Annotated in this window: 47 protein-coding genes and 2 tRNA genes (2 of these 49 only partly in view); 20 read left to right on the top strand and 29 right to left on the bottom strand. The window is 46.0% G+C overall.

Annotated elements, in window-relative coordinates:
• Positions 1-1,150, top strand: the 3' portion of a protein-coding gene (locus tag ACLHG7_RS01215) for a multidrug effflux MFS transporter (RefSeq protein WP_410209261.1). 83 nt of this gene lie to the left of the window's left edge; the window shows 1,150 of its 1,233 coding nt (coding positions 84-1,233); its start codon lies beyond the left edge, outside the window; its stop codon occupies positions 1,148-1,150.
• Positions 1,151-1,223: 73 nt separating this feature from the next.
• On the opposite strand, the gene ACLHG7_RS01210 is transcribed toward ACLHG7_RS01215, so the two are convergent.
• The 10 genes from ACLHG7_RS01210 to ahcY all read right to left on the bottom strand — a co-directional run bounded on the left by ACLHG7_RS01210 (position 1,224) and on the right by ahcY (position 15,580).
• Positions 1,224-1,541, bottom strand: coding sequence for a YbeD family protein (locus ACLHG7_RS01210; RefSeq protein WP_410209260.1), 318 nt, complete (start codon positions 1,539-1,541; stop codon positions 1,224-1,226).
• Positions 1,542-1,747: 206 nt separating this feature from the next.
• A complete protein-coding gene (rpoD, locus tag ACLHG7_RS01205) occupies positions 1,748-3,613 on the bottom strand; it encodes an RNA polymerase sigma factor RpoD (protein ID WP_410209259.1) in 1,866 nt (621 codons plus the stop codon).
• Between the two features lie 356 nt (positions 3,614-3,969).
• Complete coding sequence (locus tag ACLHG7_RS01200; RefSeq protein ID WP_410209258.1) at positions 3,970-4,488, bottom strand: hypothetical protein; 519 nt, start codon at positions 4,486-4,488, stop codon at positions 3,970-3,972.
• A 288-nt stretch (positions 4,489-4,776) separates the two neighbouring features.
• Positions 4,777-7,056: an NADP-dependent malic enzyme gene (locus tag ACLHG7_RS01195; protein ID WP_410209257.1), complete on the bottom strand. Its 2,280-nt coding sequence runs from the start codon at positions 7,054-7,056 to the stop codon at positions 4,777-4,779.
• A 364-nt stretch (positions 7,057-7,420) separates the two neighbouring features.
• Positions 7,421-10,312, bottom strand: coding sequence for a putative bifunctional diguanylate cyclase/phosphodiesterase (locus ACLHG7_RS01190; RefSeq protein WP_410209256.1), 2,892 nt, complete (start codon positions 10,310-10,312; stop codon positions 7,421-7,423).
• A 179-nt stretch (positions 10,313-10,491) separates the two neighbouring features.
• On the bottom strand, positions 10,492-11,205 hold the full coding sequence (locus ACLHG7_RS01185; protein WP_410209255.1) for a 16S rRNA (uracil(1498)-N(3))-methyltransferase: 714 nt from the start codon (positions 11,203-11,205) through the stop codon (positions 10,492-10,494).
• Positions 11,202-12,575: an adenosylmethionine--8-amino-7-oxononanoate transaminase gene (gene bioA / locus ACLHG7_RS01180; protein ID WP_410209254.1), complete on the bottom strand. Its 1,374-nt coding sequence runs from the start codon at positions 12,573-12,575 to the stop codon at positions 11,202-11,204. The genes ACLHG7_RS01185 and bioA overlap by 4 nt, the downstream gene beginning before the upstream one ends.
• Positions 12,572-13,147, bottom strand: a complete 576-nt coding sequence (locus tag ACLHG7_RS01175) for an FMN-binding negative transcriptional regulator (RefSeq protein ID WP_410209253.1) — start codon at positions 13,145-13,147, stop codon at positions 12,572-12,574. Before ACLHG7_RS01175 ends, bioA begins: the two co-directional genes overlap by 4 nt.
• Before the next feature lie 46 nt (positions 13,148-13,193).
• Positions 13,194-14,030: a methylenetetrahydrofolate reductase [NAD(P)H] gene (metF, locus tag ACLHG7_RS01170; RefSeq protein ID WP_410209252.1), complete on the bottom strand. Its 837-nt coding sequence runs from the start codon at positions 14,028-14,030 to the stop codon at positions 13,194-13,196.
• Between the two features lie 164 nt (positions 14,031-14,194).
• Entirely contained in the window at positions 14,195-15,580 is a 1,386-nt protein-coding gene (gene ahcY, locus ACLHG7_RS01165) for an adenosylhomocysteinase (RefSeq protein ID WP_410209251.1), read from the bottom strand.
• 505 nt (positions 15,581-16,085) lie between these two features.
• Between ahcY and ACLHG7_RS01160 the strand changes: the two genes are divergently transcribed.
• The 4 genes from ACLHG7_RS01160 (at position 16,086) to tmk (ending at position 19,547) form a co-directional block, all read left to right on the top strand.
• A complete protein-coding gene (locus ACLHG7_RS01160; RefSeq protein ID WP_410209250.1) occupies positions 16,086-16,742 on the top strand; it encodes a hypothetical protein in 657 nt (218 codons plus the stop codon).
• 177 nt (positions 16,743-16,919) lie between these two features.
• On the top strand, positions 16,920-17,771 hold the full coding sequence (gene pabC, locus ACLHG7_RS01155; protein WP_410209249.1) for an aminodeoxychorismate lyase: 852 nt from the start codon (positions 16,920-16,922) through the stop codon (positions 17,769-17,771).
• Positions 17,772-17,798: 27 nt separating this feature from the next.
• Positions 17,799-18,950, top strand: coding sequence for an endolytic transglycosylase MltG (gene mltG, locus ACLHG7_RS01150; RefSeq protein ID WP_410209248.1), 1,152 nt, complete (start codon positions 17,799-17,801; stop codon positions 18,948-18,950).
• A 3-nt stretch (positions 18,951-18,953) separates the two neighbouring features.
• A complete protein-coding gene (gene tmk, locus ACLHG7_RS01145) occupies positions 18,954-19,547 on the top strand; it encodes a dTMP kinase (RefSeq protein WP_410209247.1) in 594 nt (197 codons plus the stop codon).
• Positions 19,548-19,626: 79 nt separating this feature from the next.
• Here tmk and ACLHG7_RS01140 read toward each other — a convergent pair whose 3' ends face one another.
• The 3 genes from ACLHG7_RS01140 to rlmM form a co-directional block, all read right to left on the bottom strand.
• Entirely contained in the window at positions 19,627-20,469 is an 843-nt protein-coding gene (locus ACLHG7_RS01140; protein WP_410209246.1) for a DUF4198 domain-containing protein, read from the bottom strand.
• 129 nt (positions 20,470-20,598) lie between these two features.
• Positions 20,599-21,081: a DUF3465 domain-containing protein gene (locus ACLHG7_RS01135; protein ID WP_410209245.1), complete on the bottom strand. Its 483-nt coding sequence runs from the start codon at positions 21,079-21,081 to the stop codon at positions 20,599-20,601.
• 32 nt (positions 21,082-21,113) lie between these two features.
• Positions 21,114-22,220 carry a 23S rRNA (cytidine(2498)-2'-O)-methyltransferase RlmM gene (gene rlmM, locus ACLHG7_RS01130; protein ID WP_410209244.1) on the bottom strand — a complete coding sequence of 369 codons (1,107 nt, stop codon included), beginning with the start codon at positions 22,218-22,220 and terminating at the stop codon, positions 21,114-21,116.
• 177 nt (positions 22,221-22,397) lie between these two features.
• On the opposite strand from rlmM, the gene sat reads away from it, so the two are divergent.
• Positions 22,398-23,612 (top strand): sulfate adenylyltransferase, encoded by a 1,215-nt coding sequence (gene sat, locus ACLHG7_RS01125; protein WP_410209243.1) that lies wholly within the window; start codon positions 22,398-22,400, stop codon positions 23,610-23,612.
• A gap of 126 nt (positions 23,613-23,738) precedes the next feature.
• Complete coding sequence (locus tag ACLHG7_RS01120; protein WP_410209242.1) at positions 23,739-24,206, top strand: tRNA (cytidine(34)-2'-O)-methyltransferase; 468 nt, start codon at positions 23,739-23,741, stop codon at positions 24,204-24,206.
• A gap of 35 nt (positions 24,207-24,241) precedes the next feature.
• Here the strand turns inward: ACLHG7_RS01120 and ACLHG7_RS01115 are convergent, their stop codons facing one another.
• From ACLHG7_RS01115 to ACLHG7_RS01060, 12 genes are all read right to left on the bottom strand, one after another.
• Positions 24,242-24,673, bottom strand: coding sequence for a hypothetical protein (locus ACLHG7_RS01115; RefSeq protein ID WP_410209241.1), 432 nt, complete (start codon positions 24,671-24,673; stop codon positions 24,242-24,244).
• Positions 24,674-24,791: 118 nt separating this feature from the next.
• Positions 24,792-25,979: an iron-containing alcohol dehydrogenase gene (locus ACLHG7_RS01110; protein ID WP_410209240.1), complete on the bottom strand. Its 1,188-nt coding sequence runs from the start codon at positions 25,977-25,979 to the stop codon at positions 24,792-24,794.
• Between the two features lie 2 nt (positions 25,980-25,981).
• Entirely contained in the window at positions 25,982-26,593 is a 612-nt protein-coding gene (locus ACLHG7_RS01105) for a hypothetical protein (protein ID WP_410209239.1), read from the bottom strand.
• Between the two features lie 303 nt (positions 26,594-26,896).
• Complete coding sequence (gene lipB, locus ACLHG7_RS01100; protein WP_410209238.1) at positions 26,897-27,556, bottom strand: lipoyl(octanoyl) transferase LipB; 660 nt, start codon at positions 27,554-27,556, stop codon at positions 26,897-26,899.
• A 44-nt stretch (positions 27,557-27,600) separates the two neighbouring features.
• Positions 27,601-29,007 carry an ABC1 kinase family protein gene (locus tag ACLHG7_RS01095; protein ID WP_410209237.1) on the bottom strand — a complete coding sequence of 469 codons (1,407 nt, stop codon included), beginning with the start codon at positions 29,005-29,007 and terminating at the stop codon, positions 27,601-27,603.
• Positions 29,008-29,273: 266 nt separating this feature from the next.
• Positions 29,274-30,560 carry a phosphoribosylamine--glycine ligase gene (gene purD, locus ACLHG7_RS01090; protein ID WP_410209236.1) on the bottom strand — a complete coding sequence of 429 codons (1,287 nt, stop codon included), beginning with the start codon at positions 30,558-30,560 and terminating at the stop codon, positions 29,274-29,276.
• Between the two features lie 212 nt (positions 30,561-30,772).
• Positions 30,773-32,350, bottom strand: coding sequence for a bifunctional phosphoribosylaminoimidazolecarboxamide formyltransferase/IMP cyclohydrolase (purH, locus tag ACLHG7_RS01085; protein WP_410209235.1), 1,578 nt, complete (start codon positions 32,348-32,350; stop codon positions 30,773-30,775).
• A gap of 211 nt (positions 32,351-32,561) precedes the next feature.
• On the bottom strand, positions 32,562-32,831 hold the full coding sequence (fis, locus tag ACLHG7_RS01080; RefSeq protein WP_114899101.1) for a DNA-binding transcriptional regulator Fis: 270 nt from the start codon (positions 32,829-32,831) through the stop codon (positions 32,562-32,564).
• A gap of 247 nt (positions 32,832-33,078) precedes the next feature.
• Positions 33,079-34,674: a DUF3426 domain-containing protein gene (locus ACLHG7_RS01075; protein WP_410209234.1), complete on the bottom strand. Its 1,596-nt coding sequence runs from the start codon at positions 34,672-34,674 to the stop codon at positions 33,079-33,081.
• Between the two features lie 103 nt (positions 34,675-34,777).
• The gene (gene prmA / locus ACLHG7_RS01070; RefSeq protein ID WP_410209233.1) at positions 34,778-35,713 is read right to left on the bottom strand and encodes a 50S ribosomal protein L11 methyltransferase; all 936 of its coding nucleotides are present in this window, start codon (positions 35,711-35,713) and stop codon (positions 34,778-34,780) included.
• A 66-nt stretch (positions 35,714-35,779) separates the two neighbouring features.
• Complete coding sequence (locus tag ACLHG7_RS01065) at positions 35,780-36,982, bottom strand: class I SAM-dependent rRNA methyltransferase (RefSeq protein WP_410209232.1); 1,203 nt, start codon at positions 36,980-36,982, stop codon at positions 35,780-35,782.
• Between the two features lie 222 nt (positions 36,983-37,204).
• Positions 37,205-38,161: a rhodanese-related sulfurtransferase gene (locus tag ACLHG7_RS01060; protein WP_410209231.1), complete on the bottom strand. Its 957-nt coding sequence runs from the start codon at positions 38,159-38,161 to the stop codon at positions 37,205-37,207.
• 242 nt (positions 38,162-38,403) lie between these two features.
• Here ACLHG7_RS01060 and ACLHG7_RS01055 point away from each other — a divergent pair, with 242 nt between their 5' ends.
• The 3 genes from ACLHG7_RS01055 (at position 38,404) to ACLHG7_RS01045 (ending at position 39,516) form a co-directional block, all read left to right on the top strand.
• Entirely contained in the window at positions 38,404-38,874 is a 471-nt protein-coding gene (locus ACLHG7_RS01055) for a DUF1289 domain-containing protein (protein WP_410209352.1), read from the top strand.
• 232 nt (positions 38,875-39,106) lie between these two features.
• A tRNA-Asn gene (locus ACLHG7_RS01050) sits at positions 39,107-39,182 on the top strand.
• A gap of 258 nt (positions 39,183-39,440) precedes the next feature.
• A tRNA-Asn gene (locus ACLHG7_RS01045) sits at positions 39,441-39,516 on the top strand.
• An 83-nt stretch (positions 39,517-39,599) separates the two neighbouring features.
• Here the strand turns inward: ACLHG7_RS01045 and ACLHG7_RS01040 are convergent.
• Entirely contained in the window at positions 39,600-41,600 is a 2,001-nt protein-coding gene (locus ACLHG7_RS01040; protein ID WP_410209230.1) for an Ig-like domain-containing protein, read from the bottom strand.
• 179 nt (positions 41,601-41,779) lie between these two features.
• Between ACLHG7_RS01040 and ACLHG7_RS01035 the strand changes: the two genes are divergently transcribed.
• The 3 genes from ACLHG7_RS01035 (at position 41,780) to ACLHG7_RS01025 (ending at position 45,831) form a co-directional block, all read left to right on the top strand.
• Positions 41,780-42,187, top strand: a complete 408-nt coding sequence (locus ACLHG7_RS01035) for a DUF3224 domain-containing protein (RefSeq protein WP_410209229.1) — start codon at positions 41,780-41,782, stop codon at positions 42,185-42,187.
• 217 nt (positions 42,188-42,404) lie between these two features.
• Positions 42,405-43,493 (top strand): oxygenase MpaB family protein, encoded by a 1,089-nt coding sequence (locus tag ACLHG7_RS01030; protein WP_410209228.1) that lies wholly within the window; start codon positions 42,405-42,407, stop codon positions 43,491-43,493.
• Between the two features lie 289 nt (positions 43,494-43,782).
• Positions 43,783-45,831 (top strand): hypothetical protein, encoded by a 2,049-nt coding sequence (locus tag ACLHG7_RS01025; RefSeq protein ID WP_410209227.1) that lies wholly within the window; start codon positions 43,783-43,785, stop codon positions 45,829-45,831.
• Positions 45,832-45,945: 114 nt separating this feature from the next.
• Here ACLHG7_RS01025 and ACLHG7_RS01020 read toward each other — a convergent pair whose 3' ends face one another.
• Positions 45,946-47,193: a pyridoxal phosphate-dependent aminotransferase gene (locus tag ACLHG7_RS01020; protein ID WP_410209351.1), complete on the bottom strand. Its 1,248-nt coding sequence runs from the start codon at positions 47,191-47,193 to the stop codon at positions 45,946-45,948.
• A 404-nt stretch (positions 47,194-47,597) separates the two neighbouring features.
• Here ACLHG7_RS01020 and uvrB point away from each other — a divergent pair, with 404 nt between their 5' ends.
• From uvrB to ACLHG7_RS01005, 3 genes are all read left to right on the top strand, one after another.
• Positions 47,598-49,715 (top strand): excinuclease ABC subunit UvrB, encoded by a 2,118-nt coding sequence (gene uvrB / locus ACLHG7_RS01015; protein ID WP_410209226.1) that lies wholly within the window; start codon positions 47,598-47,600, stop codon positions 49,713-49,715.
• Positions 49,716-49,912: 197 nt separating this feature from the next.
• Positions 49,913-51,013 carry a hypothetical protein gene (locus ACLHG7_RS01010; RefSeq protein WP_410209225.1) on the top strand — a complete coding sequence of 367 codons (1,101 nt, stop codon included), beginning with the start codon at positions 49,913-49,915 and terminating at the stop codon, positions 51,011-51,013.
• Positions 51,014-51,066: 53 nt separating this feature from the next.
• Positions 51,067-52,272, top strand: a complete 1,206-nt coding sequence (locus tag ACLHG7_RS01005; RefSeq protein WP_410209224.1) for a GNAT family N-acetyltransferase — start codon at positions 51,067-51,069, stop codon at positions 52,270-52,272.
• A gap of 93 nt (positions 52,273-52,365) precedes the next feature.
• On the opposite strand, the gene ACLHG7_RS01000 is transcribed toward ACLHG7_RS01005, so the two are convergent.
• Positions 52,366-53,406: a hypothetical protein gene (locus ACLHG7_RS01000; RefSeq protein ID WP_410209223.1), complete on the bottom strand. Its 1,041-nt coding sequence runs from the start codon at positions 53,404-53,406 to the stop codon at positions 52,366-52,368.
• A 222-nt stretch (positions 53,407-53,628) separates the two neighbouring features.
• Here ACLHG7_RS01000 and ACLHG7_RS00995 point away from each other — a divergent pair, with 222 nt between their 5' ends.
• The 3 genes from ACLHG7_RS00995 (at position 53,629) to ACLHG7_RS00985 (ending at position 56,625) form a co-directional block, all read left to right on the top strand.
• Positions 53,629-54,210, top strand: coding sequence for a flavodoxin family protein (locus tag ACLHG7_RS00995; RefSeq protein WP_410209222.1), 582 nt, complete (start codon positions 53,629-53,631; stop codon positions 54,208-54,210).
• 133 nt (positions 54,211-54,343) lie between these two features.
• Positions 54,344-55,357 carry an aspartate carbamoyltransferase catalytic subunit gene (locus tag ACLHG7_RS00990; RefSeq protein WP_114899081.1) on the top strand — a complete coding sequence of 338 codons (1,014 nt, stop codon included), beginning with the start codon at positions 54,344-54,346 and terminating at the stop codon, positions 55,355-55,357.
• Entirely contained in the window at positions 55,354-56,625 is a 1,272-nt protein-coding gene (locus ACLHG7_RS00985) for a dihydroorotase (protein WP_410209221.1), read from the top strand. The genes ACLHG7_RS00990 and ACLHG7_RS00985 overlap by 4 nt, the downstream gene beginning before the upstream one ends.
• Positions 56,626-56,719: 94 nt before the next feature.
• On the opposite strand, the gene trmB is transcribed toward ACLHG7_RS00985, so the two are convergent.
• Positions 56,720-57,475, bottom strand: coding sequence for a tRNA (guanosine(46)-N7)-methyltransferase TrmB (gene trmB, locus ACLHG7_RS00980; RefSeq protein ID WP_410209220.1), 756 nt, complete (start codon positions 57,473-57,475; stop codon positions 56,720-56,722).
• A gap of 127 nt (positions 57,476-57,602) precedes the next feature.
• Between trmB and dusB the strand changes: the two genes are divergently transcribed.
• Positions 57,603-57,671, top strand: partial view of a tRNA dihydrouridine synthase DusB gene (dusB, locus tag ACLHG7_RS00975; RefSeq protein ID WP_410209219.1) — the start only. 948 nt of this gene lie beyond the right edge of the window; 69 of the gene's 1,017 nt are visible here — the first part of the coding sequence; its start codon is at positions 57,603-57,605; the stop codon falls past the right edge of the window.

Here is a 57,671-nt window from a genome sequence, read left to right as displayed (position 1 = left end):
GCCTGCGTTAGGGCAAATTGGGCTGGATTTCGGTGTGCAGGATAACCGTATTCAGTGGGTCATTACCTGTATTTTTGCGGGGATGACGATTGGACAGCTGATTGCTGGGCCACTGTCTGATGCGATCGGACGCAAGCGCATTCTGTTTTCCGGGATAGCGATTTATTTCTTAGGCAGCTTGCTGTGTTATTTCACGACGAGTTTTGAGCTGTTTTTAGTTGGACGCTTTATTCAAGGCTTAGGCGTATCGGGTCCTTACATTACTGCCATATCGGTGGTGCGGGATAAATACAGCGGCGCACAGATGGCGAAAGTGATGTCGATTATCATGATGGTGTTTATGGTCGCACCGGCGATTGCACCGAGCATTGGTCAATTGATTATTTCCCTTGCGGGCTGGCATACCATTTTTCTGGTTTATATTATTTATGCTTTAACTGTAGGCGGTTGGATTGCACTGCGCCTTGAGGAAACGTTACCGCTGAGTCATCGTATTCCGCTTAAACTAAAAGCATTTGAACATGGATTTATAGAGGTAGTCAGCAATCGCACAACCATGAGTTATCTGCTCTGTACGGGTCTTTGTTTTGGTGGGCTGATTGCCTATCTAGGAAGTTCACAGCAAATCTTTATGCAGCAATTTGGGTTATCTGGGCAGAGTTTTAGTCTTTATTTCGCATTGCTGGCTTTCTTCATGGGCATGGCTTCATTTGTGAATTCGCGTATTGTTGCGCGTTTTGGGATGCGCACGGTTTGTATAGGCGCGATGCTGGTGATCACATTGGTTTCATTATTGTTTTTACTCGTGCAGATTACAGGTGCGCATATTCATCTTTGGATGTTTATCACTTATGCATCGCTCCTATTCTTTGCTTTTGGATTGATGTTTGGAAATTTGAATGCCATCGCTATGGAGCCGATGGGACATGTTGCCGGCATGGCTTCCGCGATTATCGGTGCGGTATCTTCGATTTTATCACTGGTTTTGGCGACGATTATTGGTCAACTTTATGACAATACACTGGTGCCGATTACATCAGGTTTCTTCGTACTTTGTGCATTGTCATCGTTTGTGATTTATAACGAAATGCGCTGGTATGCCAAGCTACCCAAAGAGATTGCGCCTGATGTGAACGTTAATCACCTTTGATTGATGTGTTGAATAAAAAGCCGCCCTGAATGGGCGGCTTTTTTTATATGGATTCGGTAAAGCGTATGCGTTATTACAGCGCAGTTTTAACATGCTGTGACGCAGCAAGATCTGCATAGACGGCATTGACTTGCTCTTTGTTTTCAAAAGGCAGTACCGCTGCGATCGAATGATATTTCCCCCCGCTGGACTGCGTCACTGTCAGGTGTGCTAAATCAAGAAGAGGGAAGTGTTGCTTAAGCAAATCACTCACCGCACCGAGTAGTTCAGGGGAGGCATGACCGATGATCTTGATCGGGTATTGCATTGGAAATTGCCACAGCTCTTCATTATGAATATCTGTAGATTTTTTCTCAACGATCGGGGTAGTAGTCTCAGTATTATCAGTCATCATGTTCTCCTCGTGAATCCTCATTTAATCTGGAATATATTATTGTGTCCACTCTATCGAATTACAATGTGTGTATTCATCAGTATCGCTTGTGATATTGTGTAAAAATATTAATGAATCACGTAAAATAAATGACGTTGTTATAAAAAGAATGCCTCAGTTTAACTGAGGCATTCTTTTTATACATTTGGAGTTACAGGGTGAGATTAATCATTCTCAAGGAATGAGCGCAAGTGCTCTGAACGAGAAGGATGGCGAAGTTTACGCAAGGCTTTGGCTTCAATTTGACGAATGCGCTCACGTGTCACATCGAACTGTTTACCGACTTCTTCCAAAGTATGATCGGTTGGCATATCAATACCAAAACGCATTTTCAATACTTTCGCTTCACGCGGTGTCAAGTTCGCCAAGACTTCGCGAGTTGCTTCACGTAGACCTTCAGCGGTCGCTGCTTCAACTGGTGAGGTGATGTTGGTATCTTCAATGAAGTCGCCCAAGTGCGAATCTTCATCATCGCCAATGGGGGTTTCCATAGAAATAGGCTCTTTCGCGATTTTTAGAACTTTACGAACTTTAATTTCGTCCATTTCTAAACGTTCACCCAATTCTTCTGGTGTAGGTTCACGCCCCATTTCCTGAAGCAATTGACGCGATACCCGATTAATTTTATTAATCGTTTCGATCATATGTACAGGAATACGAATGGTACGGGCTTGGTCAGCAATAGAACGGGTAATCGCCTGACGAATCCACCATGTCGCGTAAGTCGAGAACTTATAACCACGGCGATATTCAAACTTATCAACTGCTTTCATCAAGCCGATATTACCTTCTTGAATCAGATCCAAGAATTGTAGGCCGCGGTTGGTATATTTCTTCGCGATTGAAATGACCAAACGCAAGTTGGCTTCAACCATCTCTTTCTTCGCACGACGTGCTTTAGCTTCACCAATCGACATCCGTTTAGAGATATCTTTGATATCTGCAACGCGTAAGCTCAGTAGTGTTTCTAGATCCAGCAAGTTTTGTTGGAAAGAGAGGATATCCGCACGTGCGGCGTTCAGACCGGTTGCGAGCAGGTTGTCGCGTTCAATTTGTTCATCAATCCACGCTAAATTAGATTCGTTACCTGGGAAGTGATTACGGAAATGATCACGATCCATGCGGGCTTTCTTAACGGAGAATTTCATGATCTCACGTTCGTTAGCGCGAACCTGATCAATTGTCGAACGTACCATGCCGCTGATTTCTTCACTGAGGCGTGGGGTCAGCTTGAACATCATAAATACGGTTGCCATTTCTTGCAGAGCCGCTTTGGCTTGCTCAGAATGACGACCTAATTTAAGGGCTTCTTGCAGCAGTGCATGACGCTCAGTCAGTTCAGCAAAGCGCACACGTGCGATCTCTGGATCTGGACCCGATTCAGCTTCTTCTTCATCAGCAGTCGTATCTTCATCATCATCAGATTTTGCAACGGGTTCAGCAACAGCGAGTTCAGGAATAATCTCTTCATCATCGGCAACTTCGATGACTTCAGGAATGTCATCAGTCTCTGGATCAAGGTAGCCTGACAAAATATCAGAGAGACGACGTTCACCATTGACGGCTTCGTTATACTCTTTCAAGACCAGTTCAACAGCACCAGGCCAATAGGCCATGGCATGCAGAATATCGCGAATACCATCTTCAATACGCTTCGCGATGCTGATTTCGCCTTCACGGGTCAGCAAATCAACAGTACCCATTTCACGCATATACATGCGGACAGGGTCTGTGGTGCGACCGGGTTCAGTTTCAACAGCAGCAAGCACGGCGGCAGCTTCTTCAGCTGCGACTTCGTCGTCGCCCGCTTCAGGCGCACTTTCAAGCATCAGTTCGTCTGTTTCCGGTGCGCGTTCATGCACTGGAATACCGACGTCATTCAACATCTGAATAATATCTTCGATTTGCTCACTTTCGGTAATCGAATCGGGCAGAGCGTCGTTAACTTCGGCGTTGGTGAGGTAGCCTTGCTCTTTTCCTTTGGTGATGAGCGCGGCAATTTGCGAGGTGGAGGTTTGTGAATCACTCATCTTTTTCGGCTCTCACTGATATCAAATTCGGTTTACAATAGGTCTGCTAACAGATCCTACTGGCACTAGCTTAATCGTTCATCTGCCGGGATAGTCCTGACATATTTACTGCTAACGTCTTTTTGGTTACGTATTATGTATTTGATGGCTTTTCATCATGAAGCCAAGTCGCAATGTATTGCGTTCATGTGGTCACTGACCAATCAATGATTATAGCACAGCCCAGTGACGTATTTTAAGCCTCTATCTGTAAGATATAGTGGTGCTGCTCGTTTTGATTTACAAGTCACCTTCCGCCTTATTATGGGATTCATCTCGTTCTTTCGATAAACGGTCATTGGCGCGCTAAGATTAAATCATTCGTTTTTATGATTTGGCATTAGAAAACGTGATCTTAGCCGTAAAATGCCAATGGTATAACTTAAATAATAACCAAAAAAAGTTCCTAAAATCAGCAATGTTGCCGAGCTTTCACTTAAGCCTTCTAATTCCTCAGGGGTAATTCCTCCGCCACAGACTTCATATAATCGGTAGAGTAAGCGGCCAGTGAGGATTAAGGACAACGCAATCCCGATATGCGCACTTGGTGTATAAAAGAAATTCTGATCAACCGATTCAAAGCGTGTTACCCGTAGGCTATAAACAGCCAGCGCAATACCCAACGTAATGCCTGATAAGAGACCAATTAAACTAGTCGTATATTGCAGGGCGTGAATACTCAAGCTAATCAGTACCAGCGGATATAGCACGACGACTAAAATATGGCGCCATAAAATAGACTTTTGTGGGCCCAAATGGCGTTTGATGCGTGAATATATACGCCAAATCAATAATGGGATCAGGGCAATAAGCGCCATTGAAGGAAGGTGTACCATGCTACTAGCCCTGTTTTATTAAATGCATATGGTTAATGGGATGAATGTCTAGGAGCGAGTCTAGTATTCAATCGTGAAGAAAGTATTGAGGTTGAGTGTGTAAAAGTTAAGCAAATTACAGACCACTATGCATCGGAAAGAATAGAAATTTAAGTATTGAGATCCTAGGGTATTTCACTTGAATATCAATGCAAAAAAAGCATGTCATCGACATGCTTTTTTTTAGAGAGGGACAGTCATTTGATTGACTGATATATATTAATCAATCAATCAAGCAGAAAATCATGCTTAAACGAGGCCTTTTTGAGCTTGTTGAATCTCAGCAACTGCCAAAGCCGTCATATTGACGATACGACGCGGTGTTGCCGTTGGCGTTAAAATATGCACAGGTTTTGCTGCGCCAAGCAAGATTGGACCAATGGTGACATTATTCCCTGCTGAGGTTTTCAGGAGATTAAATGCAATATTGGCGGCATCCATGGTCGGCATGATCAGTAGGTTTGCAGCACCTTTATAGCGAGAATTTGGAAATTCAGCTAAACGAATTTCTTCATCAAGTGCGGCATCACCATGCATCTCACCTTCGACTTCAAGTTCCGGTGCGATCTCGGAGAGAATGCGATAGGTGTCACGCATCTTCTGAGCACTTTCACCCTCTGCACTGCCAAAGCTAGAGTGAGACAGCAACGCGACTTTAGGCGTCAGACCAAAACGACGCACTTCCTCTGCAGCAAGTAACGTCATTTCAGCCAGCTGTTCAGCGGTTGGATCTTCATTCACGTAAGTATCTGCGATAAACAGATTACGACCTTCCAGCATCAGCGCATTCATGGCGTAGAAGTTTTTAACCCCTTCTTTTTTGCCAATCACGTCTTTTAGATAATCGAGATGCAAACCATAGTGGGCAAACGTACCGCAAATCAGGCCATCCGCCGCTCCAAAATGCACAAGAAGCGCACCAATCAAGGTAGTACGACGACGTGCTTCACGCTTAGCCAATTCAACGCCAACACCGCGACGTTGCATGAGGCTGTAGTAATACTGCCAGTACTCTTTATAGCGTGCATCATGGTCTGGATCGACGAGTTCAAAGTTAACCCCTGCCTGTAAACGGAGTCCAAACTTGGAAATCTGATGCTGAACCACTGTTGGGCGTCCAACCAGAATAGGGTGCGCTAAGCCTTCATCAACCACCAACTGAACCGCACGTAAAACACGCTCATCTTCCCCTTCACAGAAGACGATGCGTTTCGGGTCACTTTTTGCTTGTGCAAAAACAGGCTTCATCAGGAATGCGGAGTTATAAACAAACTCAGACAAGCTTTGACGATAGGCTGCGAAGTCTTGGATTGGACGGGTCGCAACACCGGATTCCATCGCTGCACGTGCGATCTCTGGGGCAATTTCTAAAATCAGGCGTGGATCAAGTGGACCGGGAATCAGATATTCACGGCCAAAGCGTTGGCCATCTTCACCGTAAGTTTTACTGCTGGATTCGACGTGTGCCATCTTTGCAATCGCATGGACACAAGCCACTTTCATCGCTTCATTGACTGTTGTCGCACCTGAGTCCAGTGCTCCGCGGAAGATATACGGGAAGCAAAGGGCATTATTTACTTGATTTGGATAGTCTGAGCGACCCGTGGCGATGATCACATCAGGACGTACAGCCTTCGCAAGCTCAGGCAGAATTTCTGGATTAGGATTGGCCAAAGCGAAAATGATTGGATCAGCAGCCATCTTGGCGACCATGTCTTGAGACAAGATGCCAGCAGTCGATAATCCAAGGAACATATCGGCATCGGCCATGACTTCTTCTAGGCGTGTCTGCGTAATATCTTGCGCATAACGACGTTTACTTTCATCCAGGGTTGCCAAGCGTGCAGTGGTGATAACACCTTTAGAGTCAGCAACAATAATATTTTCGCGACTGGCACCGAGTGCGACGAGGAGATCTAAGCAGGATAGTGCTGCGGCTCCCGCGCCTGAACAAACGATTTTGATTTTCGCGATGTCTTTCTTGACGAGTAGCAACGCATTGAGTAGAGCTGCGCCAACAATGATCGATGTACCGTGTTGGTCATCATGAAAGACTGGAATCTTCATGCGTTCACGGAGTTTCTTTTCGATATAGAAGCATTCTGGTGCTTTGATATCTTCAAGGTTAATCCCACCGAAGGTAGGCTCCAGTGATGCAATGATATCAACCAGTTTATCCGGATCATTTTCTGCAATTTCGATATCAAATACATCGATACCGGCGAATTTCTTAAAGAGTACGCCTTTGCCTTCCATAACGGGTTTAGAGGCCAATGGACCAATATTGCCCAGACCCAGTACAGCAGTCCCGTTGGTAATAACGGCTACTAAATTGCCACGGGCGGTATAGCGGGAGACCAGTGATGGATCTTTTTCAATTTCCAGACAGGGTGCTGCGACACCGGGTGAATAGGCAAGGGCAAGGTCATGCTGGTTGGCGAGTTGTTTGCTGGGTACAACGTTAATTTTTCCAGGCTTTGGAAATTCATGGTAATCGAGAGCGGCTTGCTTGAGTTCTTGGTTGTCCATCTTCATCTCATTGAATACTTAAAAGCGTTTACGATAATCATATATCGGGGACGTGACTGGCTTTATGACAACCGGTCATGAAATGCTTCAGTCACGTTAAATAGTCGATCATTGGTCAGGCTCATTTTTGATCAGCCGTTTGCGAAGAGCGGACTTGCATACAAACTCATGATAAAAGTCTGTTAAGTGGTTCGCGAACTACAAGATTTGTAGCAAAAGTACCAAGCGGTCGATTATACCATAGCAGCAATATGTTTTTGTGAGGATTACTTTGTATTTAACATGTTCGTATTGCAGAGTTAAAAAAGCCACTTTGAAAAGAAAGTGGCTTTTTTATGGTTCTTTGAATTTCAGCAGGTGAAGTTTAAATGGTGATCAGCGGGGTGCTCATGGCATTGATCAACAGTAGGGTTGCTTCAAAGGCCGGGAGGGGTTTGCTGAGCAAGAATCCTTGCAATAAATCACAGCCTTCAGCACGCAGTAGTTGCGCTTGTTCGATAGTCTCGACACCTTCTGCAACGACCTTCATATTTAAGGAGTGGCTCATTGCAAGGATTGCACGAACAATGGCGCGCTGTTCGTGGTTGCTGGTCATATGCATGACAAAGGAGCGATCTACCTTGATAACATCGATGGGGTAGAGCCCAAGGTAAGATAGTGAGGAGTAGCCTGTGCCAAAGTCATCCAGCGCGATCGAAATGTTCCGTGTTTTAATCTCTTGTAGAATACCGCGGACCTTTTCAGGTTCGTCCATCAGTAAGGTTTCGGTGATTTCTAACTCAAGCAGGCTCGGATCGATCTGGTGTTTTTTAAGGATACGATCAATCGTGGCAATGAAATTACCGCGTTGTAATTGCTGTGCTGAAACGTTGACTGAAACGGTGAGACTGTCAAAGCCAGACTCTTGCCATTTTTTGATCTGGGCACAGGATTGATCCAGCACAAACTCACCCAGTGCAGAGATAATCCCCATTTCTTCAGCCAGTCCAATAAATTGGATCGGCGCAATCAAACCTTTGGTTGGGTGATTCCAACGAACTAAGGCTTCGAAACCTACGATTGTTTGAGTGGCTGCATTGAATTTGGCTTGGTAATACACGACAAATTGTTCACTGGAGAGCGCTTTACGTAAGGCATTTTCAAGGTTGATTCGCTCAAGTGACTGGATACCCAATTGCTTGCTGGCAAAACGAATGGTATTGCCGCCGACGCGTTTGGCTTCTTGCAATGCATTTTCTGCATAGTTTGAAATGGTATCCACTTGGCGGCCATGTTCAGGGAATATTGCAATACCGACGGAAATGGTGACCGTGATTTCTTGGGCCTTAATATCAAAAGGCGTTTCAAACACTTCAAGTAATTTTTCGCAATATTGCTCGAGATCCTTTTGATTTTCTTCGGTATGGGGCAGGACGATTGCAAAATCATCTCCGCCCAAATGTGCGATGATTCCTGTACGCGCATCGTAGCTGGACAAACGCTGAGCCACTTGCTTGAGCAGTTGATCCGCACCTTCTGCACCTAGCAGGTCATTGAGTAAACGGAAGCGGTCGAGGTTTAAACGTAGTAATGCGAAAGAGGAGTCTTCATCGGTGCTTTGCAAAATCAACTGATGTAAATGATCTTTAAAAAAGTTGCGGTTAGGCAGGTCGGTCAGTAGATCGTAGTTGGCGAGATAGGATAGACGTTGCTCATTTTTCTTGCGTTCAGTCAGGTCGCTGATAATGCCAACATAATGGGTTTTGCGTTGTTTTTCATCAACGATGGAGTTGATATGCATCCACATGGGGAATTCATCGCCATTTTTATGCTGACCAATGGCTTCACCTTCAAATTCGCCAATAGTTTCTAATGTCTTAATAATTTTTTGTTGCGACTGTTGGGCACGGGTTGTAAAGATACGATTCAGATTTAAGAAGCCGTTGCCAATGAGTTCATCTCTTGAAAATCCCGTAATTTTTTCAAAGAACGGATTCATATTGATATAGCGCATTTTGCCGTCAAGGATAAAAATCCCTTCTGCTACTTGCTGAAATACAGTGGAAGAGAGTTTCTGTCCTTCGGCTGCCAGTCTTTCAGCATTGATATTCCGGCGAACGCCAACCATTCGCTTTGCAAAGCGTGTTTGAGGATCACGTTCGACTACGCGACCAATATCCTGAATCCAAACCCAATAACCATACTTGTGCCGCATGCGGAATTCAGCTTCATAGCGATCGGTATGGTTGAGTAGGTGAGCTGCAACAGCTTGACGGACAATGGGGTAGTCTTCGACATGGACGATCTTTGCCATATCGGAAAGAAATGATTCCATCTCCTCATCGCTATAGCCGAGGATCTGTTCAAAGTTCGTAGAATGCATTTTACGATGAGCAATATCCCAATCCCACGTACCAATGCCACCTGCACTATGTGCCATTTCTAGACGTTGTTGTGAGCTTTGTAGCTGGGTATTACTGTTCGTCAGATCTTGAGTACGTTCACGTACTTTTTCTTCCAGACGAGTATTCGATTCCTGAAGTTTTTCTTCAGTGTAAATCCGCTGTCTCATCTCTTGTTCAAGTTGGCCGTTGACCAATTCGGTATGGTCTTTGGACGACTCCATGTAGTCGATGAGGTTTTCATTACGAATAACCAGCCAAGCCGATTTGGTTCTAATCTTATGTAGCCGATAACCGCAAAATAAAATAAAGAGGATGTAGATGTCGATCAGAATGCTATTCGGCTTAATCAGCGTTTCGCTACCGCGTACTAGCTGCTGAGCGATGAGCGGAGACATACTGGTCAAAACGAAGGTACAGAAATAGCGGTAGCGGTCTGTATAGCAAATCAGTCCGACCATATGTGAAAACAGAATGGCAAAGCCAAATAAATTAACAGAAATATCTAACGTATTTTGGGTGCTAAATGGCGCAACATTGGCATGAAAAATCACTTGGCCAAACGCCATGATAATACCGAAGATGAAGGTATTCACAACTAAGTAAATGTCAATAATTTCAGTAGAAATACGATGCTGTCTGCTATTGATGTGATTACTAAGTACAGCGGAAACAGCGATTAGACTGATCGCAGCAACGGTCCAACCCGCCAACTGATTACTATCGACAAGAGAGAATTGTTGATAAAAAGAGAATGTAATTAAGACGAGGCCCAGCAATGCAAAATGCAAGAGGCCTTGATGCGCACGAGCGTTTGCAATCTGCATACGCCAAATGCGTTGCATAAGAATGCTTTGGTCTTCTTGTTCCGACATTCATCGCTCCTACATTCCGCTTAAGGCGGCGAGTTTTTCTACTTGTATTGCCATGATTAACGAGAGAGTTCATGCTTAAAAACATACACTCACAAGCGTTGACTGGTTGATTAATATTTATGTATGACAGCTAAATTTTACCTTGTGTTAAGGTATCACTTTATACGCTTGTTGTAACATCATTTTTCGCAAATACTTAGTCTTGCTAATGCAACGACTGGTGCAGTTTCGGTTCTTAATATTCGTGGGCCGATTTGCCAGCGTAAGAAACCATTTTCTTCTGCTTCAATAATTTCTGCCTCACTGAGTCCACCTTCAGCACCAATCAATAATGCAACTTTTTTGGGGAGTTGCTTGGGGATCGGATCCGGTGCATCGATTGGCGCAAGGACAAGCTTTAATTCTGCCTCAACGACTTTGTACCAGTCCGTAAGTCCCAGTGGGGCAAGAATTTTAGGGACACGATTTAAACCACATTGCTCACAAGCAGCAATGGCCACTTGCTGCCAATGATCAATTTTCTTTTGATCACGGTCGTATTTCAGACGCATCTCACAGCGTTCGCTGGTTAGGAGTTGGATCTCTCCTACACCTAATTCTGTTGCTTTTTGAATCGCATAATCCATACGATCGCCCTTACTCATCACTTGTCCAAGGGTGACAAAATAGGGCTCGGTGCGATCTATGGGGTTAAAGTCCGAGATTTGAGCATATGAATTTTTTTTATTAATATCAATGAGTTCTGCTTGATATTCGCCGCCTAATCCATTAAAAAAAATAGCCCGATCACCGAGTTCTGCACGTAAGACGCGCACCCAATGATGAAAGACAACTTCCGGGAGCTCCACTTTTTCGCCGATGGCGAGTGGAATATCTGCATAAAAACGACTCATGGCAGTGAAATATTTCCTGTGGGTGATGGAGGCGTGGATAGTGATTGCATAACTGCCCACTCGACGGCTTGGCGTGCCACATCAATAATATGTTCAATTTCATCCACACTGATACAGTACGGTGGGATCAGATAAATATGATGACCGATAGGGCGTAATAAAACGCCCTTGTTCATTGCGAATTGTGCAATCAGCTGTCCGCGTGATTCATGAGTCGGATAAGGCTGACCATTGGCTTGCAATAGGGTAAAAGCACCCACCATACCCGTTTGTCGAATATGACCGATATGTGGGTGAGACTTAAGTTTTTCCAGAGCCTTTTGCATGGCTGCAATAAGGAGCTGATTGCGCTCCAATACCTGTTCAGTTCTAAACAAATCAAGGGAGGCCAAAGCGGCTCGTGCAGCCAGTGGATTCCCAGTAAAACTGTGCGAATGTAGAAAACCACGTGCAACTTGTGGGCTATAGAAGGCCTGATAGACATCTTCTGTCGTCATCACACAAGACATAGGCAAGTAGCCTGCGGTCAGTCCTTTTGATAGACATAAAAAATCAGGGGAGATATCGGCTTGTTCATGCGCAAACATCGTCCCAGTGCGACCAAAGCCTACGGCGATTTCATCAAGGATTAAATGAACCTGAAACTGATCGCACAAGCGGCGTAACCATGTGAGATAAATGGGCGGATACATTTTCATGCCGGCCGCGCCTTGAATGAGCGGTTCGACAATGATTGCGCAGACTTGCTCAGCGTGTTCAACTAATATTTTTTCTAAAGCTGCAAATTGGCGCTTAAGAAACACGTCATCATTTTCTCCAATTTCTTTCAACGTCAGATCAGGAGAGGGCGCGCGTAAATGCTTTATCAGCAGTGGTTGATATTGACTGGAGAAAAGTGGGATGTCTGTGACAGCCAGACTGCCGAGCGTTTCGCCATGATAGCCATTTGCTAAGGAGATAAATGTTTTGCGCTGCGGCTGACCTGATTGATGCCAGTACTGTAGACTCATTTTTAAGGCGACTTCAACGGCTGCCGATCCACTATCTGCAAAGAAGCAATGTGTAAGTTCTGGACGCGTGATCTCAACAAGGCGCTGTGCAAGTTGTTCAATCGGTGGATGCGTGAATCCTGCGAGCATCACTTGTTCCAGCTGCCCCAATTGATCAATGATGGCTGCATTAATCACTGGGTGGCTATGCCCGTGTAAGTTGACCCACCACGAGCTAATGGCATCGAGTATCGGTGTGCCATCCGCTTTGTACAAATATACACCTTGTCCACGCACGACCTGAATGGGCGGCATTGTTTCATGACTTTGCATCTGGGTGCAGGGGTGCCAAAGGGGAGAGGTCGAATTAAAGATATTCATTCAAATAAGACCTTATGCATGAGGTTGGCGAGAGCTGGGTTTCTGGTATGCAGGTCATCAATCGTGCGTTGTTGCTCTGCAACGGTACGGTTTTGACTGAGTTTAAATTTTGCCTCAACCTGACTCATCTCAATCTCAAAGAATACAATCGCATTTTTGAGTTGATCAAAAAGAGCGGTATTTAAGTCAGTGTCTTCGTATTGATGAAGAAGTGCAGTGATACGTTTGGTGATCAGCGCATCATCATCTATGATTGTACTACGTCCCCGAATATGAACCGCGGCGTAATTCCAAGTGGGTACGCCGCGAGTATTATGGTTTTCTGTCGAAATATAATCATGCGGCCCCTGAAAGATCACATAAGCTTCTGAACGGTTGAGCAGTTCAGTATGTGGATTTTTTTTTGCTAGATGTCCAATCAGTTTTTGCTGATTTACATCGAGGTATAAGGGCACATGGCTGACCATAGGGATGCCATGATCAAGATGGATGAGTGTCGCAAAGCCATGATCTTGAATGAGCTGGGTAATGTGTGCCGTTTCATCCATCTTAAACGAATGGGGAATGTACATATGCCAAACTCACTCAATATCCTTTACTCGGATCATAATGTATGGATTAACGAATATCTAAGACCAATTGCTGTGTTGGTTCAGTTTGATTCATCGTATAAAAATGCAATGCAGGCGCACCACCTTTAATGAGGCGTTGACAAAGATTGACCACAACGTCATGACCAAATGCACGGATGCTTTGACTATCGTCTCCAAAGGCCGCTAACTGCTTGCGGATCCAGCGTGGAATCTCAGCACCTGATGAGTCGGCAAAGCGAATCAGGTTGCTGGCATTGGTGATCGGCATGATGCCGGGGATAATCGGCGTATGAACACCACGTTTGGCGAGTTCATCAACAAAGTAGAAATAACTATCAGCGTTAAAGAAGAATTGCGTAATCGCTGAGTTAGCACCCGCTTTTATTTTAGCAATAAACTGTTCGATATCTTTATTAAAGGACTCCGCCTGCGGATGCATCTCTGGATAAGCAGCGACTTCAATATGAAAGTGATCGCCTGTCGTTTCACGAATGAATTGGACCAGATCACGCGCGTACGGTAATTCGCCTAAGCCCACTTGACCTGATGGCAGGTCGCCGCGGAGTGCGACTAAGTGGCGAATCCCTTGTGCTTTATAGCGTTCGAGGAGTTCAGCAATGCGTGCTTTATCATCACCAATACAGGATAGATGCGGGGCAACTGGTGCGCCTTGACCATGAATCGCATCGATAGTCGATAGCGTGCGATCACGCGTTGATCCGCCGGCCCCATAAGTGACAGAGAAGTAAGCCGGATTTAAAGTTTGGAGTTCTTGATGAACTTTTAGAATTTTTTCTGCACCAACATCAGTTTTAGGTGGGAAGAATTCAAAAGAGATCGGCGTTGAAGTTGATGTGCTCATGATGGTTGTTCAACAAAATAGTTTTAATAAGATCAATCAAACATTTTTGGCCGTGACCATTGCATCGATTTAAGCGACTCAAAAAGTTTGTAAGTGTATAAAGTCGGGCATAGCGTATTTCCTTCACATCAGGGTGATGTGAAGGAAAATTTTACGTTTAGAGATTAGTACTTATAGCTATCAGATTTGAACGGACCTTCAACCGGTACGCCAAGATAAGCAGCTTGCTCTGTGGTGAGCTGGGTCAATACACCGCCAAAACCTGCAACCATTGCAGCAGCAACTTCTTCGTCAAGTTTCTTCGGCAGCAGTTCAACACGGACCTTGGCTTGCTTTTGATCGGCAGGAAGGTCAGCGAACTTTTCACTATACAGGTACATTTGTGCCAAGACTTGGTTTGCAAATGAACCATCCATGATACGTGAAGGATGACCTGTAGCATTGCCCAAGTTAACCAAACGACCTTCGGAAAGAAGAATTAAATAGTCGTCACGTGCATCGCTGCGGAATACTTGATGAACTTGAGGTTTGACTTCTTCCCAACGATAGTTCTTACGCAAGTAAGCGGTATCGATTTCAGTATCGAAGTGACCGATGTTACAAACAACAGCGCCTTTTTTCAGTGTATCAAGCATTGCGGCATCACAGACTTTATCGTTACCGGTTGTGGTGACGATTAGATCTGTTGAGCCAAGAAGTACTTGATCGATATCCGCAGTATTGCCAGTGACGATTCCGTTTTTATATGCGGAAACGACTTCGTAGCCATCCATACAGGCTTGCATAGCGCAGATCGGGTCGATTTCGGTGACGCGAACGATCATGCCTTCTTGACGGAGTGACTGTGCAGAACCTTTGCCCACATCGCCATAACCGATCACGAGAGCGCGACGACCTGCAAGCAGCATGTCTGTACCACGTTTGATGGCGTCATTCAGCGAGTGGCGGCAACCATATTTGTTGTCGTTTTTCGATTTAGTCACGGCGTCATTAACGTTAATCGCAGGAACTTTGAGTGAGCCGTCTTTCCACATTTCAAATAGGCGAGCAACACCCGTGGTGGTTTCTTCCGTTACACCATGGATATTGGCGAGAAGTTGCGGGTATTTGTCATGGACTACGCCAGTTAAATCGCCGCCATCATCCAGAATCATGTTGGCTTGCCATAGCTCGCCATTCACATGAAGTTGTTGTTCGATACACCACCAGTATTCTTCTTCAGTTTCACCTTTCCACGCAAACACCGGCGTACCGCTTGCAGCGATTGCTGCGGCAGCGTGGTCTTGAGTTGAGAAAATATTACATGAGGTCCAGCGAACTTCTGCACCAAGATCGACCAGTGTTTCGATCAAGACCGCAGTCTGAATCGTCATGTGGATACAGCCAAGGATTTTTGCACCCGCCAATGGTTTCGCCGCAGCGTAGCGACGACGTAGCCCCATCAGGGCTGGCATTTCAGATTCGGCGAGAAGGATTTCTTTGCGACCATAGTCAGCAAGGGTGATATCAGCAACTTTATAATCGTTTGTATTGGTTACAACCGCGTTCATGAGGATCTCCTGATCACTTAAGTTCGCGGATGCCGTTGCCAGAATTGCTACTGAATTGAATATGAGTAGCGGTGTTGAAAGAGCGACGTACCGAGCCTAGCAAGAGTGATATGTAGTGCTTATATAGAGCAAGCACATTCATCTTGTTGCAGCATCCCTCGGTGGTGATATTGTACGGATGTGTATTCATTTCGACTAGGGGTTTAGATAAATTTATATAGATATCGCTAAAAAAGTGCATAAAAAGCATCAGATAGGCTTGTTTTGGTGCACAATCTGACACTAAAATGTAACCGCGCAGTAATAAATCGGAAATAATTGATGTTTTTAAGATGTTGATTGTTATTGAAATTTATTTAAAAGTATAAAAAATAATCTAAAATTTTACATAAAATAAGCAAACGTTACAATTTTTAATGATGCAAATATGTTTCAAATTATGTTTTAATAACCCCACTAGAGAACATCGTGTTCTACTAATAATATTTAGTTCTGAGGAATATCTATGAAAACTCTTCGTATTCTTGCTGTTACTGCAGCTGTTTTCGCTGCTGGATCAACTTTTGCTGCGCCTTCAAACTTAGGTGATCCTGCACTGTCATTGTCAAACCTGTCAGTCGGCGTTGAAGCCGGTACTACTGGCTACGGTGTAAACTTTGGCTACGCAGTGAACCCAAGCACTAGCTTGAATATCGGTTGGGCAGGCGGTAGCTTCCCAAATGTTCATGGCGATTCATTAAACGTTGATCATCGCAAATACAAAGCGAACTACAGCGATTTACAGAACACCTCTATTGTTATCAAATATAGCCCACTCAGTGCGCAATATTACAACTGGTTCAACGTACAGTTCGGTACTTACATCCAAGACAGCTCAATCAAGCTGACTTCTAACGATCGTAGCATCGTTGGTAAAGTATCAACTGGTCCTTCAGTTAACCCATACCTCGGCTTTGGTTTTGCACCAAAAATCGACGACCATTGGGGTGTTAACGTTGATCTTGGCGTAATCTATCAAGGTCAACAACAAGCGAAACTGCGTGCAACTAACGCAGCTGGTCAAGCCTACTTAGACTCAGGTTTCCCTGGCGAAGACCGCAACTTGGCTGACCAATACAAATGGGCTCCTGTTGCAAAAGCTGGTGTTTCTTACCGCTTCTAATATCTAAGACTGATTTCTTAGTCTTAAGATGAAAAAAACGAGCTTCGGCTCGTTTTTTTTTGCTTAAAAATAATGAATTGACCTTTATGGTTAAAAAAGATTCTTAGCCATGGGCAATATTTCCGAATTTAGTTTATAAAGATCATTACTATTCATTCTTTTTTTGATTTTCAAACCATGACATTTAAAGCGATGACATTGGATGTACCCCTCCGTTCTGTAGAAGAGGAGGTTACGACTTTTATGAATGGATTGCCTTGTACAGGTATCGATCCTTTTGATCGTGCTTTTTTATATGGAGATGGTTTCTTTACCAGTATTTTGGTGCGTGAGGGTAGACCGCTGCTATGGGATCATCATCTTGATCGACTCACGCAAGGCATGCGGCGTTTAACGTTAAATGCAGAGCTGGCTTGGATTGAGGCTGAAGTGATGCGAAAGTCTCAGCTTCTGATCAATGGCATTTTAAAAGTCATTATCAGCCGTGGTGTTGGCGCGCGAGGGTATTTAGCTCCTGATCAAGCGGCGGCAATCTATATCCAGTTATTTCCACAACGTGGTGCTTTAACCTCTCTTGAAAAACAACCGATTAAGAGCGGTATCTTGCAGGGACATTTGGGTCAAACCATACCGCAATTGGCAGGACTAAAAACGTTAAATCGACTTGAACAAGTGATTTTAAGACAGGAACTTGCAACGCATGGTTGGGTGGAGGCTTTAGTTTGTGATGTGCAGGGTCAAATTGTCGAGGGTGTTTACAGTAATTGTTTTTTTCGTGTCGACGGTCATTGGATGACGCCCCCGATAACACTATCTGGTATTCAAGGCGTTATGCGAGCTGAGGTGATGGCGCGAATGGACAAACACCAGTTCCCTTTACGCTTAGAATCTATACACCGAGATTCTCTATTTAAAATAGAGGCGTTATTTTTTTGTAATGCGTTAACTGGCGTTGTACCTGCTTCACACTTAGAGGATCGTTTGCTTGATTTCGAGGCAGTGAAATCATTAACAAATCTGTTATTCTAGCCGCCTTCTCAAAAATCGGTTTTTGTCATGCCACAGCCGCCGCGCAAAGCTCCAAATACAAACAATTCTAAAAAGGCGACCACTAAATCGTCCTCTACACGTTCCACCCATTCACGCGGGGCAAGAAGTGCAGGTAAAAATAATCAGGCTTTAAACAAAGGATTTCCTTGGTTTAAAAGCATTGGACTCATTTTAAGTATTTTTTTCTGTATTGCCGCTTGGCAGTCCTTATTCCGCCCGATTTCGGTGAGTGAAAACGGCAAAATCTTGCAAATTAAGAACGGTCAGACCTATTCGGGCCTCATAAGTTATATGGCGCAGCGCGATATGGTGCGCTTCCCACTGATCGTTAAAACGTATCAGCATATCTTTATTCACAATACGTTGATGGCTGGTGCGTATGAGTTGCCTGCCGGAGTGAATGCTTATCAACTCCTCAATCTGTTGAATCGAGGTGAGCTTGCGCAGCTCAATCGAGTTTTACTTGTTGAAGGGATGACCTTCAATCAATTGAGAAAGCGCTTGCAAGCCAATGACGAAGTCCAGAAAACGGTACTTAACCTGCCAGACGCGCAATTGATGGCTAAATTGGGTATTAATGAAAAAAGTCCGGAAGGCTGGTTCGCGCCGGATACCTACTTTTTTACTGCGGGTGTGAGTGATGTCGATGTTCTCAAGCTACTCTATGAGAAGCAAAAGAAAATTGTCAGTACGGAGTGGAAGAATCGAGCTCCTGATTTGCCTTATCACACCCCAAATGATGCGCTGACTATGGCGTCTATCGTAGAAAAAGAAACGGGTGTCGATGGTGAACGCGCTAAAGTCGCAGCCGTTTTTGTGAATCGTTTGAAACAAGGGATGCGTTTACAAACCGATCCAACCGTTATTTATGGGTTAGGAGATCGTTATGAAGGGAACATTACCCGTAAAGATCTAGAAACACCGACTCTATATAATACATATACAATCAATGGATTGCCGCCAACCCCAATCGCCATGCCTGGTCAGGCAGCAATCCATGCGGCACTCCATCCGGCCAAGATCGATGCACTATATTTTGTGGCGACTGGGACTGGTGGGCATAAATTTAGTAATACGCTGGCTGAACATAATTTGGCAGTACAGCAGTATCTGCAAGTTATGCGCGCTAGAAAAGACACCAATTCATTAGGAAATTAAGGCATGTTTATCAGTTTTGAAGGGACTGAAGGGGTAGGCAAGAGCACCTTAATTCAAGGCGTGGCTGCACACTTAGATACGCTAAAAATTGAATATATTCTGACGCGCGAGCCGGGCGGTACCCCGCTGGCTGAGCAAATTCGTGGATTATTATTGACCCCTGATGGCGAAAAAATTGCACCTGCCTGCGAGTTACTACTACTCTTTGCAGCCCGTGCACAGCATATTAGCCAAGTGATTGAACCTGCGCTTGCGGCTGGTAAGTGGGTGCTCTGTGATCGTTTTGTGGATGCAAGTTTTGCCTATCAATGTGGCGGAAGAGCATTGCCAACTGCACAAGTTCAGGTATTGGTTGATCAGTTTGTATCGGTTTTACCGAACAAAACGTTTTGGTTGGACGCACCCGTAGAGATTGGAATGGCACGTGCTTCCAAGCGTGGCGCTTTAGACCGTTTTGAGCAAGAACGTTTAGAGTTCTTTGAGCGAGTGCGTGCCGTCTATACCGAACGTGCGATCGCTGAGAGCAATCGGATTATCCGTGTCGATGCGACACTTGCTGCATCTGATGTTTTAAAGGCGGTTTTAAATCACCTTTAATATGCCGTGGTGTAAGCAAAAGAGGCCGCATCGCATTGATAAGGCCTCTTTTTAATGCGCTCAATACGCTTAGATTGGCTTATTGTGAAACCGCAAAGGTTAAGCCATAGTTAAAGCTGTTTGCCTTAGGCTGGGTTTTACGGCCATTTTCGTTATGGGCTTCCGGGTCATTGGGGTAAGTTGCTTCCAGAAGATAAGTCCCTGCTTGTGTGAACGTTGCTTTGACATGACCTTTTTCATCTGATGTCAGTTCAATAGGTGCTTTGCCGGGTTGTTCAATTTGCACAACTTGGTTCTTGACGGGTTTGCCATCAAACAAAATATCAAACGCTAAGCCCTTATCGACATAAATCTCGCTCGGATTATCCGTAAATTTGATTTCTAGTCCTTTGCCGGTAGGCGTCAGTGCCTTATCTGAGCTTGCACCTTTGGTGACAAAGGTTTCAAGTGTTCGGGTTGATGTCGACTCAACCAATTTAGCATCTTTACTGAGTTCGCTCGGTAACGCATAACCTCGGTCACTCAGAGCCTCTTTAGGCAGGCTTCCATCTGGACGAGCAGGGCGCACACTTAGCCAGCGACCATTGATGTTGGTGTATTTACTTACGCGCGGTTTTGCATTCAACGTGATGCGATAGGTGCCATTATCTGCCAGCGGCACTTGAACGAGAGTCACTTCTTTTAGAGTCGTTGCATCTGTAATGTTGCTCTTGGTCCCAGCAGGGGATATCACTGTAAAGTCACCGGTAATCCCATGATCGGGGATAAAAAGATCTTCCGTCGCTGAAGCCTGAATGGTCGCAACATCTTTCTTGGTATCAAAATGAAAGGGCAGGATATAAGGGGTATGCGCGAGAGCAACAGATGATGAGCACAGAATAGCTGTTAATAGCGAAGTTTTATATAGCGGAGACAGTGTCATTGCGGGAGCCTATAATCAAAAAATACATATGAGAATGATTATTGATTATAGTCATCCCAGCGCAATAAAGTATTATTAATTTGTTCGATACATAGCTGGGAAACTGATGTGGGCAATCGTATTTAGCGCTTATTGGTAAATCTGACCACCGTACTTTAGCCAGCCGTCCGTGTGACGACCACTGGGGTCACGATGCGTCCAATGAAGCACGCCACCTTTGTCGTTATTAATAAACTCGCCTTTAAAATCGACTGTTCCACCAACGCGCAGATTATCAATACGGGGGGCAAGATCGATATTATGAGCGACGAGAACTGTTTGACCAGAGTCTAAGCGCAATAGAAAACGTTGATGACGACTGCCATTGATTCCACCCGCTTTATTATCATCCGGCAGTATTTTGACGACCTGACCACTGCCTTGAATGGTTCGATGATCAAAAGATTGTTGAGGAGGTTGATCGGTACGTGATGGAGATTGATAGGTGGATGAGTCACGTACAGGTATGTCGGAACGCGAAGGATGACTTTGTTCATGGCGCGTAGTGAGGAAATATCCAACACACAGCGCGAGAATAAACAGGATTGTTTTCACTGATAATGGTCTGTTCAAGACATCACCCTTCGATTGTTCATGGTCTAAATTTATTCTGGACGTACCGCAACAGCCGCATAACCCGTGACTTCTTCGCGATCATGATAAAGCTGACGGAACTCTAGTCGTTCTAATTTTTTTCCTGATTTCTTGACGATGCCTTCAATGAGGTCTCGGCAAAACATCACTTCATCTAGGCGGGTTTTCATCGGTAGTTTTAAGTTGAAAATGGCCCGTCCTGCCGCACCATCTGCTAACCAATCGCCGATCAATTCGGCAACGCGGGCAGGCTGTTCAACCATATCACAGACCAACCAATGTACCGGGCGTTTAGGACGATAGATGAAGCCATCGGTTTTGAAATGCTCGACTAAGCCTGTTTCCATCAACTTTTCATTCATCGCGCCATTATCAATCGCGATCACTTGAATACCATGTTGCACCAATTGCCATGTCCAACCACCGGGGCAAGCACCGAGGTCGACCGCAGTTAAGCCTTCGCGCAGCCATTCTTTTTGTTCTTCAGGACTTAAGAAATAAGCAAAGGCTTCTGTGAGTTTTAAGGTCGAACGGCTCGGTGCATCCGCAGGCATTTTTAAGCGAGGAATCCCCATAGGCCAGCGTAACGTTTGCCCCGGTTCACTCATGCCAAACCAAGCCGATGTGCCGTCGATGAAAACCAGATGCGCTCGCATCGTTGCTTCACGATCTAAAATTTCTTGTTTGCCGGCAGCAGAGAGCAGCGGACGTTGTAAGCGTTCGAATAGATCAGACAGTGCTTTGCCGTCATTAGTATCCGGATGATCAAGGTAAATCGCACTGAATTTCATGCCTTCCATTGCGGTCAGAATCGGTGTGATGCGATCTCGGGCTTCAAAGTACAGGGGTTTTTTATCCAGCAAGCGAATCACTTGGCGTGAAAAGACTAAATCTCGGGTAACAGGCCACTTCGGGCTGGTACCGATCCAGACCACTTGACCGCTGATTTTTTCAAAATTGGCATAACCATCAGCGCCTAACTCACCGAGCCAACGTTCTAATTCTGCTGCACATTCACGCTCAAAACCGGGACGGCAAAGTGACAGGAGACCAACGATGGCTGGCTTGGCAGCTTTCTTGCTGGGTTTAGGATTTGTGGCAGGATTTGAAGTTGTCATTGATGATGTGCTTTATGTTTGGATTAAAAGGTTGTGAAGTATTATAATCCCTCGCGCACTTTTTAATGCACCTGATCAGATTTTTGTTTTGGTTTTTATAGATCTTTATTGGTTTTCATTCGTTTCATAGACAATATTTACGTTTAATACACGTGTTTTTCACTTTACGGAGTTCTCATGGCCTTAGTTACCCCACACGGTAGTCCAACCCTCGTTACTTTATTACTTGAAGGCGAGGCACTGGCACAGGCGCAACAACACGCCAAGACATTGACCACCATCAATATCAGTTCGCGTGAAGTGGGTGACTTGATCATGCTTGGGATCGGTGGTTTCACCCCCCTTACTGGCTTTATGGGTGAAAAAGACTGGAAAGGTGTTGTTACCAACATGCAGTTGGATAATGGCTTGTTCTGGCCAATTCCAATCACCTTGTCAACGGATACAGCGACTGCAAACACCTTGCAAATTGGTCAAGAAGTTGCGCTGGCTGATACTGCAACGGGCGAAATTATGGGTATCCTCACCCTGACTGAAAAATACGGTATCGATAAAGATCTGGAATGCCGTGAAGTCTTCGGTACGACTGACATCGAACACCCTGGCGTGAAAATGGTTATGAACCAAGGTGCGATCAATCTTGCTGGACCGGTTAAGGTTCTGTCACAAGGTGAGTTCCCAACCAAGTATGCGGGCATCTACATGACCCCAGCAGAAACCCGTAAATTGTTTGAAGAAAAAGGCTGGAAAACCATTGCGGCGTTCCAAACCCGTAACCCAATGCATCGCTCACACGAATACTTGGCGAAGATCGCAGTAGAAATTTGTGATGGAGTGTTGATTCACTCACTACTCGGCGAACTGAAAGAAGGCGATATCCCTGCGGATGTGCGTCAAGAAGCGATTGGTGTATTGATCGATAACTACTTCAGAAAAGATACCGTGATTCAGTCAGGCTATCCACTCGACATGCGTTATGCAGGTCCGCGTGAAGCATTATTGCACGCATTGTTCCGCCAAAACTATGGCTGTTCACATCTGATTGTGGGCCGTGACCATGCAGGTGTGGGCGATTATTATGGTCCATTTGATGCACAGCATATTTTTGATGAAATCGGCCGTGATGCCTTGATCACACTCCCACTGAAAATTGACTGGACCTTCTGGTGTAATGCGTGTGAAGCGATGGCGTCGACCAAGACCTGCCCACATGATGCATCGCAACATGTCAAAGTGTCTGGTACTAAACTGCGTAAAGCACTCTCAGAAGATGAAGAAGTGCCAGCAAACTTCAGCCGTCCCGAAGTATTGCAAGTGCTGCGCAACTACTACGCGACTATTGCAAAAGAAGATCGCGCTGTCGTTGAATTAAAAGGTCACTCTGCAAAATAATCTATAGGATTATGATGCTGTAGAGACTTAGAAAAGGTGGTTGCTCCATGAGTGATCACCTTTTTTATTTTCAAGTGGTTTGGATTAAAGTCGAGCTGTATTTGCTCATGGATAAGTGTGTTAAACATGATTCATATTATTTTGTATCAACCTGAAATTCCCGGAAATACAGGAAATATCATTCGTTTATGTGCTAATACCGGCGCGCATCTACATTTGATCGAACCACTGGGTTTTACGCTCGAAGACAAACAGTTAAGGCGTGCGGGTCTTGATTATCATGAATGGGCAAGAATGCAGATATGGCCTGATTTGGAGTCTTGTCTAGTCAATGTGAGAGAGCAGGGCGTCTCAGCAATTTTTCCGCTGACGACCAAAGGATCGGCTTCTCCGTTTACAACCGATTTAAACCGTCCTGTAGCTTTTTTATTTGGGCCTGAGACCAAGGGCTTACCGCTTGAGGTGCGTGAAATGTTTCCAGCAGAGCATTGGCTCAGACTGCCGATGCAGCCTGATTCACGCAGTTTGAATCTGTCCAATTCTGCAGCCGTGATGGTGTATGAGGCATGGCGTCAGCAGGGGATTGATGTATAAGGCCCCAGATATGATCTGAGGCATTTCACCATTATTTAGTGGGATTTACTGGATTGTTCGCCTTTTTTCATATTGGCTTCGTTTTGAATAACGATTTCAGAAAAGCCTTTGCTAAATGGCGTGATTTTTTCTGAATAAGTGATACCTGCAGGTGTTTTTGAGAATTGGATATAGGCTTCAAGCTCTTGCTTGGTATAGGTGTTGGTGACCAGATCGGCTAATTGATCTTTGGTTGCATCCCAACCAATGGTTTTATTCAGCGCATTCTTTAAGGCGGCGAGTTGTTCTGGGGGCGTATTTTTTGGCAGTCTTTCTACGATAGCAGCAAGCGTTGCATTCGCCGCATCTTCAAACTTCGCCGCGACTAAATATTCGGCCACCAGTTTCTTATCTGGTTTATTGGTTTCGAAGGCAAATGTTGCATTGGAAATCAAGAGCGCTGTGAGTACGATATAAAGTCTTTTCATTAGGGATAGTCCAAGTCGTTTGGTTTAACTCAATTACGAATTGACTCTAACATATTTAGGATAAAAAAAAGGATGCCTCAATCAGGCATCCTTTTTTCAATTCATCTAAAACAAATCATTAACCCCAAGCTTTTTCCAAGATCGCTTTGAGATCTTTGAGGTTGGCTTCTTTCGGGTTGTAGATAATTGAACCGTCATCAATGGCTTTCTTAGCAATGTCTGCAAGCTGTGATTTCTCAACTTTACCAGTCTCTTGCAAGGTGCGTGGCAGCTTGGTGCGATCATAGAGTGTGTCGCGCATATTGCGGATCACCTGAATCGCTTTTAATGCACGCTCTTTTGCAGGAGTCGCTGCATAGACTTCTGCACCAGCAAGGTGTAGCAGCAAGTCCGCAATACGATCACCATTGGTGTCGATGTTGTATTCAAGCACGTATGGCAGGTACAGGCTCATCGCTAAACCATGTGGCAGGTGTGCTACGGCGCCAGTCGCATGTCCGATGGAGTGGACGAGACCGACCATCGAGTTTGAGAATGCAATACCTGCCATGGTCGATGCTTGGGCGAGTTCAAGACGTCCATTGGCATCTTTAGGATTGTCGAGAACGAAAATTAGATTTTCACTGATTTTCTTAATTGCGGCTGTGGCATAAGCATCACTGATCGGATTGTGCGCTAGGCAAGTGTAGGCTTCTACAGCGTGTGTCAATGCATCCATCGCGGTCATGGCAGTGATATGCGGTGGCAGTGTCTGAGTCATGCGCGGGTCAAGTACCGCGGCATTAGGCATCAGGTAATACGATGCGAAAGGCATTTTGATGCTTTTTTCAGTGTCCGAAATCACGGCAACTGCGGTGACTTCAGAGCCTGTACCCGCTGTGGTCGGCACAACGAAAAATGGTTTCAGTGGACGAGGCAGATTGTGCGCGCCTGAATATTTCAGCAGGTCATCACCGCCTTCAGAGACGAGAATGTTCACGCCTTTACTGGTGTCAATCACTGAACCGCCACCCACAGCAATGATCGCATCACAGTTGTTTTCACGGTAAAGCTGCGCTGCAGCACGAACGGTTTGCAGACTGCTGTCTGGCGGGACTTCATCAAAAATGGCTGAAATGACGCTTTCGGCATCGATGAAAGCGGCTTCAATTGGAACCAGCAGATTATTAACGCGAACGCCTTTATCGGTAATAATCATTGGGCGTTTGGCACCCAAAGCGGCAAGTTCAAACGGAATATGTTCTAGTGCCATATGTCCTGCGACTACTTTGACAGGACAGAAAAATTCGTAATATGACTTTGACATGATTAACTCCGTTTAATGGTTTTGTTAGAGAGGGTCTGACTCAAGAATTGTGCTGCTTTAGGAAGTAGCTCAGCATAGGAGCCTGCAACATTCAGGTAAATTTGAGCCGCTTTATTGAATTTTTCACCGATTCCAAGTTCAGTCGGGTAGCGCTTAACTGCAAGATCGGCCACCAATTTAGGCAGGATCAATGCTTCTAATTGGTTGAGGCAGCGTACAAAACGCGTTGCATAGCCGGTGTCACCATCGACAACCATACGGTCATTGGCATAGGCTTGAGCCGTGCTTTCCTGAAAGGAGAGTACGAGGAATGCATGACTTAAGTGTTTAAATTTGACAGAAAGATCGGGTTTTTGATCACCTAAATCAACACGCTTTAGGGTCTTATCTTCTTGAACTTGGATCGTGAAGTTAGCGCCTTTAGGTAGGACGATCATTTGGATCGTGGTCCCTGCTTTAAAGCCTTCTAGTTCACCATGCAGTTCACCATCAATTTGACTCGCAGATACGAGTGCACGGGCAATCACATCCATCATTAAGCCAACATAGGCTTTTTGAGCTGAGGGGACAATACGTTGGGTCGTAGAGGATATTGGTGATGATTTCACAGACATTGACTCTCTCTAGCACTGGGCTAAGTTATGGGGCGAGCTACCATAGTTTTAGTTTCACTATCGTAACGCTGCTCATTTCTATAATGATTAATTATTGTTGCTACTGACTGTGTTGGCTCACAGTACGGATAGCGTCCTTGCAGTAGATGTTATCACCACAAGATCATAAATCGATAGCGGGCTAAAAGATATCAGATACTGCATAGATCTGCATTATATGTCTGTGACTCATTGTTCTTAATCGTCCAAAGTTTCATTGTGAACGTCGCATTTGGTCGCAAAAACAGCAATAGGGTCTGAATTTTATTTTTCTGTAGCGGGTAGGTCATGTTGGGCCCGCAGAATCTGTTCGAGTTCTTGTGCGACCTGAACAAAACTGGGCAACGGCCTTGAGGGATTTTGAGCTTGGAGTTGATCTATTAAACGGGTCATTGCAAGCCCGGCATATCCGCAGGGATTAATCTGACGAAACCCAGCAAGATCACAATCAATGTTAAGGGAAAGTCCATGGTAGCTGCGTCCATGTCTTATTTTAAAGCCCAAAGACCCAATCTTAGCTTCATCGACATACACACCCGGTGCGTCTTTCTTGGCGTAAGCATCGATATCGTAATGATTGAGAAGTTCAATCAAGGCATTTTCGGTGTTGGTCACCAACTGACGGACATTCCACTTTAAATGATTTAGATCATAAAGTAGATAACCAACCAGTTGTCCCTTGCCATGCCAAGTGACTTGACCACCGCGGTCAGATTGGATGATGGGCAGATTAAGCGGATTAAATAAGATATGTTCGGGTTTACCCGCTTGACCTTGCGTCAGCACATCCTGATGCTGTAGTAACCACACTTCATCAGGCGTATCCGCATCGCGGTGTTCGGTCAGTTCACGCATATCCCTATAGGTCTCTGCATAATCAACGAGACCTTCATAGTGGCGGATATTTAATGCGGGTATCGACATTGTATTCACTGACACGATTAAAAGATAAAAAAGTGAAGCCTGATTTACAAGAACTTGCTCACCATGCTGCGGACATCGGTTCGGGCATCAATCACGGTCATAAAGGTATAGGCACCGATGAATTTACGGCTAATAAACATAAATTCTTTAGGCGGGATACTGAAATAGCGTGAGGTCATCGAATTCCCAGCCAGTTTCATGACGCGTGAATGCAGTAAGCTTTGCTTCCAGATATATTTACCTTCTGCATCAAAGACATCGGCAGGTGCATCAGGATTAACTTGTGGAGAGGTGAAGGGCTCGGTCGCCATCAGGAAAACATCGGCCATACCGGGTTTGACTTCTGTAGGCATTTGATCAAAAAAGATATAGCCTTGCATGGCCGCGATCATTTGAGCTTTATTGTGGTTGTAACCTGCAATAATCAGGCTACGTGCAACCTTGAGCAGATTACTGTCAAAACCACGGATCGCACCGAAATCCAGAAGAATGGTTTTGTCTGGGATGTCTTTGCCATTGCCCAATCGCACGAGGTAATTACCGAAGTTCGGATCGGTCTGCATTTCACCCCACTCGAACATCTCACGCACCGCAATCTCAATCGATGCGGCACCGAGCTTATCGCGGCGTGATTGGGGCAGGGAGAGCATGACGGCACTGTTGATTGGGACACCCCGTTCAAAGGTCATGCACAGCACACCATCGGTGCAGTATTCGTGAATAATCTGCGGCACGATATAACGCGGATCATCTTTGAGGCGTTCATAGAAGCGCTCAGTGGTCGCCGCTTCCATCTGGTAGTTAACTTCGCGATGCATCATTTCACTGACTTCGCTAAACCATTCTTCAAACTCACGCGTTTGAGGAACCATGCGCGTCAGTTTGAGCATATTGCGGAATAAACCTAAATCTGAATCGATTGCGGCAGCTACCCCTGGATATTGCACTTTGAGGACGATTTCTAACCCATCTGACTTGCGCACAGCGCGATGGACTTGTGCCAGTGAGGCCGTGCCTAGGGGTTCTTGATCGACATTCAACTCATCCAGCTTGCTGCCGAGTTCGAGTTTGAGCTGTTGCTCGATGGCGGACCATGAGAGGGCCATGGTGTCATTGTTCAGGGTATGGAGTGCTTCGGTCACTTCTGGGGGCAGGAAGTGTTCGCCGTAGAGTGCCATCATCTGTCCAATCTTCACGATTGAACCTTTCAGCTTGCCCATTTCCTGCACGAGATATTGAGCTTGTTCGCTCATAACTTTCTTACGCTTACGCTCTTTATCTGCATCACTTGAAAACATCGTGCCAGCGTTGACCGAGGCCCAACGTGAGCCAGCACGAAGCGATGCTTTCGCCAAAGACATGCGTCTTTCAAAGGCACTGGTTTTCAGCTTGTCGAGTGTATGATGCTGTTTATGTTTATCACGAGTATTGGGGTTTGAGGCATCAGACATAAGCGTGGTTTATCCTGAATAAGAGCTCTAAGTAAATGAGGCTGCTCTTAAATTTAACAAGGTTATATTTTTACTGATGGCACATCGGTGATTAGATAAACATCATGCCCGAATCGATCTAAGCCATCATAAGGGGAACGCATAGCTTATTCAATTGCTTCTCGGTGCAGATCGGATGAATAGAGGGTCAACTTGCACAAAATGCTCATAAATGAGCATTTTGTAGATCAACAACCCAGACTGTCGATGGTGGCGCGTGGGCTTGATTAATCGTTGCCTTGTTCACGTGCGATGGCGCGGTAGCCGATATCACGGCGATACTGCATCCCATCAAATGAAATTTGCGCAACACCTTCCAGCGCCAGTTTTTGTGCTTCAGCAACGGTATGACCTAAGGCGGTTACACAAAGAACGCGACCACCACTCGTGACGGTTTTTCCGTCTTTTTGTGTCGTTCCAGCATGGAAGACTTTAGCCGTTGTATTGACAGACTCTAGTCCATGGATCACATCGCCTGTCTGAATCTCTGCTGGATAACCACCAGCTGCAAGCACGATACCAATCGCTGGGCGGCTGTCCCAGTCTGCATGGCTTGGGAGTTCACCGGCAAGACCTGCTTCAACAAGTTCAACGAGTGACGACTGCAAGCGCATCATGATAGGTTGTGTTTCAGGATCGCCAAAGCGGCAATTAAACTCAATGACACGCGCAGTGCCTGTTGAGTCAATCATGAGACCAGCATAGAGAAAACCCGTGTATGGATGACCATCAGCAGCCATACCATCTACAGTCGGACGCATAATGTGTTGCATCACTTGCTGGAAAATCTCGGAGGTGACAACCGGTGCAGGGGAGTAGGCGCCCATGCCACCCGTGTTGGCTCCGAGATCCTGTTCGAAGATGCGTTTATGATCTTGGCTGGTTGCCATCGGTAGAATGTTATAGCCATCGACCATACAGATGAAACTGGCTTCTTCACCATCCAGGAATTGTTCAATGACCACGCGTGAGCCTGCATCACCAAACTTATTGCCTGCCAGCATGTCATCAATGGCTTCATAAGCTTCTTCTACAGTCATTGCCACTATCACGCCTTTACCCGCAGCAAGTCCATCCGCTTTGATCACGATCGGTGCACCGTTTTGATCAATATAAGCTTTGGCAGCGGCTACGTCGGTAAACACATCATAAAAAGCAGTCGGAATTTCATGACGTTTTAAAAAGTGTTTTGCAAAGGCTTTGGAGCCTTCCAGTTGTGCTGCGAACTGGGTCGGGCCCCAGATTTTAAGAGCAGCGGCGCGACAGGCATCAACAACACCATTCACGAGCGGGGCTTCCGGACCCACGATGATCAGATCAATCGCATTGGCTTTGGCAAACGCAATGATTGCATCATTGTCTAGGATATTCAGGGCAACATTTTCACATTTGGCTTCAAGCGCGCTGCCGGCGTTGCCGGGAGCAACAAAGATCTGGCTGACCGCTTCGTCTTGGGCACATTTCCATGCGAGCGCATGTTCACGACCGCCTGAACCGAGAATGAGAATGTTCATAGTGTTCCCTTAAAAGCTAATGAAATCGTTAAATCAAATGAAGTAGACATGCCGCCATTCGGATGAAGAATAATTCCCCAACCTTATATACGTGAAATGTCGCGGCATATTTTAGCATTAATATGTTTTGAAGGTGGTTTTATTGAAGATGCTTAAAAACAAAAACTCCCCCAAAAGGCAGGGGGAGTTTTCTAATGCCTACTCATCATTAATTAATGACGGAAGTGGCGCATATCGGTAAAGACCATCGCAATGTTGTGTTCATCCGCCGCAGCGATGACTTCATTATCGCGCATAGAACCACCTGGCTGGATAATGCAAGAAATACCCACTTTGGCTGCGTTATCAATCCCGTCACGGAATGGGAAGAACGCATCAGAGGCCATGACTGCATTGTGGACATTAAGACCTGCATGTTCAGCTTTAATCGCAGCAATACGTGCAGAGTTCACACGGCTCATTTGACCTGCGCCGATACCAATGGTTTGGCGATCTTTAGCATAAACGATGGCGTTAGACTTCACGTACTTTGCAACTTTCCATGCAAAGATCAGGTCATGAATTTCGGCTTCGGTAGGCGCGCGTTTACTGACGATTTTCAAGTCAGAATCTTTGATCATCCCCAGGTCTTGGTCTTGGACCAGTAACCCGCCAGTGACCCGTTTGAAGTCCAATTGGCTGGTACGTGCACTGAGGTCTGGGAGTTGACCACAGGTCAGAACACGGACATTTTGTTTCGCTGCAGTGATCTCTAACACACCGTCTTCTAAGCTAGGCGCAATGATTACTTCAACAAATTGACGCGCGACGATGGCTTGTGCCGTTGCGACATCCAGCGGGCGGTTGAAGGCGATGATGCCGCCAAATGCAGATTCAGGATCGGTCGCGTAGGCGAGGTTATACGCTTCTAAAATGCCATCTAATGAAACTGCAACACCACATGGATTTGCATGCTTAACGATGACACAGGCAGGTTTTGCAAAAGATTTTACGCATTCTAAAGCGGCATCGGTATCAGCGATGTTGTTATAAGACAGCTCTTTGCCTTGCAATTGCTTTGAAGTTGCCACTGAAGCTTCACGTGCGCTTGGATCAATATAGAACGCCGCAGATTGATGTGGATTTTCGCCGTAGCGTAAGTCTTGCGCCTTAACCAATTGCAGATTAAACGTACGTGCAAAGGCATCGGGTTTTTGATCTTCAGTTTTACCAACACGTGCACCAAGGTACTGCGCGATCATGCCATCATACTGCGCAGTGTGTTCAAAGGCTTTTACCGCTAAGTCAAAGCGTGTTGCCTGAGACAAGGTCTGATTGGCTTTGAGCTCATCGATAACACGGCTATAGTCACTGCTGTTTACAATGATCCCCACAGACGCGTGATTTTTTGCTGCTGCGCGAACCATGGTTGGACCACCGATATCGATATTTTCAATCGCATCTTCAAGTGAGCAATTTGGCTTGGCAACCGTTTGTGCAAAAGGGTAGAGATTAACGATAACGAGGTCAATTGGGGCGATGTCATGCGCTTGCATAACCGCTTCATCAATGCCACGACGAGCCAGAATACCACCGTGAATTTTGGGGTGTAGTGTTTTAACCCGGCCATCCATCATTTCTGGGAAACCAGTATGTTCGGAGACTTCAACGACAGGAATATTATTTTCCTTAAGCAGCTTATATGTGCCGCCAGTGGATAGGAGTTCAATATTGAGTGCGGATAGTTCACGGGCAAATTCAACGATGCCAGTTTTGTCAGAAACAGAAATCAGGGCGCGAGAGACAGTCATGATAGGTGTATGGCTTGATAATAAAAAATGAAAAAGAATGTTTATTTAATGCAATTGCAATAAAGGCGGTGCACAGTCAGCGTATAGCGAAAATTAAAATTAAACGATCGAACACTTGACACATCGCGGTTTGATCCAGTGCAAACGCAGACAACATAAACAATAAGGGCTGGAAAACCAGCCCTTACCGTACTTATAGATATTTTAACGCTTACTCGCTCATTAAGCCATGTGCTTTAAGTTTTTTGCGAAGCGTGCCGCGGTTCAATCCGAGGATTTCTGACGCGCGGGTTTGGTTGCCACGAGTTTGTTCAAGTACAACAGATAAAAGTGGTTTTTCAATTTCAGCGAGAACCAAGTCGTACACTTGTACAGGTTCTGCGCCATCAAGTTGTTTAAAGTAATGACGAACAGCGCGCTCAACATGAAGGCGTAGTGCGACATCGGTAGGGTTGTTAAAATCAGGTGACTTGATATTCATGGGTAAAAATCCGAAGCGAAATCATATTCATACTGCAAGATGGGGGAAGTCATCGCAGTGAGTGCATAGGCACCGCAGAACACTAAAAAATTGAAAAGAACCACGCACTGCGCGGTCGGATATCATAACATCCCCTGCTGACTAATGCAGCAGGCTTGATGCTTTTTTATGCAAAAATATTGCTGAATAATTCGTATATCTACAACAATATTTCAGATGCGCAGAATTCCAGTGTATATACAGACGTCTAGCGGATCGGATCGAGCGCAAACACGGCAATGTTTTCCCGAGGAATTTTCAGTACGAATTGCACGGTAGTCGGTGTATGGGCTGGAAGTTTTGCTAAGGCAGTATAACCATTTGGTAAGTATTCTGAAGGTTTCAAAATACGACCTGATTGTATTTTTCCATCTTTTAAGACGAGTAGTTGTAGAGCAGGGTAAGGCTGACTTTCATCAGCATTATTCGTCATCTGAGCAGTGAAACGAGTCGCCTCTTTAGGAGAGTCTGGGAAGTGACGAGCCAGAACTTGGCTCATTTTAATTTTACTGACATCCACGAGAGGAACATCGCATCCAATGCTTGCACAAACCTGATGCATGGTCGGGTAGTATTTTGGGTCTGCGGCTAAACGATCAAAGTTGAAATAAATATACTGTGCGGCCAGTAATGCTAACAACAACAATGACAGGATTGCACTGCCGAAAAAAGCCGGAAAATTGACTTTAAAACGGAACTTTGGCTGATTTAAGCGTTCCATCACGCGATTGCCCGGTTTAGTCGTCAACGCCTGCTTCTTCTTTTGCTTGGAAGAGAGGATGTTGATCTCTGGAGCTGCGTATTCGCGGCGATTGACAGTCGGAGAAGAAGGCACGCTATTTTTATTTAAATAACTGACCAGATCATCATCATGAATGACGGAGTTTGGTCCACTTGCCAAGGCGACACTGCCTAAGTGTAAAACTGAATCTTTAGCGATATGCATGTGATCGGAGTCATGCTCGATCGCTGAATCGTGAATGATCAACGACTCTGGGGTCAGCGCTTCACGCAGTGCATGACTGGTATCAACCTCTGGAGCCGAGTTGGTTGCACTTAGCCACAGATCATTAAACTCTTGCTCAAAAGTATGTGACATGTTCGGTGCGATCGCTTCCGTTATAGGTGCGATCTCCGTCACTGGTACGGTTGTAGCAATTTCAGATGCAGCAACAGCAGGCGTCTTGATTGAGGGCGTGATGGTTTCAGGGGCATGATCAGTGATGAGCGACTCATGACTCACGCGCTCAGTGTGAACCACCTCTTCAGGTACTTCGGGAGCTGCAAAAGAGAGAGGCTCAGAAGTATTTTCTACGATAGATGATTTTTCTTCAAAAGACTCGGCCGGTGCGAACTCTACGGTTTGAGCATCTTCTGACAAGAATTCTGCAGTGATAGATAATGGTTCACTATCCATTTCAACGGTTTCAAACGAAGGCGTTGTTTCTATATGTTCTGCAGCAACTGTTTCTGCAGTGACTGGTTCAGCGATGGGTGTCACTAGAGCAGAGGGTGTTTCTTCTAATGCAATTTTAGCTTCTTGCGCGTGTTCAATTGGGGATTCTGCTGTGATTTGCTGTGTCGCGAGATTTTCTTGTTCTGCGACGAAAGCTGCTACAGGAGTGGATGCAACTGTTGGTTGTTCTACTTTTGAGGCTTGATCGATAATCAGATGATCATCGGCTTTGAAGACTTGAAAGCATTTACCGCAACGGGTATATCCATTGCGGATCGAAAGCTGTGCGTCGCTCACAGCAAACATGCTGGAGCAATAAGGGCATCTGGTTTTTTGAGTAGTGTTCACGAGCCGGTCTTCCTAATTTTGATTTTATCCCATAAAAGCAAACTAGAATTCGTGCTCAATCCATGATCAAATTAACTGTCGAAAACCATCACCCCTATGATGATTATTTGTTAATTCTATGACCCGATAATCGGCACCAATTCTCTTCTCTAAACTCTTGCTCATTTAAATCGAACCAAGGCGCATAGGCTTCGCGGATCCCCTCAACTTGCTCCTCAATCAATCCCGCAAGGGCGATTTTTCCATTGGGCAAGCTGTATTCCGCAAAAACTGGCGCGAGTTCCATGAGCGGTTTAGCTAGAATATTAGCGACGATAACATCACTTTGCAGGTTTGGAAACTGTTTGTTCAGTTCTTCTGGAAGACCGACCCAAATGTGAGACTCAGTACCGTTAATCGCAGCATTTTGGCGGGTTGCAAGCAGAGCTTGTGGGTCAATGTCAGTCGCATAAACCTGTTTTGCGCCGAGCAAAAGTGCAGCTACGCCCAAGATGCCCGATCCACAACCATAGTCGATCACGACTTTATCTTTCAGGTCAGTTTTACCTAACCACTGAAGACAAAGGAAGGTACTGGCATGGTTCCCCGTCCCAAATGCTAGACCCGGATCAAGGATCAAGTTCACAGCATTAGGATCCGGTGGGGTGAGCCATTCAGGCACGATCCAGAAGTTCTCACCACATTGGATCGGTTCATAATGATCCATCCATGATCGCTCCCATACTTGTTCTTCCAGATATTCATAGAAGGCACGCACGGTCGGTGCTTGAGCTTGCACAAATGCAATGATTTGTTCTGGGTCTGTTGGTTCAGAATGCGTGTGCTCTAGGTCGATATGCAGAGAGTCGACGACCTCATTAAATAAGCCGGTCACAATCACTTGATCCCAAATTGGTGTTTCACCGGGCAGTGGCTCAAGTAACGGTTGGTCTGCTGCATCATCTAAAATGACGCTGACCGCGCCCAGTGATTCCAGCAAAGTCTCAACCAATTGGACTTCATCTTTGGTAACTTCAAAACGTATTTGTAACCAGCGCATATTGTTTTCCTCATGGCCTGTTTGCCATGTCATTAAATTTGAATGATCAGTAAAATCATCACTAAATTAGTGTGTAGCGCCTTCAGGTAGGCTGGTCACACGAAAGACGAGACATTTTAAATAGTCAGATTCGGTCATGCTGAGTAAGCGTGGATGGTCCGCTGCAGGGTGAGCTTCATGTACCAACTGTACATGTTTGTTCTGACGACGTGCGACTTGCTGCACGATACGGATCAATTCATCACGCAGTAAGTGGAGTGAACATGACGCTGAAACAAGCAGCCCACCTTCACTCACACGCTGAATTGCACCCTCATTCAGCAAGAAGTACGCTTGACGACCTTGTTCGAAGTCGCGGCGTTTTTGAATGAGTGCGGGTGGATCGAGAACCACGAGATCAAAGGTATCCGTGACGGGTTTCTTGAGATATTCAAATGCATCGGATTCAATAAACTTGACTTGAGATAACTGGTTCAACACAGCATTGGCAAGTACGGCTTCACCGGCTTTCTCCGAGCTATCAACACAGGTCACTTGCGACGCACCATGAGCCGCCGCTTGAATACCCCAACCACCGATATAGCTAAACACATCAAGCACAGTACGACCAGCGGCACAGCCATTTAACCACTGGCGTCCATCGCGATGGTCATAGAACCAACCTGTTTTCTGACCATCTAAAGGGGCTTTAAAGGTCACACCATTCTCAATCACATCTAACGCTTCGATCTTGGCATCGCTAGGAACCGTCTCGACGTATTCATCAAGCTGTTCCATCTGACGACCTTTGCCATCGTTTTTAAATACGATGATGCTGTCAGCGCCGAAGACGTTTTGTAATGCTGTAATGAGTGAGGCCTTGGCTTGCTCAATCGCTTGCGTACCGATTTGGATCACGAAAGTCTGCGCAAAACGATCAACGACCAGACCCGGTAGCAGGTCACCTTCACCAAATACAAGACGATAGAAATCTTGTTTGAAGGTGATTTGTCTTAAACCCAGCGCTGTTTTTAACCGGGCTTCAAAGAATGCAACATCTAACTCATCACGCTCAGCAGTATCCAGGATTCGTGCGCAAATCAGTGCTTGACTGTTAAAGCTAGCAGTTGCCAAAAAGTGACCACGATAATCTTCCAAGTGAACTAACGTAGATTTAATGGTCTTCAACGGGGTGGCATCCGTATCGATTTCATTGGAATAAACCCAAAGATGACCGTCGCGCAGGCGTTGTTGATCGCGTTTCTTGATGCGGAGGCGTGGCGTGGTCATTGTGTATATCCTAAATGTACTAGTTGCCTAGCATGTTCTAAAAGTGCCGTAGAGTGCAGTGCTATTTAAGTGCTCACTGTGCGGCTTAAAATTCAATGTTGAAATTGGGGTGCAAAACAGCTTCTTTAATCGGGTTGTTCTGATTATAAAAGTGATGCGTTATATGAGATCAGGCAGTGCCAAAGGTTCTGCCTTAATCCTTCTCTTAAAAACGAGCGCTGATTAAATATCGCCGTCCATTTGCTTCTGGCGCATCCGATAGCGTGCTTTTTGTGCCTCGCTGGTTTGGTCAAAGCAGTGTGGGCAACTGACGCCGCGCTCAAATTTAACCGATTGCAGCTCATGGCGTTTTAGCGGCCAGCCACAGCCAAAGCACATCGCGCTTTCGCCTTCTTCGACACCATGACCCACACCAACACGTCCATCAAATACAAAGCATTCGCCTTTCCAGAGGCTTTCTTCTTCTGGAATGGTATTGAGGTAATTCAGAATACCGCCTTTAAGGTGATAAACCTCTTCGAAGCCTTGCTGTAAGAGCAGGCTCGTTGATTTTTCACAGCGAATTCCGCCCGTACAGAACATCGCAATCTTCTTGTGCTTTGCATCGGCAAGTTGCTCATCCACAAAAGCAGGGAACTCTCGAAAGGTCTCGGTATTGGGATCAATGGCATTTTTAAACGTGCCCGCTGCATATTCATAGCGGTTACGGGTATCGATTACCAGCACGTCTTCTTGCTGGATAAAGTCATGCCATGCTTCAGGTTCCAGATAGTGTCCGACTTGTGCAAGGGGCTCAACATCCACACCTAGCGTGACGATTTCTTCTTTAAACTTGACCTTCATGCGTTTAAAGGGTTTTTCACGACTGAAGGATTCTTTATATTCCATGCGATCAAAGCCTTCATTGATCAGCACTTGGTGTAACTCATCTATCGCAGCACGACTGCCAGCAACCGTGCCATTGATCCCTTCACTGGCGACGATCAGCGTCCCACGCAATTGCAAGTGCGTGCTGAGTTCATCTAAGCGATTACGCAAATCAGCAGGGAAGGAGACAGGGTGAAACTGGTATAATGCAGCGATCACCCAATCTTTTTCGGATGCGCTGGTTTCACCATGCTCAATCTTGTCGTCAATCGTAGCGTCTGATGGGCTGTGTAAATGTACAGATTCGTTCATGGGGCAAAAGGCTCTTCGTGAAACGCTTGGATTTTCGCCAAGCGCACATATACTTGAATTCGTGGTGCGCTATTCTAATCCTTTATGCGGCGTTTGATAATGGTTGAAATGCACGCATTGATGAATAGATGGTGTTTAATCTTGATCTGGATCATATTTGGCACTTTTAAAGCGTGATTGTGGGTGGTTTTGTTGTCTTGAGTAGTTTTGATGATCAATTTAAGGTGGGTGTTTTGAGCGGTTTGAACGATTCGATTAAAGGTGTACAACTTCACGACTCTCTGACGCCATGTGCAGGGAAGTGCTCCACTGTGTTTGGTGATCATGTTTGCCGGGGGTGTCGTCGTTTTAGCTACGAGGTAATCGAGTGGAATCGCTACACGGGAGAGCAAAAGCTCCTCATCTGGCAGCGTTTGGATGAGCAATTGGATCGTATTGTATTACCGCTGATTCCCGATGCTAATTTGATACAGGTTGATGAGTTCCTTGCATCCAGACAAGTCCGCCTGCTGCCCAGCGGTTCAGCAGGGCGTCATGTCTATGAAGCGTTGCGCGCATGTCAGCGAAATCGTGAACTGTTGCCGCAGTCCGGTTTAAATATTGCCACCGAGCAATTCGATGCAATTTGGCAGCAGGTCGATAGTCGTTTGTATACTTTGGCGGTCGCCAATTTTGAATTTGCGTGGTTACGCGCGGCCAATTTCGGTGTTTAAAACGCAGTAGTTTTGTTTTTAAGCTGAGTTGAGATTAAATTTTTCATTCAGAGATCATGTTGGAATGATCGGTTGGTGTACGTAACTGTATCAAATATATACAAATCATCGCGTAATCGACCCAAAAGCAACGGTATTGGCGACAAAGTATACGGTCGAACGATTTAATATTAAAAACTGCTTGACCGAGTAGGTTCATATCCCTAAAATGCCGCCTACCGAAACGAAACATTCCCTGATAGCTCAGTCGGTAGAGCAATGGACTGTTAATCCATGTGTCCCTGGTTCGAGCCCAGGTCAGGGAGCCATATAAATGCTCTAAAATAATCAAGCCCTTACATATTCTGTAAGGGCTTTTTTATTGGGTAAGTCATAAGTATTTGTGTATGTCGTTTTTCCTCAATACCTTCTTGAGTTTTGCGAGAGTTATTGAACTCGTCGCAATAAGCTGGAAAGTCACTGCGTCGCCAAGTCGTTTTAATGCGGTGGGAGAAAAAATGAACATTCAGCTAAATGCTTGTCAAATATAGGTTCATTACCTTGTATAATGCACCCAAACGTACCGATCCCTGATAGCTCAGTCGGTAGAGCAATGGACTGTTAATCCATGTGTCCCTGGTTCGAGCCCAGGTCAGGGAGCCATATTTTGCTTCGCCGTAAAACAGAACCCCTTTAGCTTTAAGCTTCAGGGGTTTTTGTTGTCTGTAGTTCGCGGTTAAACGATATTAAGGAATAACTGTGAAATATTCGTACCATGTGATTGATGAATTAATGATTGAATTCGCAACTGCCGTTGTTGTACCTATGCTTAGTGCGGTGCCTTCTGTGTTTAGCTGACCACTTGAATGAAAACTCATAATCGGGTTACTCATTTGGGTACTGTTAGGCTCATAATTTCCGTAACGATACCCATATACATCTCCACCTAAATATGACGTAATCGAAGAGTAGTAGCCTCGCTGAGCAACGGCTAATGTTTGTGGACCCTGAATATAGGAATACGTCAAGGACGATGCGTCCAGAGCTACAGTCCGCTTAAGTCCATGATATTCACCCGTGATCAAGGCAGAACCAGATTGCTTTAATACTTGATAGTGACCTGACGTATCGATGGATATCACGCTTGGATCAGATATTGTCAGATTATCTAATGTGACCACGCTACTAGTACCATTGGTTAAGGTTGCTTTTGCTACGAGTAAGCCACTCGTTACACCACCAAAACTACCATTCGGATTTAATGATGTACCTCCATTTACATCATTCAAATTAACATCAAGTTCTGTTAAAGAAGCAGGGTTCACTGTGACTACTTTAGAACTATTCACAGTGTGGTAGGTCACCGATATAGTAAAAGGGCCCACTGCTACTGATTTAAATTGCCCTGAACCCGTGTACACCGCAATGGCGGAGTTTGAAGAGCTCCAAGTAGCCGTTTGGACGTTAATGTTAGAGAGTGTTGTGCCATCAGACATCTTTGCTTGTAAGGTATAGGCTCGGGTTAGACCTAAATAGGTTTGATCAGGACCTAGGATTTGCAATGAAACTGGTATTGCAGCAAGGATATCAATCTTAACACTGGCTTGTATGCCATTTAGTGCCACGCTAATGGTCTCGGTTGAAACTTTAAGACCGGTCACTAAACCAGTAGAGCTGACAATGGCACCACTTGTATTCGACGAAGTCCATTGTGCATTGTTTAAGGTTTGTGTGGTGCCGTCAGAATAATGTCCGGTCGCGGTGAGTTGCAAGGTTAGGCCCGCAGGAATGTTTGTAGCAGGTGATAGGGTGATCGACTTTAAAACGGCTGCGGTCACGGTTAGAGGAGCCGATCCAGTGATTCCATTGATCGAAGCGGAGATCGTCGAAGTCCCTGGTATTTTTGTCGTTACTAGACCTGACGTATTGACTGTTGCAATGGCAGTATTAGATGAGCTCCAAGTCAGATTGGACAGATTTAGAGTGGTCCCGTCGCTATAGATGCCACTAACAGTAAATTGCTGGGTTAAGCCAGCAGCCACAGAAGTGCTTGGTGGCTGTAGCTTTAAGGATTGTAATACGGCTGCGGACACAGTGATGGTCACTGAGCTGGTCATGCCATTGAGACTGGCATAAATAGTGACTGTGCCTGTGCCTTTTGCAAAAAACTGACCTGTAGGATCTACCGTGGCTACTGTCGAGTCTGAAGACGACCAGATGATGTTATTGAGATTTTGCGTCGATTCATCCGTGAACAAACCCGTAGCGGATAGCTTTTCTTTTAATCCTTTGGGTATGGTTATCAGTGGAGCTGTGATGCTCACCACTTTTAATGCTGCTGCCGAAATTGTTAGGGGGGCAGAGGCACTAATGTTGCCTTGAGTCGCAGTCACTGTCAGCGTACCTGCTGATTTGGCAGTGAGTAGGCCATTGGCATCAATCGTTGCCAAATTACTTGCAGAGGTGCTCCAATTGACATTAGTAATAGCACTAGAGCTTCCATCGCTATACAGTCCTACAGCTGTAAAAGTCTGCGTTAAACCTTGTGCGATATTCGTGGATACGGGCGTAACGATGATATTTTTTAAAACAGCAGGTGGAGTGACTATGGGGGGAGTCGGTGGAGGTGGTTCACTGGACGAGGAATCACCGCATGCACTGAGAAATAAGGTTAGAAATAATAATCCCATAAAAAAGAATAAATGGCGGGAAAACGATTTTGGATGAATTCTAGATAATGTGATCATCGCCTCTTTCCTAATTTGTGCTATTTAATTATTTTAATGTGTAGCTTCCATTCGATTAAAACTTAGTCAGAAGCACATTCATACCAATTGGACATTTTTTGATACATTTGTTTTTGTTTTATTGCAAAATAAATGATCTACTCCAACTTCAATTCATCATTCACGTAAAGGATTACCAAATGACCGATAAACAAGCTTCTGGACCTTTTGAAGTCAAACTGAGCCCTGAGCCGATCAGCAGTATTGCTGACGGCACAGGCCTAGGGCGGATGTCACTGGACAAGACGTTTCATGGAGATTTGAAAGCTACCAGTCAGGGCGAAATGCTGGCCTTCCGCACGAGTGTTCAAGGATCAGCTGGCTATGTCGCGATGGAGACGGTGACTGGCTCGATACAGGGTCATGACGGAAGTTTTGTTTTACAACATAGCTCGACGATGACGCGCGGTGTACCCGAGCAATCCATTACAGTGGTCCCAGACTCAGGAACGGGGAGTCTGATCGGACTTGCGGGTCGGATGACTATAACCATTACCGACGGTCAGCATTTTTATCAGTTTGATTATACTTTGCCAGATAACATTTAAATTGAATTGGTTTCATCCATTGGAATCGACGGATTGAATCGATCCCATCCTCAGCATTGACTTATCTGCCAAATCATTTTTTAACCATGGTAAATGTAAGCCCTTAATCTCACGCCTATACTTCGGACTTCTACGGAGCCGCGCGCCATTAGGCGATCCGCATAAAACAAACAAAAACCATCAGGGTCGCAATCGACCCAGAGTAAGGAAGCATACCATGACCGCCAGCGTACCCATTGTGACCCCACAGGCAGAGGCAAAGAGTCCTGAATCAACTCAGCCCGAGGACTATGGCTTCTTTGGCCCAGACTCAATCACTTGGCGGGTGTGGAGTTATCCGACCTCCCTGACTATAGGCTTCCAGCGTGCTGTGGTTATTGAAGAGCTTGATCCTTTTCTGCTGGCTGCGGTGCATACGACTCAAAAGATCTTAACGCGAGCGCGGAACCGCTATGACAATACGCTGCGCTATTTTGCCATTGTCGCTTTTGGCGATAGTCGTACTGCGGTGAAGGCGGCGGATGTGCTGGTGCGTATTCATGCGCGCGTTGTGGGTGTTGATCCAGTCTCTGGGCTACATTACGACCCCAATAATCCTGCCTCTCAACTGTGGATTCACATGACCGCATGGCATTCGATCCTGTATGCCTATGAGGTGTATGGTCCGGGCAAGCTGTCTGAAGAGGATGAGAATCGCTATTGGGCGGAGTGTGCTATCGGTGCTGAATTACAAACCTGTGACCCGGCGACTGTACCTCGGACACGTGAAGGCGTGCGTCAGTATTTCGAGCAGATGCGTCCTCGTCTAGCTGCTTCAGAAGCGACGCAGCAGGTCATGGGGCACTTAATGAATGCAGAGATTATGTTTCCGCCGCTGCCGCGCTTCCTGTTTCTCGGCGCTTGGTTTGTCGCCAAGATGATACAGCTGGCGACTTTGGCGACCATGCCAAGATGGCAGCGTAATCTTGCCAATCTGCGACTTTCCTCCTTCGGCTCACTCGTTGTGCGTGGGGTTGGGCGATTGGTGTTCCGTAGTATCGCGCTGCTGACCAGCAAGAAGTTTCAGCTCATGCTGCTCGGCTGGATATCCCCAGCGACGGCACCGATTGTGCGGCATGTGCTGCTGAATACGCCTGTACAGAACCCAGTAGTGCTGGTCCCTGCAAATGCTTTTAAACGCTACGAGACCCCCATGCCTGCCGAGCAATATCAGGGTCTTAAAATGAGTACAGAAAAAGCCAATACGATTGTCTACCCACAGTCTGAGGCGATCCCACTTTCCCAAGTTAAGCTTAAGCAGGCTTAGGATCATCGTGCCGCGTCATGTCGCCAGCGACTCGTGTTTTGCCTGACACCATGAGTCGCTTTGTGCTGCGCTATGCTTCCCATCTCGCGCTGACACGATCATCAATCCTCTTTGCATGAGGCGACTTCCCATCAATTTTAGCGGTATATAAAAGTTTCTTAAAGTAAACAATATATATATTTTTGGAAACTTTTATGCTATAATGATCAGTTTGCAAAAGCATTTGTAGAAACTAAGCGACCGAAACATAAGGCGGATCATTGGCAGGTGGACTGTTAGGGGGGCAAACATGGCGAGAGCCAGAAATATAAAACCATCGTTCTTTATGAATGATGAGTTGGTTGAGCTGTGCTTTGCGGCGCGGTTGCTGTTTATTGGGTTATGGACATTGGCGGATTGCGAGGGTTATCTTGAAGATCGCCCTAAGCGGATCAAGATGTCGCTGTTTCCTGCCGATCAGTTGGATGTCGATGCCTTGCTTGGCGATTTAGCGACTGCGGGTTTTATCCAGCGCTATACGGTGGCGGGGGTGAGATATATCCATGTCGTGAACTTTAGCAAACATCAAAACCCACATCACAAGGAAGCCTTGTCGGTGATTCCTAAACCCGTCTCTCAAGATGAGGATGTTGGTCTTAGTGTAGTAGATGATGCTCGTACTGGTGCTATTATGCCGATGAGCAAAGACAAGGATAGTGCTATGGATATGGGTCACATGGATCTGAAAGGCCGTTTGGATATGACAGAGGATAACCTCAGTCATGCCCCAGTCTTGTCTCGGGCTAATCTCGGACATGCCTCAGTTTTGCCCCAGACTGACCCTGCTGATTCTCTGATTCCTGATTCCCTTAACCTGATTCCTGATCCCTATAACCTGATTCTTGATTCTCTAATCCCTGATTCTCATGATGCTTCGCCTGATAGTGCGCTACACGCATGTTCTCATCGCAAGCGAGCAGCGCCATATCACTCAAAACTAAGTGTTTTGAGGCGCATCTCTCCGACATTACTCAGCTTAGGGCTTGCATCCGTTTTGCTGACGTCAGCACATGCCGAACCTCTCAAGTTCGTGGCTTGGAGCGATCCCACACCCTCAGCACTCCAACCTTTCGATGGTAATCCTGACGCCGTAGCCGATATGGCAGGGCAGTCGTTATTCTTTTATCCGCAAGCACGCAAGACCGTCACCTTGCCCTATACCCGAGGGCCAAAAAGCTACGCAAACGTTCAGTATTACACAGGTGCAATCGTTGTTTCAGCGAGCACCGATCAAGTGGCAAAGGCGCTTTCAGACTTTAGCGGCTATCAAAAGCTCTTCCCCAAGATGACTGAATCAACGGTTCAAGCGCAAGAAGGGGATGTCAATGATCCCAATGGCAGTGTCAAAAGCCTCGTCAAATATCACTTGCTGATCAAAATTCCTTTTCCATTCCTAACCTTTGACGAAGATGTGCTGATTCAGCATGAGCGTAAGAACAACAGTATTTCGACGTTAATCTTGAAGTCTCCCATTCAGTATGGAACGGGTAGGTTTGAATGGTTTCCCTTGAAAAATGGCAAGACCTTAGTGACCTTGACTCAATGGGGCGACCTTGATCATCCCGTGGGTTTTTTGGTCAGCACCGTGCTGAGCGCCATGCCTGAAATCAAACAAGCCATACCCAGTGGCATTGAGGGCTTCGTATTGGAGTCTTTACGCCAGCGCTTTAATCCAGATACTCAGCAGGCTCCATTACCGCTCAGTAACATCGTGCCAACGATGACATTGACCAGTAGCCAAGAAGCGACGCTCTATAAGCTAATCCAGCAGGGCGGTACCGTGCAGTTTAGCCATCGCCCAGTCTGGCTTGCTACAGCTGCTCGTCCAGAAAAGCTCTACTTTGTCAGTTCGTTCTACCATATGCCTGCATCGCTGGATCAGATGAAAGAGGCGTTTGCCACACCAAAGAATTTTCCAGAGATCTATCGTCAAGTGCGCAAAGTCACCAGTACCCCACAGCCAGACGGTAGTACGCAGAACGATGTCAAAATCGCATTGGGACTGGGCATCTTGTCGATCCCGATGCATTTAAATCTGATCTATAAAGCGGAATCAGAACTGGCGACGCGGCTTTATAGTACAGGTGGCGATATTGAGTTTGTCCAAGGTCGGATCACACTTAAGCCGACGAGCAATAAAACGACACTGGTGAATATCACGGCTGGCGGCAAATTGGGAGAGCATCCACCATTTTTATTGAAATTGGGTAAGAGTCTGCCGTATTACGACTATCTCTCGACCGCTGGTACCGCACCTGTGATCTTTGAGAAAGCACGAGTTTGGGTGAGTAAGAAATAAAAGGTATTTATCGCTAGGCGTGCGGTGAAGACTAAAATAAAAAAAGGGCATGGAAACGAATCCATGCCCTTTCTTACTATTCAAGCGGTGACCCGCTTCAATATGCTTTCCAGATTATTTCTTTTCAGCGGCAATCGATGCAATCGCAGCATCAATTTTATCGGCACCAATGCTATCCGCAGCATCTTTGATACGACGCAGTGCTTCGACCAAGGTCGCATCCGCAGTGGCGTAGGAAATGCGCATGTAGCCACCCAGACCAAATGCATCACCCGGTACAACCGCTACACCCGTCTTCTCAAGCAACCACTCAGAGAATTCGGTGCAAGATTTCAAGCCAAGTGCACGGATCAGTGGGCGTACGCTGGCGTAGGCGTAGAACGCGCCATCAGCAGGCAAGCAAGTGATGCCGTGGATTTCATTCAAGCCAGCAACCACCAAGTCATGACGACGTTTGAAGGCTTCAATCATTGGCTTGAGCACGTCTTGTGGACCGTTCAGCGCAGCTTCAGCAGCAGCTTGGCTGATTGAGGCTGGGTTACTGGTCGATTGTGATTGCACATTCTTCATCGCATTGATGATTTTTGCAGGACCCGCTGCATAGCCAATACGCCAGCCAGTCATTGCATAGGCTTTAGACACACCGTTTAATACAAAAGTACGGTCGTAAAGGTCAGGTGCAACGTTCAAAATGTTGTGGAAAGGCTCTGTAGTCCAGATGATTGGCTCGTACATGTCATCAGAAGCAACATAGACTTGCGGATGACGACGTAGCACTTCAGCCAGTTCGGTCAACTCTTGTTTGGTGTAGACCATACCCGTTGGGTTTGATGGGCTGTTCAGGACCAGTAGGCGAGTCTTCGGTGTGATCGCAGCTTCTAGTTGTGTAGCAGTGATTTTGAAGCGTTGTTCTTCACCACACTTAACGATGACCGGTACACCTTCAGCGATGATGGTCATGTCTGGGTAAGATACCCAAAATGGTGCAGGAATGATCACTTCGTCACCTGCATTCAAGAATGCAAGTGCAAGGTTAAAGAAACTCTGTTTACCACCTGATGACACCAAAATTTGGTTTGGCGCGTAATCAAGGTTATTGTCACGTTTGAATTTGGCGATAATCGCTTTTTTAAGACCCGGTGTACCATCTACAGCGGTGTATTTGGTGAAGCCATTGTTAATCGCAGCAATCGCAGCATCTTTAATATGTTGTGGCGTATCAAAGTCAGGTTCACCTGCACCCAGACCAATAATATCGCGACCAGCGGCTTTTAATTCAGCGGCTTTATTGGTGACTGCGAGCGTTGGTGAAGGTTTGATGGCGTTGACACGGTCTGATAGACGGACCTCTAGACTTGGCACGGCATTGCTGGACACGGCTTTGATTCCTTATACGGACGAGATAAAACAAACAGAATGAAAATGGTAATCGGCAAACCTGATAATTTTAGCTGATTTTTACCTAAATGTTGCTATTTTATGGTGCGAATTTATGAATGTTTTTGAACTTTTGTTGATGAGTGCCCTGTTAGAAGCCTCTTGAGTTTAGGTCGAGTCGGCACAACATAGAGTGATTGGACCCTGATGCTATATAGTTCAATGATGGCATCATACACACTAAAGTCATTACTGACCGGTCACTCCATATTTTTACCATCGTATTCAACATGATCCTAATGCGGTTTTAATATTAATTTTAAGTTAAAGGGCATGGCGAACGATTTGAGTCCATGTTTAAATCGTCTACTGATGAATAGGAAATTTCTATGCGCGAACCCATAAAAGCCCGCTCCACCGATGACTTAAAAAGCGTCGCGCAAACGATTCAAGCTGAAGCGAAAAAAACAGGCACGAACTTGTCCGGTACTCAGGCGGTTGGGCAGCCTTTTGAACTGGTGACGGATTTTAAGCCTGCGGGCGATCAGCCACAGGCGATCGAAAAACTGGTGCGCGGGGTCAATCAAGGTATGCGCAACCAATTGCTCTTGGGTGTGACCGGATCGGGTAAAACCTACACGATGGCAAATGTGATCGCACAGACCCAGCGTCCAACCATCATCATGGCGCATAACAAGACGCTGGCCGCGCAGCTGTATGGCGAGTTTAAGGCATTCTTCCCGCACAATGCGGTGGAGTATTTCGTTAGCTACTACGATTATTATCAGCCTGAAGCTTATGTGCCTTCCTCCGATACCTTTATCGAGAAAGACTCGGCCATCAATGATCATATCGACCAAATGCGTTTGAGTGCCACACGTTCACTGCTTGAGCGTCGCGATGCCATCATCGTGGCGTCTGTCTCGGCAATTTACGGTTTGGGTGATCCTGAAGCTTACTTGAAGATGCTACTGCACATTGTGCGTGGTGATCGTGTGGATCGTGCTGCGATCATTCGTCGTTTAGTCGAGATGCAATATACCCGCAATGAGATTGATTTTGAGCGCGGGACGTATCGCGTGCGGGGGGAGATACTGGATATCTATCCTGCTGAGTCGGATCAGTTCGCGGTACGGGTGGAATTGTTTGATGATGAAGTCGATAAGATCGTCTGGTTTGATCCACTGACGGGCAAAACCAATCGTAAAGTGGATCGCATCACGATCTATCCGAAGAGCCACTATGTGACCCCGCGTGAAAAGCTAGAGAATGCACGTCATACGATTAAGACTGAACTGGACGAGCGTCTGGAGTTCTTCCGCGCCAATGACAAACTCCTTGAAGCACAGCGGATCGAGCAGCGTACACGCTATGACTTGGAAATGATTCAACAGTTGGGCTATACCAACGGGATTGAAAACTATTCCCGTCATTTGTCGGGGCGTCCCGCTGGCGAAGCGCCTCCAACGTTATTTGATTACATACCCGAAGATGCCTTGTTCTTTATCGATGAGTCGCATGTGTCGGTGCCACAGATTGGTGCGATGTACAAAGGTGACCGCTCACGTAAAGAGACACTGGTGAATTATGGTTTTCGTCTGCCCAGTGCCCTAGACAATCGCCCGCTCAAGTTTGAAGAGTGGGAGCGTATTACGCCCGCAACGATTTATGTCTCGGCAACACCCGCATTATATGAACTGGAAAAAAGTGAACAGATTGTTGAGCAGTTGGTGCGCCCAACAGGCCTGATCGATCCTGAGATTGAGATTCGTCCCGTCTTAACCCAAGTGGATGATGTGCTGTCTGAAATTACCCTGCGCAAAGAGAAGAATGAACGGGTACTGATTACCACACTCACCAAACGCATGGCAGAGGACCTAACCACCTACTTAAAAGAATACGGGGTGAAAGTCGCATATCTGCACTCCGACATTGATACCGTGGAGCGAACCAAGATCATCCATGATCTGCGTATGGGGATCCATGATGTCTTGGTCGGCATTAACTTGCTGCGTGAAGGCTTAGACATGCCTGAAGTGTCCTTGGTTGCCATCTTGGATGCGGATAAAGAAGGCTTCTTGCGTTCTGATCGAGCCTTGATTCAGACCATTGGACGGGCAGCGCGTCACTTGAATGGTAAGGCCATCTTGTATGCGGACCGGATTACGCCGTCGATGCAGCGTGCAATTGATGAGACCGATCGTCGTCGTGCAAAGCAAGTCGCGTTTAACTTAGAGCATGGCATTACGCCGCGTAGCGCTATACGTCAGACCTTACGCGATATCAATGTCGGTGAAGCAGTCTATGATCCGGATGATATGAGCGTGCTACAGCCGACACCAAGTGATATTGATGAGCACTTGCTGCGTGATCCGAAGCTGCTCGCCAAGCATATTCAGCAGCTTGAAAAAGCGATGAATGAGAAAGCCAAACAGCTTCAATTTGAACAAGCGGCAAGATTGCGCGACGAAGTGAAGAAACTCAAGTCGCAGTTGTTGTTATCATGAAAATGACAGGCTCATCAGTCGCTACATAAATACAGCGTAGGGCAGGTCATTACTTACGATGTCTTACGCGCAAGTGATTGACCTGCTGTTAAAATGAGCCAATATACAGCTCGCTGCAACCCTCACTTAGAAGACCCATCATGCGCAGATATAATCAACTTTTTATAGCGGTCGCTTCCGTTTCGATGATACTGGGCGTGACACTTTTATCTCAAGTCTCCTGTGCTGATGAGACCAATCCGGGGCATGAGCGGTCAGGTCAATCAAATCAACGTGGAGGCGAGCATCGCGAGCGGGCTGATAATGGTGCTATGCGCACGGGTCGGATGCCAGCAGGTGGTGGCGTTGCTAATCCACAACCCAATCGCCCGCAATGGACTGGTAATGCGCAAACAGCGTTTAATCACCCCATCGCAACACCTGTTCAATCCAACCCAGGACGTGATGGCTGGCAGCATGGGTCAGGAAATCATGCTCAACAAGGCCAGATGCCAACTCCCCAAGCCACGCCAAATACCGCACCTAGTTTCAATCATGGCAGTAACCCCAACAGACCCAATGAATCCTTTCAAGGTGTAGATCGTCGGACAAATGATCGCTCTGGCTGGAATAGCTCACGTGGAGATTCTCGCTGGAATGGTGATAATCATCAGCGCGTATGGGCTGGGAATGGTGGGTTGAATCATGGTTGGACCAATCATTATCGGATGCCCTACTGGCAAGGGGATTCTGGTCGCTATCGAGTGCATTATTATCGTAGTTGGCCGAGTGACTATGGCTGGCGCGATCATGGTTGGCGTGTCAACTATGAGGTTGTTGATCCCTACTGGTATGCAATTGCGACGAGTATGGCCTATAGCCAAGCATGGTCCGATGCAGAGCTTGCGCAAGCCATTAATGATGATAATTTACGTCAACAGCTCATCTATGATGCCGATGTTCGTCAACAAATGCAGGCTTCAGGTTATCCGGCAGATCAGATGGACTATCCGCCTGATGAAGCCGAGCAACCACCCTATACCCCTGAATATGCGCAAGCCTATCCCGCAAGCCCTGAGCAACCTAATCCAAACTCGCCGCTTTATCAGGGTCCTGTTGATAGTAATTCGACAGCATCGATTACTACGGGTGAGCAAGTGGCCAATCGGAATGCCAATCAAAATTTCTTGTTCTTATGTAATGCAGGAAATCGTGTAGAAGCGGCAGAAGCCTTAAAGCAAGTTCAATCGCCAGATTTGAGTGTCTGGAAGGATATGCAGCAGTTTAATACCTGTAGTTCTTGGGCGACTGCACCTTAGATTCATTCAATATTCTCTTATGTTTTTACGCATTTAAAAGTCGAAACCGAGCTATGCCAGATCCTGTGTTATCCGCTCAGCCACTATCACCACCCAGACTCGATGACCTGATCAAGGTTGTCGATTCGGTCAGTCATTTCCCTAATCATCTATGGCAAGGTCAAAGCACTCCTTTTATGCAGCGGGCATTTTGGCTGGCGCTGGAAGACAGTGATGCGGTGGGGCAGCATGCAGGTTGGTACGCGCAACATTTGATGCTCTATCGCGATGATCAGCCCATTGCCGCGCTGCCTTTATTTGCCAAGACACATAATCGCGGGGAATACGTTTTCGATCATGCTTGGGCGCAAGCTTATGCACGGCATGGGCTAGAGTATTACCCACGCTTAGTGACCAGTGTACCGTTCACCCCAGTGACGGGATCGCGGATATTGCTAGCTGATGGTTTTCAACTCGATGATGTATTGCCGCAATTACTACAGGGTATTAAAGCCTTGGCGCAGCAGATGGGGGCATCCTCTTGGCATGGTTTGTTTCTTGATCAGTCTTTCTTAGACAGTGCTGCGCAATTGGAGCATTCCCCAAGTTTTGCCTCACAGAAGCTGGCCCGGCGCAGTAATGTCCAGTTTTTATGGGAAAACAAACCGTACACCGATTTTGCGGATTTCTTAAGCGTATTGACGGCAAAACGCCGAAAAAGCATCCGCGTAGAGCGAGATAAAGTCACCGCGCAAGGGATTTCTTGCCGTTGGCTTGAGGGTGGGGTGATCAGCGAGGAGGATTGGTTTTTCTTCTATCGTTGCTACCAAAATACCTATCATATTCGGGGACAGAAGCCATACTTGCGGCTTGATTTCTTTAAGCAGTTGGGGACTACGATGCCAGACTCGCTGGCATTGAATATTGCATATGATCGTGATCAAGCGCCGATTGCTGCGGCACTCTTTTTTAAGGATGAGCAGACCTTATACGGACGTTATTGGGGGACCATTCGCGATGTCGACTCATTGCATTTTGAAGTGTGCTATTACCAAGGCATTGAATACGCAATCTGCAATCATCTACGTTGGTTTGATCCGGGCACGCAAGGGGAGCATAAGCTCATTCGTGGCTTTGCGCCGGTCTATACCCACTCACTACATTGGTTGGCCGAACCTGCATTTATGGATGCCGTGAGTGATTTTGTAGTGCGTGAACGGGAGGGAGTCAAAGCTTATTTTGAGGAGGCGGTTGGAAGTTTGCCCTTTAAGCAAGTTTAAGTTTGAAAAGCGCTTGCCAGAATACAATTGTGATTTGCATGTCGAGGACTTTAAAGTTAGTTACATAAAGCCCTCGTCATGTCCCTACCGCCCTTATCTTAGAGCCGGGAGCCAACCACTGATGGATTGCGGAAAGTACCTAATCAAGAAAGTACGTGCGGTATGCCAGTACGCAGATAAGAAGAGCAGTATTGCCCCGATAATGACGCCTGTCATTGCAAAGTTTAAGCTCACCAGTCCATAGTTCCTCAGTAATGCTGAGAATGCGTACAATACATAGATCAATGAAGAGACCATCAGAGCACGGCGGTCAATGGCAATCGAGATAAAGGCAATCACAATATACAGTGCAATCACGAGCACGACTTGTAGGATTGTACTATGGCCACTCAGTATGCCTAAAGTCGTAAAAATAGGATGAACAATCAGTGGTGCGGAGAGGAGATGAAGCCAGAATGCGACATCTGATCTCTTGGTTTGACGCAGTGTATCTGAGGCATCCCAGTACATCGCCAGCGCAAAGATCAATAGCCCTGAAATAAAGAGTATCGGTGTGAGCCATTGGGAATCTAATGAACTGGTACCTAATAGCCCCATTAAGCAAAGCACCAACGATGCAGCACCTACGGCAACCGTGATTGGCACTCTAAAACGACGCCAGTGTAACCATGTCGCTGCAATGCTCACCACGGCTGTGGTGATAAAGCCAAAGACTCTCATTTGCTCAAAATGTTCAATATTCATTTGCTGAGCTTGTCCAATTCCTAGATTGACAAAGAACGACACTGAGGTCGCCATGACTCCGCTAATGAAGGCGATTAATAAGACAATTGCGGGTAAGGCCATACGCCGTTTACGGACAAAGAATTCTGCTAATCCCCAAGATGTCGCCGTAAAGATAATCGCCGCTGCGATAGGACTAATCGCTGAACCAAGCCATGCCACCGAAGTCAACAACAGTAAACACGCGATAACGACAAAGATGTCATTAAAACCGCTGATGAGGCGAAAGTTCTCTTCATCGACCAAGGTCACGTTTTGACTTTTTGAAATATAACTACGGAAGCTGGAAATGGCATCCTCAGTGAAAATGCCTTCTTTAACGGCTGAGTTGAGATCTTCGTCGGTATACATAATCGTTTGCCTTAATTTGATTTCGAAGTTCAATAGAAAGTATACGTTTAAATTAGCAAATATCGAGCCATGCAAAATAACGAATTACAAATCCTAACTTAATGATTTTTAGAGACCAATTATTAACATTTACTTTACAGTTATTGTTAGAAACTAAGGTGTATCGTTGTCATGTAAAGCGATTAAGATAAGTTCGCTCAATTCACTTCACGGAGATTTAAAATGTCAAAGGTTGCAGTTGTTTATTTCAGTGGTTACGGTCATACCCACAAGCAAGCCGAGGCGGTTAAAGAAGGCTTGGTCACCGTACCGGGTACCATTGTCGAATTGATTCGTATAGATTCAGAAGGGAATCTATCTGATGCAGCGTGGGAAATGTTAGTTGCTTCTGATGGTATTATTTTTGGCTCACCAACCTATATGGGTAATGTGGCATGGCAATTCAAAAAGTTCGCAGATGCTTCAAGCAAACCTTGGTTTATCGGTGAATGGAAAGATAAATTAGCTGCAGGATTTACCAACTCTGCTTCACAAAACGGCGACAAGGGCGTCACGATTTCTTATCTTATTACCTTTGCAATGCAACATGGCATGCTTTGGGTCGGCACAGGTCTGATGCCATCCAGCAGCAAAGCAGCACAGCGCAGCGATTTGAATTGGTTAGGTGGATTTTCAGGACTATTGGCTGCGTCACCCTCTGACTCAACCCCAGAAGAAGGTCCTCATGCAGGTGACCTCGAAACTGCGAAAGCGTTCGGTAAACGTTTCGCTGAACAAGTGATTCGTGCGAATAAAAAACTATAAGTGATGAATATGAAGACAGCCTCATAATGAGGCTGTTTTTTTTGCCTATCGATTAGGCTCGATTCGACAGGAATTTTTTTGAGTAATCCGTTAAACTTAGCGCCATTAAAAATAGCCATTAGAGACATCGTTGATGCAAAAGTCAGCACAGCATATTTCTGCGTTACACCTGCCTAGTCAACTGCAACTCAATCGTGCAGGCAATTTGCAACACTTTCTTGGAATCGAAGGACTGTCTTGCGCTCACCTCACTAAAATATTAGATACTGCAGAAACATTTCTCGGTGAGAATGGCCGGATTTTAAATAATCCCCTGCTGGCTGGGCGTACAGTCATGAACCTTTTCTTTGAACCCTCTACTCGGACACGGACTACATTTGAAGTGGCTGCTCAGCGCCTTTCTGCGAATGTACTTAATATCGATATTCAACGTTCGAGTACATCAAAGGGTGAGACACTCCGCGATACCTTGTGGAATCTAGAGGCGATGACTGCCGATGTGTTTGTGGTGCGACATTCTGCATCAGGTGCCGCACACTTCATGGCGCAATCTGTTTGTCCTAAAGTTGCGATTATTAATGCCGGTGATGGTCGTCATGCACATCCGACCCAAGCTATGCTGGATATGCTCACCATACGCCGTCATGCGGGTCGTCCATTTAGTGAATTGACGATTGCTATTATTGGCGATATCAAGCATTCCCGTGTGGCACGTTCTGACATACAAGCCCTGCAAACCTTAGGCGCGAAAGAAGTTCGCATCATCGCACCGAAGACTTTATTGCCGACTGGGTTTGAGACCTTTGGTGTTAAAGTTTTTGAAAATATGGATCAAGGTGTTGCGGGTTGTGATGTGGTCATTTCATTACGGATTCAGAATGAGCGTATTGCCTCACCACTACTGGCCAGTTCTGATGAATTCTATAAACTTTATGGGTTAAGTGAGGCGCGTTTAAAGCTCGCTAACCCAAATGCATTAGTCATGCATCCAGGTCCAATGAATCGGGGTGTTGAGATCGCATCCAGCGTTGCTGATGGCCCACAGTCATTAATTTTAAAACAGGTGAATTATGGGATCGCGGTCAGAATGGCCGTGCTCTCGTTGGCAATGCAAGGACAGTTAGAAGCGCGGGAGATGCAGGCATGAGCGACGTAAAAAATTTGAAACCCGCAGATAATCATATTATCCAAATCAATAAAATCCGTTTGCTTGATCCAGAGACCAATACCGATGATGTTCGTTCAGTGTGGATTAAGAACGGTCATTTAATTGATCAGCCTTCGGATTTTAAAAGTGTATCAAAAACGATAGATGGGCAAGGCAAATGGTTAGTGCCTTCACTTGTTGATCTTTGTGCACGTTTACGTGAGCCAGGTGAACAGCAACACGGGACCTTAAAATCTGAGGGGCAGGCCGCGCGTGCAAATGGTTTCCTTCACGTCGTTATTCCGCCAGATACCAAGCCTGTACTGGAGAGTGGGGCATTGCTGCCCGGTCTACGCCAAAAAGCCTATGATGATGGCGGTATTTTCCTGCATGTGATTGGTGCGTTGACCAAGGGACTTGAAGGTAAGCAGCCCGCGAATTTAGCCGGTTTAAAGCAAGGCAAATGTATTGCGGTCAGTAATGCACGTCATTCTTTTGCAGATAATGATGTGTTATTCCATACCTTAGAATATGCAGCAACTTTAGGTTTAACCGTTTTCTTTTACCCTGAAGATGCAGTACTCGCACAAGATGGCTGTGTGCATGACGGGTTTATGGCTGCACGGCAAGGTTTGGCGGGGATTCCTGCGATTGCAGAGACAGTAGCGCTGAGTACCCAGCTACAGATGGTTGAAGCAACGGGTGTACGCGCCCACTTTAGCCAGCTTTCCTGTGCCGCCTCGGTTGATTTGATCGCCGCTGCGAAAGATAAAAAGTTACCTGTAACGGCTGATGTGGCAATGCATCAGTTGTATTTAACCGATTCGAGTATCGATGGCTTTAACTCAGCAGCCCATGTCCGCCCGCCACTGCGTAGCGAAGAGGATCGCTTGGGATTGCGTGCAGGCGTGGCAGCAGGGATTATTGATGCGATATGTAGCCATCACGAGCCCCTATCTGCGACGGCAAAGATGATGCCTTTTGCCGAAACTCAAGCGGGTATTTCTGCTTTTGATAGCTTTATGGCACTCGGTATAGGATTAGTCCGTGATGGGCTATTATCACCCCTTGAGCTGGTGACACAGATCTCTCTGATACCCGCAGCGATTGCTGGCGTACATCAAACTTGGAAAAGCATGGGGGGGTGGCTGCTGGTCGATCCAGAACTGCAGTGGACACTAGATGCGACAGAAATTAAATCGGCAGGGAAGAATACACCGTTTTTAGGATCAGCATTGACTGGGCGTGTCGTTGAGGTATTTGTTTAAACGACTTAAGTCAGAGTCGTTGTTGATTAACTAGATAAAGATCAAGCCACTATTGTGGCTTGATTGGTTCGTATCAAAAATAACTTCTTAGACATCACACGCGCTTATAAATCACATCCCAAACCCCATGGCCTGCCGCTTCACCGCGACGTTCGAACTTAGTTTGCGGGCGCCATTCTGGACGCGGGGCAAACTGTGCTTTGCCATAAACGTTCTCAAGTCCTGGTACTTGCTCAAGCACGTCAATCATCCATTCGGAATAGGGCTGCCAATCCGTTGCTGAATGAAACCACCCACCCAGAGTCAGTTTCTGGACGATCAGTGCCATACGCTCAGGTGCGACAAAACGACGTTTATGATGACGTTTCTTTTGCCAAGGATCTGGGAAAAATAACTGCACACGATCAACACTGCTGTCAGGGATACCCGCAAGTACCTCCAGCGCATCAGCATCCATAATCCGCAAATTATTAATTTCGGCTTGACCAGCTTCAAAGGCACATTGTGCTATTCCGGGTATATGAACTTCAATCCCTAAGAAATTACGCTCGGGCGCAGCAACCGCCATTTGTACCAATGAGCTGCCCATACCAAAGCCAATTTCGATCGTCAGCGGAAGTGCTGGATTGCTAAATAGGGTACGTGCATCGCTGATGGGGCCTTTAACAATCAGATGTGCATATTCATCCAGTCCACGCTCTTGTGAGGTGTTGAGTGGGGATGAGCGGCGCATAAAGGTCAGAATAGGACGTAAGCTTTTATCTTCTGATTCGTCTTTTACAGACCCGTTTTCTACATTATCGCTTGCAGCTTCGGTCAGATTTGAGGGTAAATCAGTTGTATCGTTCATGGAAATGGTGCCGTAAAGAATTCATCATCGAAATTGGCGGCTATTGTAAGGGATTTTATTCGTGATTGCCCATTTCTCCTGTCACGCCTACAATTCACTTCTTTATTATCTGATTTTAGCTTTGCCCATGCATATCGGTCCTTATCAACTCCGTAATAACCTCATTGTTGCCCCGATGGCCGGCGTCACAGATCGT

The sequence above is a fragment of the Aquirhabdus sp. genome (assembly GCF_046462495.1).
Classification (GTDB): Bacteria; Pseudomonadota; Gammaproteobacteria; order Pseudomonadales; family Moraxellaceae; genus Aquirhabdus.
Note: the sequence above shows the minus strand (reverse complement) of the source record. Positions and strands in the feature narration are given on the sequence as shown.

Bases quoted from the DNA above. Each gene is read 5' to 3' on its own strand.
- ACLHG7_RS01210 (WP_410209260.1), bottom strand. From the start codon at position 1,541: ATGACTGATAATACTGAGACTACTACCCCGATCGTTGAGAAAAAATCT.
- rpoD (WP_410209259.1), bottom strand. From the start codon at position 3,613: ATGAGTGATTCACAAACCTCCACCTCGCAAATTGCCGCGCTCATCACC.
- ACLHG7_RS01200 (WP_410209258.1), bottom strand. From the start codon at position 4,488: ATGGTACACCTTCCTTCAATGGCGCTTATTGCCCTGATCCCATTATTG.
- ACLHG7_RS01195 (WP_410209257.1), bottom strand. From the start codon at position 7,056: ATGGACAACCAAGAACTCAAGCAAGCCGCTCTCGATTACCATGAATTT.
- ACLHG7_RS01190 (WP_410209256.1), bottom strand. From the start codon at position 10,312: ATGTCGGAACAAGAAGACCAAAGCATTCTTATGCAACGCATTTGGCGT.
- ACLHG7_RS01185 (WP_410209255.1), bottom strand. From the start codon at position 11,205: ATGAGTCGTTTTTATGCAGATATTCCACTCGCCATCGGCGAAAAAGTG.
- bioA (WP_410209254.1), bottom strand. From the start codon at position 12,575: ATGAATATCTTTAATTCGACCTCTCCCCTTTGGCACCCCTGCACCCAG.
- ACLHG7_RS01175 (WP_410209253.1), bottom strand. From the start codon at position 13,147: ATGTACATTCCCCATTCGTTTAAGATGGATGAAACGGCACACATTACC.
- metF (WP_410209252.1), bottom strand. From the start codon at position 14,030: ATGAGCACATCAACTTCAACGCCGATCTCTTTTGAATTCTTCCCACCT.
- ahcY (WP_410209251.1), bottom strand. From the start codon at position 15,580: ATGAACGCGGTTGTAACCAATACAAACGATTATAAAGTTGCTGATATC.
- ACLHG7_RS01160 (WP_410209250.1), top strand. From the start codon at position 16,086: ATGAAAACTCTTCGTATTCTTGCTGTTACTGCAGCTGTTTTCGCTGCT.
- pabC (WP_410209249.1), top strand. From the start codon at position 16,920: ATGACATTTAAAGCGATGACATTGGATGTACCCCTCCGTTCTGTAGAA.
- mltG (WP_410209248.1), top strand. From the start codon at position 17,799: ATGCCACAGCCGCCGCGCAAAGCTCCAAATACAAACAATTCTAAAAAG.
- tmk (WP_410209247.1), top strand. From the start codon at position 18,954: ATGTTTATCAGTTTTGAAGGGACTGAAGGGGTAGGCAAGAGCACCTTA.
- ACLHG7_RS01140 (WP_410209246.1), bottom strand. From the start codon at position 20,469: ATGACACTGTCTCCGCTATATAAAACTTCGCTATTAACAGCTATTCTG.
- rlmM (WP_410209244.1), bottom strand. From the start codon at position 22,220: ATGACAACTTCAAATCCTGCCACAAATCCTAAACCCAGCAAGAAAGCT.
- sat (WP_410209243.1), top strand. From the start codon at position 22,398: ATGGCCTTAGTTACCCCACACGGTAGTCCAACCCTCGTTACTTTATTA.
- ACLHG7_RS01120 (WP_410209242.1), top strand. From the start codon at position 23,739: ATGATTCATATTATTTTGTATCAACCTGAAATTCCCGGAAATACAGGA.
- ACLHG7_RS01115 (WP_410209241.1), bottom strand. From the start codon at position 24,673: ATGAAAAGACTTTATATCGTACTCACAGCGCTCTTGATTTCCAATGCA.
- ACLHG7_RS01110 (WP_410209240.1), bottom strand. From the start codon at position 25,979: ATGTCAAAGTCATATTACGAATTTTTCTGTCCTGTCAAAGTAGTCGCA.
- ACLHG7_RS01105 (WP_410209239.1), bottom strand. From the start codon at position 26,593: ATGTCTGTGAAATCATCACCAATATCCTCTACGACCCAACGTATTGTC.
- lipB (WP_410209238.1), bottom strand. From the start codon at position 27,556: ATGTCGATACCCGCATTAAATATCCGCCACTATGAAGGTCTCGTTGAT.
- ACLHG7_RS01095 (WP_410209237.1), bottom strand. From the start codon at position 29,007: ATGTCTGATGCCTCAAACCCCAATACTCGTGATAAACATAAACAGCAT.
- purD (WP_410209236.1), bottom strand. From the start codon at position 30,560: ATGAACATTCTCATTCTCGGTTCAGGCGGTCGTGAACATGCGCTCGCA.
- purH (WP_410209235.1), bottom strand. From the start codon at position 32,350: ATGACTGTCTCTCGCGCCCTGATTTCTGTTTCTGACAAAACTGGCATC.
- fis (WP_114899101.1), bottom strand. From the start codon at position 32,831: ATGAATATCAAGTCACCTGATTTTAACAACCCTACCGATGTCGCACTA.
- prmA (WP_410209233.1), bottom strand. From the start codon at position 35,713: ATGCGCTGGTTACAAATACGTTTTGAAGTTACCAAAGATGAAGTCCAA.
- ACLHG7_RS01065 (WP_410209232.1), bottom strand. From the start codon at position 36,982: ATGACCACGCCACGCCTCCGCATCAAGAAACGCGATCAACAACGCCTG.
- ACLHG7_RS01060 (WP_410209231.1), bottom strand. From the start codon at position 38,161: ATGAACGAATCTGTACATTTACACAGCCCATCAGACGCTACGATTGAC.
- ACLHG7_RS01040 (WP_410209230.1), bottom strand. From the start codon at position 41,600: ATGATCACATTATCTAGAATTCATCCAAAATCGTTTTCCCGCCATTTA.
- ACLHG7_RS01035 (WP_410209229.1), top strand. From the start codon at position 41,780: ATGACCGATAAACAAGCTTCTGGACCTTTTGAAGTCAAACTGAGCCCT.
- ACLHG7_RS01030 (WP_410209228.1), top strand. From the start codon at position 42,405: ATGACCGCCAGCGTACCCATTGTGACCCCACAGGCAGAGGCAAAGAGT.
- ACLHG7_RS01025 (WP_410209227.1), top strand. From the start codon at position 43,783: ATGGCGAGAGCCAGAAATATAAAACCATCGTTCTTTATGAATGATGAG.
- uvrB (WP_410209226.1), top strand. From the start codon at position 47,598: ATGCGCGAACCCATAAAAGCCCGCTCCACCGATGACTTAAAAAGCGTC.
- ACLHG7_RS01005 (WP_410209224.1), top strand. From the start codon at position 51,067: ATGCCAGATCCTGTGTTATCCGCTCAGCCACTATCACCACCCAGACTC.
- ACLHG7_RS01000 (WP_410209223.1), bottom strand. From the start codon at position 53,406: ATGTATACCGACGAAGATCTCAACTCAGCCGTTAAAGAAGGCATTTTC.
- ACLHG7_RS00995 (WP_410209222.1), top strand. From the start codon at position 53,629: ATGTCAAAGGTTGCAGTTGTTTATTTCAGTGGTTACGGTCATACCCAC.
- ACLHG7_RS00990 (WP_114899081.1), top strand. From the start codon at position 54,344: ATGCAAAAGTCAGCACAGCATATTTCTGCGTTACACCTGCCTAGTCAA.
- ACLHG7_RS00985 (WP_410209221.1), top strand. From the start codon at position 55,354: ATGAGCGACGTAAAAAATTTGAAACCCGCAGATAATCATATTATCCAA.
- trmB (WP_410209220.1), bottom strand. From the start codon at position 57,475: ATGAACGATACAACTGATTTACCCTCAAATCTGACCGAAGCTGCAAGC.